The organism is Dickeya undicola (genome assembly GCF_000784735.1).
GTDB classification, from domain to species: domain Bacteria; phylum Pseudomonadota; class Gammaproteobacteria; order Enterobacterales; family Enterobacteriaceae; genus Dickeya; species Dickeya undicola.
In genome coordinates this window covers 461,372-508,288 of record NZ_JSYG01000004.1, presented here as the reverse complement: position 1 = coordinate 508,288, position 46,917 = coordinate 461,372, and the positions used below count along the sequence as shown (strand labels likewise).

Sequence of the window (46,917 nt, the reverse complement as noted above, 5' to 3'; positions counted from 1 at the left end):
GCGCTGGAGCCGCCGCGACGCCCGCCGCTTCGGCTCTGCCCTTGCCCCTGATGGTCGGTTTGCTGTGTGGTGGCTCCGTTGGCAGGTTCTGATTGTGATGGATGGAGATAACGCCAGGCGAAAAAAATGGCGGCAATAACAACAGCCAGTATCAGAAAACGAAATAAGCGTGTGGCGTTCATAGCTATGGAAGGAACCTCCAATCAGCACAGGCCAAGATAAGCCCATGAAACACTGAATATTATGATACTAGTTTAAACAGCGAACGGAGGACAAAAATGGAGGAAATATGGAAGATATGTCAGGGTTTGTAGAAAAGACTCCCCGGCGTGGTGAGCGCCGGGGAGATAACAGCAATATGTCAGCGTAATGTCATTAGCAAGACGCGTGGATTACAGCACCAGACCAGCAATAGCGGCAGACAGCAGGCTGACCAGCGTAGAACCATACACCAGTTTCAGACCGAAGCGGGAAACCGTGTTGCCCTGAGCTTCGTTCAGCCCTTTGATCGCCCCAGCAACGATGCCAATCGATGAGAAGTTGGCAAAAGAAACCAGGAAGACTGACAGAATGCCCACGCTGCGCGGCGACAGTTGACCCGCCACTTTTTGCAGTTCCATCATGGCAACGAATTCGTTGGATACCAATTTGGTCGCCATAATACTGCCGACCTGCAACGCTTCAGCTTTCGGAATGCCCATCACCCAGGCGAGCGGATAGAACACGTAACCCAGGATTTCCTGGAAGCTCAGGCCGAATACTGCGCTGAACAGGGCATTAATAGCGGCTATCAGGGCAATAAAGCCGATCAGCATGGCCGCAACGATCACCGCAACCTTGAAGCCAGCCAGAATGTACTCACCCAGCATTTCAAAGAAGCTCTGACCTTCGTGCAGGTTGTTCAGATGCAGTTCTTTCTCTTCGTTGGTGTCGTAGGGGTTGATGAGCGACAGCACGATAAAGGTACTGAACATGTTAAGCACCAGCGCCGCTACAACGTATTTGGCGTCCAGCATTGACATATAGGCACCGACGATCGACATGGACACGGTAGACATGGCGGTAGCAGCCATGGTGTACATCCGCTTCTCGGACATCTGGCCCAGAATGTCTTTATAAGCGATAAAGTTTTCAGACTGGCCCAGAATCAGCGAGCTGACGGCGTTGAAAGACTCCAGTTTGCCCATGCCGTTGACTTTGGACAGGATGGTCCCGATCAGACGGATGATGAACGGCAGGACCTTGATGTGCTGCAAAATACCGATCAGTGCGGAAATAAACACGATCGGGCACAGGACTTTCAGGAAGAATACGAAGCTGTTGTTGCCGATATTACCGAAGACGAAGGTGGTGCCTTCGCCAGCGAAACCGAGCAGCTTGTCAAACAGACTTGCAAAGCCTTTAACGAAACCCAAACCTGCGCTGGAATAAAGGAAGAAATAGGCGAGCAGAATTTCAATGACTAAAAGTTGAACAATATACCTAACGCGAATGCTCTTGCGATCGCGGCACACCAGTAGTGACAGGCCGGCGACAACAAGCAGCGCCAGAATAAATTGCAGAATGTTGGACATGTTTGCTCCAAATTATGATAGGGGCCGATTTTTGGTCGTCATTTTATGTAACGTTTGCGCTTAAAATGAGACGTAAGGCGCAAAAGCGAGATTATATCGCGGAAAATAACCTAAACTAAAGCGTGGGTCTCATAGCATTCACTTCTGTCTGGGTGATGTCAGGGTAATTTCATCATGTCTGACCAGAAAATGCTGTGATGAAGATTCCCCGTCGGCAACCTCGCCGGGCTGGGAAACAACACAAGGAGATGACAATGCCTGCGTCTGACGCATTACGAGAACTGGGACATTCAGGAATTCGGGTGCCGTTGCTGACTTTTGGCGGCAACGTGTTTGGCTGGACTATTGACGAGTCAGCCTCGTTTCGGGTGCTGGATGCCTTGCTTGAGCAAGGACTGTACTTCATTGATACCGCAGATGTGTATTCGACCTGGGCTCCAGGCAATCAGGGCGGTGAATCGGAAACGATAATTGGCAATTGGCTGAAACAGCGTGGAAACCGTGATCGGGTCATTATCGCCACCAAAGTGGGCAAGGATATGGGGGGTGATCGGCATGGGTTATCGGCTGCCTACATCCGCCGGGCAGTGGAGGATTCATTGCGTCGTTTGCAGACCGACTACATCGACCTGTATCAATCCCATGATGATGATAAAAGCACTCCGCTGGAAGAAACACTGTCGGCGTTCGATGCGCTGATCCGTGAAGGCAAGGTCCGCGCCATCGGTGCATCCAATTATGAAGGCGAACGTCTGGCGCAGGCGTTGCAGGTCAGCAAGGATAACCACCTGGCACGTTATGAAACCCTGCAACCGGAATACAATTTGTACGATCGCCAGCACTATGAAACCACGTTAGAGCCGGTGGTGAAGGCCAACGGGCTGGGCGTGATTGGGTATTATTCGCTAGCGAGCGGCTTTTTGTCTGGCAAGTACCGCTCAGCTGCCGATGCTGCAAAAAGCGCGCGTGGTCAGGGCGTGGTGGAACGTTATCTCAATCCGCGCGGTCTGGCGATTCTTGAGGCTCTTGATCAGGTGGCCGAGGCGCACCGTACCACGCCGGGCCAGGTGGCGCTGGCGTGGCTGATTGCCCGGCCTGGTGTGACATCGCCGATAGTCAGTGCCACCTCGGTCGAACAGGTGGCGGAACTGGCCAGCGCCACCCGGCTGACGTTAACGCCTCAGGACATTGCTCTGCTGAATACGGCAAGTGCTTGATCGGTCGTCATCGGTCGCGATAGTGGTTAACTATCAAACCGCTATCGCTGATAGCCCGCTGGATAACGATATATCCTGTCCGCCATGCCAGCGGGGTGAGTGATAGCCCAGTTTCCAGATGCGTGGCTGCTCACCCCAGTCACTTCTCTCGCCGGTTCCTGGTGATTTGCTGCGTCGTCATATTAGGTGGGGCAGTCCACAGGGCTCGTTGAGCGAAATCTACGCTACGGATAGAAAAGGTTCTTGATCGGACGTTTTACTGGAAGAAATAAAAAAACAGCCTCTGCGAAACAGAAGCTGTTTTTAATGGAAGTAGCCGTAATCTTATGAGATTACTTCACCTCTTATAAACGTCGTCTCAGCGGCGATTAAGCCTGAGGCTGAGTTACTACGTCTTTGATGCCTTTCACTTCGATCTCTACGCGACGATCCGGTGCCAGGCAATCGATCAGTGCAGCACGAGCTTTCACGCTGGTGCAGGTAGAACCGCTAACCGGGTTAGCTTTGCCCATACCACGAGCAGAGATCTTGTTAGCCGGGATACCTTTGTGAACCAGGTAATCAACAACAGTCTGTGCACGTTTGGTGGACAGAGTCTGGTTGTACTGGTCGGAACCCAGACGGTCGGTGAAGCCCAGAACCACTACGGAGCCATCTTTCGGATCCAGAGTGCTCAGCTGAGAGTACAGCTGGTCCAGAGAACGCTGACCTTCCGGTTTCAGGGTTGCTTTGTTGAAGTTGAACAGTACGTCAGACTTCAGAGTGAAACGTTTGGTCTGAACAACCGGAGCCGGAGCCGGAGTCGGGGCCGGAGCAGCAACCGGAGCCGGAGCCGGAGCAGCAGTTTCCTGACCGAAACGGTAAGAAACACCTACGCTCAGCAGGCCATTGTCCGGACGACCACCAACGGTGGAGGCATCACCAATGTTGCTAACCCACTGGTAGTCCAGACGAGTTGCCCAGTTTTTGGTGATAGCGTACTCAACACCTACAGCAGCCAGCGGAGAAACGCCGGTGTCGTGGTCGTTCAGGCCAGAATTGTCATGGCTATCTGCGCGCCATACAAAACCACCCAGACGGGTATAAACGTCCAGATCGTCAACGATCGGATAGCTCAGTTTTGCTGCCAGCTGAATGCCTTGAGCTTTGAAGCTGCCCTGGTTGCCGCCGTTATACTTCATACGGCCCAGCCAGTCGTAGCCCATTTCAAAACCCAGGTACGGGTTAGCTTGATAACCACCGAATGCACCAGCACCCAGTTGGCTCTGCGCTGCGTTGGTCACATCGTAACCATTGCCAGTCAGGGCGGTATCGTGGTACTGGGACCAACCCAGTTTACCACCTGCATACCAGGTGTTATCGTTCGGTGCGGCTTGTGCTACGGTAGCAAAGCCAGCCAGTGCCACTGCAATCGCGATAGCTGTTTTTTTCATTTTACGCCTCATTATCATCCAAATCGGCCATTAACTCTGAACGTTAATTTGCCTTTGGTTAAAATCCTTTCTCGGAGATATTGCCCTTGGTCTAATTACGTGCTGCCAGTGAACTGACGTTATGAAAGGGCAACTCCAGCGAGCTAAAGTCTACAACGTGGTGAGAAAGTTACAAGTATGATGTGACAGGCGTCATAAGAAAAACAGCTGTTCGTACATAATTACTAACAAATAATGGACGATTTTGTCAGATTAACCTGATCTCTCTTGATATTAACACTTTGCAATAACACCTCAGACACCCGTATTCCGGGGATTATAGGTAGCCTGCGACATCCCTGTAAGAAAACTCCTAATATTCATTCAGTGATACAATCTGGAATGAATTTTTAGTGTAGAAAATGGTCCTGTGATTGTTTTTTCCTCTGGACGCATAATAAATCCATAGGTATTTCCATGCTGTGCCGCTATTTGTAACCGCATTTTTTGTTCATTATTCAACTCATTTGGCAGCCAGCACAATACGGCACTGTAATTACCCGTCAGCAATGCTTTCTCCATTGCATCAACGGTTGATACCGGGTTGATGCGATGCAATTCAATCATTTTTTCCAGCGGCAGTCCTGCCTGTTGTAGCCATAAACGGCTGAGTTTCTGCTGTGGAGACAGCCAAAGTAACCAGCGCGACTGCGCCCCCAACTGCTGTAATAGAGGAAGCAACAGCGGCGTCAACATGGGGTGATCACCACCATAAACAATTTCGCTGATGAACCCGCTGGAGGCGGTTTTCTGCATCGCGTTATGGCTCAGGTGCGACGAGTGGCAGACAGGGCGAGAACGGATGGTTTGAGTGCGCATGATTTCTTTACCTCACAGCATTACTGTATGGGTGTACAGTATCTTTTGTGTGAACAAAGATCAACCGGAATTTCTGAAAGCGCTTCGCATAATCATTATGTCGTTGGCTGCATAACATTTTTTGTATTTGAAGACGCCGTTTTGCTGTGTTTAATTAATTGTTCCAGTTATGGATGTCTCTGGTGAACAGGAAAAAACGTTCAATACAAGGAAGAAGTAATGAAAGGACTATGTGATAAAAGGATTTTGCAGGCAAAAGCGGTGTTTGCTCCACTGGGAAATATCTTATCCCGATCTCAGTTCGGCGGTTACAGCATTGCAGCGGACGGCGTAATTTTTGCGCTTGTTTCCAGCGGAGAACTCTATTTGCGTGCGGCGCAGGATAACGAGGACTTTTTCCTTGATCGACTGACGCCCAAACTGATTTATACCAAACGTGGGCTGCCGGTATCACTTAATTATTATTTGGTGGGCGAGGTGCTCTGGCGGGATGAACCGAGATTGCTGGAGCTGGCATCGCAATCGCTTCAGGGAGCCCGACAGGATAAAGCCACCAAAAAACGGTGCATCAGATTGAAAGACCTGCCAAATATCAATCATGATCTAGAGCGGCTGCTCTGGAAAGTGGGGATTAGAAATATCGATGAGTTGCACCGGCTCGGGGCAAAAATCAGCTACCTTAAACTGCGGTCGGTCAGCCAGAATTTGAGCGTGAATGTTTTGCTGGCGCTGGCCGGTGCCATTTGCGGTGTTCATCAGGCTGCGCTACCTCAAGGTATGCGCAGCGAGTTGATTGAATGGTTCGAGAGTACGCGCCCGCGTGATTTCAGGCCTCCCCGGCTTAATTAGTGCACGGGCTCTTGCGGCCGATTCTCTTCGGCGATCATCTGGTTTTTTAGCAGTGTCAGTTCCGGCAGTAGGCCAATGATGAGGTTAACCTGTTGCAATACCAACTGTTCTTTACTGTCCTGCTCTGGTGACTGGGCATGGATGCGGCTTTTCAGCATTTCCAGTTCCTTGTCCAGTGCGGCCTGGTCGCCGTTGCCCTGATGCAGGGCGTCATCAACATAGCAAACGGCATCATTTAATAACTGTAGGGTGTCGGTTGACTGGATGTGCTCGCGGTGCGCACCCAGCGTGGAGATATACCCCAAGAGGGTGTGATTGAGGCACATCAATCTGAAAGCATTCTCCAGCGTGTTCGGCCGGGCATGTGGTTCGGCGGACATATTGGACACCACCGAAGCCAATTCAGCATCGCTGTTATGGGCGTCGCGGCGGGCAATCCGGTAAGGAAGCCCGTTGTCTTTGCCCTGATGATACTGAACCATGATAGCGTCAAGGTAACGGCAATTATTGTTCATGGCCTTGTTGATCACCGCAGGCAGACCGCGAAATTTCCAGTCCGGCCAGATAAAGCTAACCGCTGCCCAGGCAATGCCACAGCCCAGCAACGTATCGACCACTCGGGGAATGGCAACTTCCAGTCCTTCGCCCAGCAGATTAAAACACATCAATACCAGCAAGGTGATAAACAGCGTGGCCTGCGCATACTGCACGGTGCGGAACGCGAAGAACAGTACGCCGCTGATGACAATCAGCGCCAGTTGCCCTTCCAACGACGGAACAATATACAACAGTGGCACACCGATCAGCACGCCGCCGAGTGTCCCGACAATACGCAGCGCCAGACGCCGTCGCGTGGCGTTGTAGTTCGGCTGGCAGACAAACAGGCTGGTCAGCAGGATCCAGTAGCCGTGGTGCAAACCGGTCAATTGAATAATGGCGTACCCGATGCACAGAACCAGTGACATGCGTACTGCGTGACGGAACAGCGCCGACTGTGGCGTAAGATGACGGTTGAGACGTAACCGGATATCGCTCCAGCCAGCGATTTTATCGTCAGATAGCCGATTTTCTGCCGGAAGATGGTGATTATGGCGTTCGAGCGTCTGTTCGGACTGAATATTGATTAGTTGGGCGTCAATTGCTCGTAAGTTATTGAGAAGATGACGTAATGCCTTGATGGATAAGGTTTCCACGCCCTGAGAAGCCAGCCTGTCGATAGCGGCGTCCAGATGTGAGAAGGCGCGTTCGATACGGTAATCATGCCGGTATTTTTGCTGTAGCAAAATGGACTGTGACACTTGCAGGCAGGCGCGAGACAACATGAACAGCAAGCGCTGGAATCGAAACGGCACATCGCTGTAGCGCAGCGTGTGGCGCAGTTGCTCATACTGGATATGCGCCGAGCTGGCTCGCTCGTGGATATCTTGCGCGACAAAATAATAGTGCAGTGTGCGTCGGGTGCCGCGCTGACCACGATCACCGCGCAGCCGTGTCAGCAAGGAGGCTTTGGTCTGATTGAGCGTATCAACTAACTGACCGTTGGCCATCGCTACGTCGATCAACGGCTGATCGGTGTCGTCGATATCGGGGTCGAATAGGTTGGACTTGGTTTCCAGATAGTGAGCCAGTTGCTGGTAGCAGCGGGCCAGGTTGTCCTGTAGCGGTCGAATAGGGAACAGCAGGTGGCCGAGCAATGTCAGCAGGTTATACCACAACGCGCCCAGCAGCAGCAGAAACGGTTGCTGATACCAGTCGCTGTAAAGCGAAATGCCCAGCATGGTATAGATGGCGATCAGCAACGCGCCGAAAGCGATGGTGGCGTAGCGTTGCCCCAGCGAGCCCAGCAGAATAAAGCTCCAGGTCGAGATCGCCAGGCCGACGATAAATAACCAGGGGTACGGGTAGAGCAGTTCGATCGACACCGAGGCGACCAGAAAGCAGGCCAGCGTAATCAGCAGATTAAACAGACGGCCGGACAACCGATCATCGAGATCGGTCAGGGCGGCGGCTACTACACCCAGCGTCAGGGGGATGGTGCTGGTGGGCACACCCAGCCACCAGGGTAAGATCGCCACACCGCTGAGAGCGATCAGGATCCGCAGGTTATACAGCCAACTGCTGTTGTAGATGACTCGACGCAGGCTGGTCGAAACGCTCAGTTGCACGATGATGGTCCGTTTCGGTTACTGATAACGCCGACGGGCGTTGGCTTCTCTGGCGGCTTGCGCTTCTTCTACCGACACTACGCGACGCCCCACTGGACAGAGGGCGATGACGGCAATCTTGAAATTGGCGATCCCAACTGGAATGCCGATGATAGTCAGGCACTGGGCGATGCCGCTGACAATATGCGACAGGCACAGCCACCAGCCGAAAACGATCAACCAGAATATATTCAGCAGAGTGCCGCCAGCGTTGAGCAGCGAACTTTTTTGCTCCGGCCGTAGCTCGTCGACATGGATGGCTTCATTGCCGTATGGCAGCAAAGAGAGCTTGGTTATTTCCCAGCATGAGCGTGTGAGCGGCAGGGTAAATACCAGCACAATACTGACGACGGTAGCCAGCAGCCAGGCGAGTGTTGTGAAAAAACCGCCCAGCACGAAATTCAAGATATTCAGTACAGCTCGCATGATATGACTACCCTCGGTCAAACCCTATGATGGGAAAAGAATTATCACATTATTAGCCGGGTTATTCTAACGTGTTTTTCTGGCTAGAGCGCGACGTCAGATAGCGGTTACACTACAACTTTGAACATTTCTTCTGAAAATGGCGCAGGGCTCATGGAACTGAAATCGACCGCGTTGGGTAAACATCTGGCGCAGCATCCCTACAACCGTGTGCAATTGCTGAATGCTGGTGTCAATGTCAGCGGTGAGCGGCATGAATATCTCATTCCATTTAATCAGTTGCTGGCGATTCGCTGCAAGAAAGGGTTGATCTGGGGCGAACTGGAATTCGAGTTGCCGGAAAACAAGGTGGTGCGCCTGCACGGTACTGAGTGGCAGGAGACACAGCTGTTTTTTCGGCATCTGTTCAAGTCCTGGCAGAGCTGGAGCCAGGAGATGAGCGACGTCTGCAAAGACGTATTACAGCAGCTGGTGGATGCGATTGCAGCACAAGAAACGGCGGATAGCTGGTTCAGTCGTCAGACGCTGACGCGCGTGCAGCAGGATATCCGGACGAGGTTCGCTGCACTGCCGTTGCCGCTGGTGCGGCTGGACGAGTTTGAACATTGCCGGGACAACTACCAGCGTTGTCTGCGCTGGCTAGAGCAGGGGGACGCTTTGCGCCAGTACGCTAACCAGCGCTGGACGGAGACGACCCTGACCGAGCAGAAAACGTTCTTCGATACCGTGGAAAGTTCGCCGTTGAACCTCAGCCAGTGCCAGGCGGTGGTGAATGGTGAAAACGCTGTGTTGGTGCTGGCCGGTGCTGGTAGCGGTAAAACGTCGGTACTGGTGGCGCGTGCTGCCTGGTTGCTGCATCGGGCTGAGGCGTCAGCACAGCAGATCCTGCTGCTGGCGTTTGGTCGGCAGGCGGCGGATGAAATGAACGGTCGTATCCGTGAGCGGTTGCATAATGACGAGGTGCAGGCCAAAACCTTTCATGCGTTAGCACTCCATATCATTCAGCAGTGTAGTCGTAAAGTTCCAGCGATCAGCCAGTTGGAAACCGACGGTGCGCATCGACGCGCCTTTCTGATCCAGCACTGGCAGCAGCAATGTGACGAAAAGAAAACCCAGGCGAAAGGATGGCGACAGTGGCTGACCGAAGAGCTGGAGTGGACGCTGCCAGAGGGGAATTTTTGGCAGGATGTGGCGATTGCGTCACGGTTGGCTGGTCGGCTGGAGCGGTGGCTGGGGCTGATGCGGATGCACGGTGGCACCCAGAACGACATGCTGGCGCTGGCTGACGACGAAACGCGCCCGTTGTTTCAGCAGCGGTTGCGGTTAATGGCACCACTGCTGAAGGCCTGGAAAAAAGCGCTGAAAGACGAAGGTGCCGTGGATTTCTCTGGCCTGATTCATCAGGCTATCGTCTGTCTGGATAAAGGCCGTTTTGTCAGTCCGTGGCGGCATATTCTGGTTGACGAGTTTCAGGATATCTCCCCCCAGCGCGCCCGCTTGTTGGAGGCACTACGACGGCAGGTGCCCGATAGCAGTCTGTTTGCGGTGGGGGATGACTGGCAGGCGATCTATCGCTTCAGTGGCGCTGAGTTGACGCTCACCACGGCATTTGAACAGCACTTTGGCGAAGGCGCACAGTGCGTGCTGGATACCACTTACCGTTTTAATCACCGCATTGGGGATATTGCCAGTCGCTTCATTCAACAAAATCCGGCTCAACTGAAAAAAGCACTCAACAGCTTGCGAGACGGCAATAAAAAATCGGTGGTGTTGTTGCCGCAGGAACAGCTCGACGCCTTGCTGGACAAGATGAGCGGGTATGTGACAGCAGAAGCGCGCATTCTGGTGCTGGCGCGTTACCACCATTTGCGGCCTGATGTGCTGGAAAAGGCGCGGACTCGCTGGCCGCACTTGCATCTTGATTTCATGACCATTCATGCCAGCAAGGGGCAGCAGGCAGATTATGTCATTGTGCTGGGGCTGCATGAAGGGCGTGACGGTTTCCCCGCACCACCGCGTGAATCTGTGCTGGAAGCGGTGTTGTTGCCGCGGCCGGAACCTTTTCCTGATGCGGAAGAGCGCCGATTGTTATACGTGGCGTTGACCCGAGCGAAGCATCAGGTGTGGCTGCTATACGATCGTGATGAACCCTCGGTGTTTGTGGATGACTTGCATCAGTTGGGTGTACCGATACAACGCAAACCGGGCTGACGGTTTCTCTTCGGGTGGGAAAGACTGGCCGGGTGACCGGCCAGGTCTGACGTAAAAACGGTGGTTACTTCAGGCGACCCTGAAGATAGCGCTGATAATCTGGAATCGTGACGGAAACCGGCTGGCGGAACAGGGTAGAGTTGATCAGGAAGTCAGCGGTGGAGCGGTTGGTGGCGACAGGAATATTCCACACGGTTGCCAGGCGCAACAACGCTTTGACATCGGGGTCATGCGGCACAGCGTTCAGCGGATCCCAGAAAAAAATCAACATGTCGATTTTCTCCTCGGAGATCAGGGCACCCACCTGCTGATCACCCCCCATCGGCCCACTTAACATACTTCTGACCGGCAGGCCGGTGTGCAGTTGAATCAGGTTGCCGGTGGTGCCGGTAGCATATAAATGGTGCTCTGCCAGTTGGGTTTTGTTCGCGCTAACCCATGCCAGCAATGATTCTTTACAGTGATCGTGCGCAACCAGTGCGATGTGCTTATGCACCTCGATTGTGCGGGTGGTGTACTCCATGGCGACATCCTTCGAACAGTATAGTTTTTACAGATTACGGAAACACGGTTTCAGTGAAAAGCGGCAGACTGAAAAAATGCGAGCATCTTTCCAAAAACAGCGCTTTTTGTCTGTAAAATCAGCATACTTATTGGGCTTCTCTTTCTTTCGCCCACTCCAGAAATCGCTGGCGCGTTCCTTTGTCGGCTTGCTGAAACCAATACTGCATGATGCCGAGCGGATCCAGCGGATTGGCTGGCGCGTTGGTCATGGCAGGAGCCTTGGCAGGGGATTGTTGTACAAAGGTGATAACTGCGGCTGATTGACCTGAACGGTTGTAGTCAGCCATGCGTTTTTCGATTTCACTGGACAATTCCACCTCACCAACGCGCAACACATCGGTACGGATCGGGATAGGCTGATTTTTACTGTTCACCAGTTGGTAATCGGGTGACTGGCTGAAATCCCGCTGCGCATTCGGATTTTCCAGGTCTGGAAGGCGGATGGACACTTCGTTGAGGCTTTGTGTGTCGAAGACGGCAATCAGACCGGGCGAGCGATAAGTCTGTTTTGATCCAACTGATGGCCCAACCGTTCGCAGCGCCTGGAATACGATTTGATGTGAACCCTTTTCCAGTTCCAGACTGTCTGCGCCGTTAAGCAGCGAACCGGAGACTTTTTTCCCATCGATCATCATCAACTCAATATCAGGCCTGAGTTTCAACGTCGTCGCCATCGCCAGAGAACTGAGCGTAAGCAACCACAGTGTGGCGGCGATAGCGGGAAGTGTTTTCATACATGCCTCATTACGGTTCGGATCGCCATATTGTTCAGTAATGCACAGAATGTGTCAAAATTTTAAAAATGAAATATTTGGTTATTAATGCGTGGCGATGAGTCTGATACGTGTAGTGAACCCGCTTATGGATTTTGCTGGTGCGGCGTATCGGCACGGGTATTCTGCGTTACACTGATAACAGACAGCACTCTGGCTTTCGGCATCATGTCTGAGAACGGGGGTTGTCGGTTTAACGGTCACGGAGGCAACCATGCAAGACAGCGATATTAAAGCGGTATTGAATCAGGTGAAAACCATTGCACTGGTCGGGGCCAGCGAAAACCCTTCGCGCCCCAGTTATGGGGTGATGGCTTATCTCCTCGGACAAGGATATCGGGTGATTCCGGTTAGCCCACGTTTGGCAGGGCAAACCCTACTGGGGCAAACCGCTTATGCATCACTGAACGATATTCAGGAACCGGTTGATATGGTTGATGTCTTTCGCCAGCCAGATGCTGCATTTGAAGTCGCGCAAGCCGCAATTGCTATCGGTGCGCGGGTATTGTGGCTGCAAATTGGTGTTATCAATGAAGCCGCAGCAGTGCTGGCGCATGACGCGGGACTGACGGTAGTGATGGATCGTTGTCCGAAAATTGAAATTCCTCGCCTGGGGTTGGAAAAATAAGCGGTACTCCTCGCTTCCCGGTGGGGAATAACACTGGCGGCAATAAACATGTGCCGCAATCATGACATATCAGTGCAACAGGCGCGGGGCGCGGCGTCGGATCGTGGCAGCCAATTCATCCAGCGATGGATGCTCGGAAGGGTTGGGATCTTCATTGACCAGTTGCTCTTCTGCCAGATAGGTATGAATTGGTCGACCCTCTTCATCTTCCATCACCACGTGATACCAGGGGGCTGTTCGTAAGGTGTCATTGACCGCAAGCTCTTCCCACTTTGGTTGCTCAAGGGAGTATTCAGGATCAATATCAATGACGACACCGGGGTATCCCAATAGCTTATGACGAATCTGCTGTCCGATGGTGAATTTACAGTTAATCATATGACCTCCCGAGAAACGTGTTACGTACCCTAAATGGGGGGGCTGTGTGTGGTTTTCAAGTCGTCAGGTGGGTGACGATCTTCATCAGGAAGGCTTAGCCAGTCAGTTTCTTTACTGTATTAATAATAGGCTGAATGGTGGTAAAAATGCGTTAACTCTGATGTGTTTTTACACTGTATTCGCTGGCGACTGAGGGGGGCGATGATGTCGACGGTATCCGTGATTGTCTGGGTTTACGGCATGGTGCAAGGGGTGGGATTTCGTTATCACACCCAACTGCAGGCTCGTCAGTTGGGTGTACGTGGCTACGTCAGAAATTGCGATGACGGCAGCGTGGAAGTCGTCGCCAGCGGCGAGGCGTATGCCGTAGAGCAACTGGTGGCTTGGTTGAAGCAAGGAGGGCCGCGTCATGCACGGGTGGATAAGGTGCTGATGGAGCCGCACTCCGCCACCGATGAACGCGATTTTACCATTCGCTATTGACCCACACCTGAATATTCAGATGCATTTCACCGGTTTCGGCAGCCCGGCAATTTTGGTCGCCTGTTTGGCCGGACCTTTGGGAAACAGACGGTAGAGATAGCGACTGTTGCCTTTCTCCTCACCGTATTTCTGAGCCATGGCTTTAACCAGCATACGGATGGCGGGTGAAGTATTGAATTCGATGTAAAACGCTCTGACAAAACGCACGACTTCCCAGTGTGCATCGGTGAGCGTGATGCCTTCCTGTTCCGCCAGCACAGGGGCCATACTTTCCTGCCAGTCGCTGCTGTCTTTCAGATATCCCTGGGCATCGGTATCGATAACCCGGTCTTCAAACACTAACATATTGCCTCGGTATCACGTGAAAACGGGCGTAGTCTAGCAAACTTTGCCGTGCACACAGAAGAGAGCGCAAGACGCTGGTTTGAAACGTAGTGCTGTTTGAATGCGCGGCAACAAATGACAAGGCACCCGAAGGTGCCTTGTCTGACTGGTGTTGGATTGGCGTTGATACCCGATTAGTCGCGAGACATCCCCAACAGGCTCAGCAGGCTGACAAACAGGTTGTAGATGGAAACATACAGGCTGACGGTCGCACGAATGTAGTTGGTTTCGCCACCGTGAACGATGTTGCTGGTTTCCCACAGAATCGCTCCGGCACAGAACAGGATGAACATCGCGCTAATGGCAAGATGCAATCCTGGCAGATTCAGGAACAGGTTGGCAATCGTCGCTACCAGCAGCACCACAAAGCCAGCCATCAGCATACCGGACAGGAAAGACATGTCCTTGCGGGTGGTCAGTACATAGGCGGAGCAGCAGAAGAACACCAATGCCGTGCCGCCCAGCGCTAGCATGATAATGTCACTGGCACCGGCCGCGATCAGCGTGCTCAGCAATGGACCGAGGGTATAACCCATAAAGCCGGTCAATGCGAACGCAGCCAGAATACCCGCTGGACGATCTGCCAGACGGTATGTCAGGAACATCAGGCCGTAAAAGCCGACCAGCGTCAGGATCAGACCTGGGGACGGCAGGCCCAACACTGTGCTGAGGGTGGCGGTGACAGCAGAGAAACCCAGCGTCAGCGACAGCAGGAAATAGGTATTACGAAGTACCTTGTGGGTACTGAGCAGCGATTGCTCGCGAGTGGTAGAGGTAATAATGCGGTCCATAATAACGACTCTCTCTGTTAAGGGGGCCATTGTTGTCTTCAATGAGACTAAGTAGTTGCATTGTGTTATTAAAGCCGTTTTACCCTTCTTTACGCTGTTGACAATAAAAGCACGCCATTGACGATCAAAATTTGAGCCTGATGGCGATTTTGTACGCTTTCGATCGATTGCTGCCTGTTTTTCAGGCGATTGAGCGATGTGCTGCTTTACAATATCCGACACACTGTTTATAGTTCGCGTCGTTGCGGAGGAGTGGCCGAGTGGTTGAAGGCACCGGTCTTGAAAACCGGCGACGCGAAAGCGTTCTAGAGTTCGAATCTCTACTCCTCCGCCAAAATTCTTAACGGGTCAGCATTATGCTGGCCCGTTTTCGTTTATGCCGATATCTCAGTCTTCGACTCTGCTTCCCATTTTCACTCATGTCGTTATGCCAGCCTGCCCGGTGACGCAGTATGATAGTGCTTTGCGCTATGGGTTCTGGAGAAAAACGTGCGGGTGTTAATCGTTGTTGATATGCAGAACGGGGTGTTTGCTACGCCGCGTTATCAGCAGGACGTCGTGGTTGAGCGCATCAATCGGTTGATTGATGTGGCAGATCAGACCATTTTTATTCAGCACGCGGACGCTGACATGCCGCCCGGCAGCGAAGCCTGGCAATTATTGCCCTCGCTGCACCGCCCTGCGAACGCGATATCGGTTACCAAAACCGCCTGTGACGCATTTTATCGCACCGAACTGGCAGACACGTTGAACCGTCTTGATGTTCGGCATTTCACCGTATGTGGCTGTGCTACCGATTATTGTGTCGACGCTACCATCAAAAATGCCGCCAGCCGTGGCTATGCCCAGACGGTAGTCGGCGATGCTCATACCACGGCGGACCGTCGGGTGGTTAGCGCAGTGCAATTGATTGCCCAGCATAATGACGTCTGGCGCGATTTCATCATTCCCGGCAATTCACTGCGGGTGGAGGACACCGACGCTATCCTGCGCGAGTGGCTATCTGCGGCCTGATACTTATGCTTAATTAAGCTGAACGAAGCAGATCGTTTTCAAGCCAGCGCAGAATTACCTCGACGACATAGCGCTGTTCGTCATCACTCAGCGGGCGGTGCTGTTCAATGCGATGCCATTTCTCCAGGCAGCCTCGGCAGCAGGTTGCGGTGGCGTGCTGGGCGATAAACACCGGATGGCCGCGCATTGGGGTTTGTTTGCCGTCATTAACGGGTTCCGCCGGTGCCAGCCGTTGGGCAATAAAGTCGGTGGCGTGAGACGCAATCAGCGCTTTGCCCTTGGTGAAGCAATAGTCGCGCTCTTTGGTGCCCAGATGAAAACGCTGGCGGAAACGGGAGCGTGACAGCCGGGAAAACAGCGCATCAAGTGTTGTCATGCCCGAAATCTGTAGAGAATGGTTTGAGTGGGCCAAGACTACTCCTGACGCCAAGTGAGGGCAAGGCTCATAGGATAACCGGTTGTATTGTAATGGTAATGTTAAGACGTAAATCCGGCGTCGTTTCACAAATACCTCAAAAACGACATCGTGTGGCCGCAAACGGGACTACGCTTTCAGTAGAAGGCGGCTAACTCAAGGGGGCATGATGTGATGTACAAAACCATTTTAGTACCCGTGGATATTGACGAAGAAGCGTTGACCCAAAAGGCATTGTCACATGCCGTGGCGCTGGCCAGGCTTTCCGGCGCTACCGTCCACCTGTTTCATGCGCTGCCTGACGCTTCGGCGTTTATGTCGGCGTACTCGTTTGGTATCAAGGAGTTTGAGAATGAGGCGGTGATCAAAGCGGATGAGAAGCTGCATACCTTAATGAAAACCATTGATTTACCGGCGGATAAGCTCTCTCACAGTATCAGTTTTGGCATTCCGCGCGATGAAGTGCTGGAGCTGGCTCAGGAAATTGAGGCTGATTTGATCGTGATTGGTTCGCGCCGTCCCAATGTGAAGACCTACTTGCTGGGGTCGAACGCTGCGGCGATTGTCCGCCATGCTCAGACATCGGTGCTGGTGGTGAGGTAAACCGACTGGCGAGGCCCGGCGTCATGCTGATATTGGCGGCCTCGTCTTTCAACGTAACTGGCTGTCTTTGCTGCCGCGTCGGTTATAACCGCTGTTGACGGCCTGCTTCTTATCCCGCTTTTCCTGACACTGCACGCAAAAGCAAACCCCCGGTAATGCCAGACGGCGCGCCTGCGGAATAACTTCGCCGCATTCCTCGCAATACTCTGCACTGTCGCCCTGATGCAGCAGGCTACGGGCGCGGGCAATGGCATCATCCACCGTCGCGTCGATTTGCTCCTGCACTGCACCGTCACCAGACCAACCACTGGCCATGACGCACCTCTTATTGTGAATATAAAATCAATTGTGAATATAAAACCGACTGTCAGTATAAAACCGAAAAACCCATGCAGCATGAAACCGCATTTTCATTTTGAGTATGGCATGAAATGGCGAGAGGAACGTGCGGGGGGTAAAAAGCACAACATCATCCCGCTACGGCACCGGGTGCAATAGCTTGCATCATTCGTCACGACATCAACGGCATCTATTAGATGCTATTCGCGTTGGGGGGTTGTCACACTCACAGAGGCGACAGGTTGTTCGACACGTTGTGGCTGTGTGTTCTGGTGATGGAGAAAAGCGCCGATGGCGGAATAGGCAAAACGACCAAACAGAATAATAAAACTAATCATCAGTACAGTACGGGCTATGCGCGTACCGGATCGTCGTCGCTGACGAAGGGCTATGCGCCGTTTATGGATAATGGTGGACATGACGTTGGGTTCTCCTGTTATCGCGGATATTCGCTGTATTTTATTTAGGCACAAGCCGGATGGATGGTCAATGTGAGTGGGGGGAAAAGCGTGGAGTGGGGTAGCCAGACGTGCGGTTGATGGTGATTATGTGAATTACGTCACGGAAAAAAGCAAGTGCACCGTAATAACAGGTCGGACAGCAAACCCGGAGGCGCTGCCGACCTGGAAACCATCAGACGGGCTCTTCTTCGATGTCCAATTTCCAGCCGCTAACGTCTTCCCAATATTGCTGTTCTCGTTCCAGATCAAGCTGAACCAGCATGTTCTGGTTGAAGAACCCGTTCGGAAAGATCAGCGTCCACGCCGTTTCGCTGGCGATAAGGCGCAACGTTTTCGGCGTGGTGGTCGCCTGACGCTGGTTATTCAGCAGCGTGGCGAGGCGCAACAGTTGCACCATCGGCAGATACTGCTTCTTTTTGAACAGGTTGAAGCGCGGCAACTCTTCCAGCTTGACGGCCTTGCGGTGCAGCCGCACCGTCAGAGCCAGCAACTGCTGCTGCTCTTGATTGAAGCCCGGCAAGTTGGTGTTTTGCAGAATATAGGCCGAATGGCGATGCATACCGCTATGATTGATGCTCAACCCTACCTCATGCAGCATGGCCGACCATTTCAGCAGCGCTTCCAGTTGTGGGTGCACCAGTGAGGGATTCTGCTGCGCCCATTGGGCGTAAAGCTGTTCCGCGGTTTCTCGCACACGCTTAGCCTGCTCCCGGTCGATATTGTAGTGGCTGGCCAGACTTTGCGCGGTACGGATACGGATATCCTGATGGCGGAAGCGGCCCTCCATTTCGTACAACACCCCTTCGCGCAGCGCACCATCCGACAGGCGGAGTTCCTTGATCGCAAGCGCGTCAAACACGCCGCACAGGATGGCGAAGCCTGGCACTAGCACGCTCTGACGATCTTCAGTCAGGCCAGGCAGGCTGACCGCCCGGAAGTTTTTGAATTGCAGGATGCGTTCGCGCAGCATTTCCAGCCGTTCCGGGGTGATCAACCCATCTTTTTCCCCCATCGCCACCAAAATCTCACACGTGGCCTTGATGGTGCCGGAAGCGCCTAATGCGTAGTCCCAACCGTAAATACGGTATTCCCACGCCAGGGTTTCCAGTTTCTGAGCGGCCGCCAGCCGGGCGCGCCGGAAATTGACTTCGCTGATTTCGCCGTTGGGGAAAAACTGCTGGGCGAAGCTGACGCAACCCATGCGGCGGCTTTCCACCAGCATAGGTTCGAAGTCCTCGCCGATCACCAGTTCGGTGGAGCCGCCGCCGATGTCGATCACCAGCTTACGGCCTTTTTCCGGTTGGGTGTGTTCCACCCCCATGAAGATCAGACGGGCTTCTTCATGGCCGGAGATGATCTCGATCGGGTAGGGGATAATCCTGGCCGCGCGGCGCAGAAAATCCTGCGCGTTGACCGCTTGCCGCAAGGCATGAGTACCCACAATCGACACGTTAGTAGCAGGAAAGCCCTGCAGTCGCTCGGCAAACAGCGCCAGACAGCTCAGCCCGCGCTGGATGGATTCCTCACTCAGCCGGTTCTGGCTGTCCAGCCCATCGGCCAAATGCACGCGTTGTTTCAAACGGCTCAGTACCTGCAGTGCGCCATTGACGACGCGGGCAACGACCATGTGGAAACTGTTTGACCCCAGGTCGATAGCGGCGAATTCCTGGGGTTGCTCGGTATTGTGATTCGTTAAAGGCATTGGGTCAGGCCTGTTCTCCGGGTTGCTCAAGCGCCTTGATATAGTCATAGATGGCATTCTGGGCGCGTATCTTGCGCCGGTTGCCGCGGGTGACGTAGCGATTGCTCAGTTCCTTGTCTACCACACGGGTTTTTACCGTATCGCTGAACAAAATATCCAGAATGTCCAGCACCCGGCCCTTTAGCCTGTGATCCAGTACTTCCACTGCGACTTCGATACGGTAATCAATATTACGTGTCATCCAGTCAGCGGATGACAGGAAGACCTTGTGGTCACCGCCATTGTGGAACACATAGACGCGATCGTGCTCCAAATAGCGGTCCAGAATACTGATGACGTGAATATTATCGCTGATCCCAGGGAGTTCTGGAATCAGTGAACACATGCCGCGAACCAGCAGGTTGATTTTTACCCCGGCGCTGGAAGCCGCGTACAGACGGTCTACCAGTCCTTTGTCCACCAGGTTGTTGACTTTCAGGGTGATTTTAGCTTCCAGCCCCGATTGTGCGTTAGCGATTTCCTGATCGATCATTTGATAGAGACGTTCGCGGGAGTTCTGCGGCGACACCAGCAGATGGTCGAAGCTGACCGGACGGTATGGGTTCTCAATAAAGTTGAACACCCGGCGGACTTCGTTGGTGATGCGTTCGTCAGCAGTGAGCAGCGAGTAATCGGTGTACAGGCGTGCGGTTTTCTCGTTGAAGTTGCCGGTGCCGATGTGGGCATAACGCACGATGTTGTCGCCTTCTTTACGCGAAATCAGGAACAGTTTGGCGTGAATCTTCAACCCCGGCACCGAGAAGATAACGTGAACGCCCGCTTCCGTTAGCCGTTTGGCCCAGTGAATGTTGGCTTCTTCGTCAAAGCGAGCTTGTAGTTCCACCACCACGGTCACTTTTTTGCCGTTATGCGCGGCGTGAATCATCGAGTTGATGATGCGGGAATCTTTCGCTACGCGGTAAATATTGATCTTGATCGACAGCACGCTTGGGTCGAAAGAAGCCTGACGCAGCAGCTCCAGTACATGCTCGAAAGTATGGTACGGATAGTAAAGCAACACATCGCGGTGGCGGATGGCATCAAACCCGTTGCGGAACTGGCTGAACCAGTTGTGACGCAGGCGCGGCAGCGGTTTATTGACCAGATTGGCGCGGCCGATGTTCGGGAAACCGATGAAGTCTTTGAAATTGTGGTAGCGGCCACCGGGAATAACCGAATCGTAGGAGGAGATCCCCAGTTTACTCAGCAGGCACTCTACCATCGCGTCTGGCATGTCGCGCTGATAGACGAAGCGCACCGGCTTGGCGGTCAGGCGTTGTTTCAGGCTGGAGGACATCAGTTCCAGCAGGCTCGATTCCATTTCGGTGACCAGATCGTATTCGGCGTCGCGGGTCATTTTCATCGAGTAGGCATTAAGCGCGTCGAAATCGAAAAAGCCACGGAAAATATCGTCCAGACAATAGCGTAGGATATTGTCGATGAGAATCATGGTCTTGCGGCGGTGTGGTGCTTCCGGCGGCAAGTCGACGAAACGCGGCACCTTGTCAGACGGAATTTCCAGCAACGCGTAATCGGTCTTCTCGCCCCGGATGATTTCTACCGCCAGATAGGTGTAATCATCTTTCAGAAACTCCACCAGGTTGGTTTCTGTCAGAATCAGAATCGGCGTGATATGTGGGCGCAGATTTTGCCGGAAGTATTCGCGCAACCAGATTTGCTGGTTGGGGGAAACCTGGCGCTCGTTCACCAGAAAAATTTGGTTGCGGGCCATTTCCAGCAGCAATTCGTTGTACAGATTGTCGAACAGTTGGTCGGTTTTCAGGACCCTGGTCTGAATTTTACCGAGCAGATGGCGCAGTTCGCCAGCGGAGCCTTGTTCTTCGTTGATCAGGATACGGCGCTTCAGGTCGGCAAAGCGAACTTTGTAGAATTCGTCCAGATTGTTGGAGTAGATGCCGAGAAACCGCATCCGTTCAATTAACGGATTGGTTTTGTCCGCCGCTTCCTGCAACACACGCTCATTAAAGGATAACCAACTCAACTCTTTTTCTATGTAGAGTTTGTCCTGACTCATTGTCGCTCCGTTACACTATTTTGACTTAAGTGTAGCTAATATCCACGTTCATTATGGCGCGCAAATGACGATAAAAGCGAATGCGCGTATCGACTTACCATTGTCATATTACAGGCGTAAAGGCAACATATGTTACCCCGTCAGTGACGGGGAATTTAACTTCCTCTTCATTTTTGTAAGAGGGCGGACAAATTCACGACACGGCAGGAATAACGGCGACGCATGGCAGACACAGGCAATTTACCTTACCGGGACAGACAGCGGGCGTTTATCGACCGTTTGACACGCCGGATTGTGGTGGGGAGCGGGTGGCTGGTGTTGCTGGCGCTGCTACTGATCTTTTTTTATCTGCTGTATGTGGTGATCCCGCTGTTTTCCTCTGCGTCGATTCGGCCGCTGACGCCGGTGGCGGTAGATACCCGTGAACCGACGCTGGCGCTTGGCATCAATGATAACGGTCGCTGGGCTTTCCGGGTTGCGGCGTCCGGTTACGGCGAATTCATCGCGCTTGAGCAGGGTCAGTCTGTCGCGCGAGAGCGATTAGCGCCATCGGTTACGCTGGCAGCGATGAGTGTAGGTGAGCGCCCGCTATTGGTGTTGGGGCAGGCTGACGGTGCGTTGAGCGTGGTGCGCCCGGAAATGCCACTGTCTGGCGTGGGTGCACCGCAATGGCAATATCCACTGGGTGAGCAGCCACTTCAGCCTGTCGGGGCGGTGTCGCCGTTGCAGCATCTGGCGGTGGCCGAGTCAGACGATAAGCAATGGGTGGCGATGGTTGATGGTGATAACCGGTTGCAACTCGATTCGCTAACGGCTGTTGGTGCACAGCCTATCGGGCAGGCTGTACTGAGCGAACCAACAGAGCAATTGCTGCTGACGCCGAACGGGCAGCAGATCTACACCCTGAACGGCAATCGTCTGACGATATGGCAACGCAGTGAGCAAGCGCTTACCGCGCGTGAAACAGTCACGTTGCCGGGAACGGCACCCTTGTCGTTATCACTGCTGGCGGGCGGCCATTCGTTGCTGGTGAAATCCTCCGATGGGCTGGTCAGCCAGTGGTTCGATACCCCGACGGCACAAGGGCCGCGGCTGAGTGAGATTCGTACTTTCCCCACGGCAGGGCGGCAGTTACAACTGGTGGTTGAGCCGCGTCGCCGTGTTTTCGCCACCCTCGATCCGCAGGGGCATTTCTCACTGTTCGCCAGTAAACAGTTCGGTGAACTGATGAGCGCCTTACTGGTGCCACAAGCCAGGCTAGCCGCGTTTTCTCCCCGTGGGCGGGCATTACTGCTGGAAACGGAGACAGGCTGGCAACCCTATCAGTTGGACAACGCTTACCCAGATATTGGCTGGCGCGGTTTGTGGCAAAAACTTTGGTATGAAAACTATCCCGAGCCTGATTATGTCTGGCAGCCGACTGCGGCTGATGACAGTTATCAGGCCAAATTTAGTCTGGTCCCGTTATTGACCGGCACCTTCAAAGCCGCACTTTACGCCATGTCGTTCGCCGCCCCGCTGGCGTTGGCTGCTGCGATTTACACTGCCTGCTTCATGGCACCCGCGCTGCGGCGCTGGGTTAAACCGGCGATGGAAATCATGGGCGCGTTGCCGACGGTGGTGATTGGGCTGATTGCCGCACTCTGGCTGGCACCGCACATGGCTACCTATCTGGCGGCTATTTTATTGTTGCCACCGCTGTGGGCGCTGGCCGTGCTGGGGTGTGGTTGGTTGCTGGAGCAACTGCCGGAACGCTGGCGGCGCGGCGTGTCAGCAGGCTGGGACGCCGTACTGTTGATACCGGCGATGTTGCTGATACTGGCCTTTTCCTGCTGGTTGGGGCCGTGGCTGGAAATGCGCCTGCTGGGGCAGCCGCTCTGGCAGTGGATGGGCGATCATTTCAGCCAGCGTAATACGCTGGTGGCAGGGGTAGCGCTGGGGTTTGCGTTGATCCCGCTGATTTTCTCGCTGGCGGAGGATGCGCTATTCAGTGTACCGGCGCGGCTGAGTCAGGGGTCGCTGGCGTTGGGGGCGACGGCGTGGCAAACGCTGTGGCGGGTGGTGCTGCCATCGGCCAGTTCCGGTATTTTCGCTGCCCTGATGCTTAGCTTTGGTCGTGCCGTGGGCGAAACCATGATTGTGTTGATGGCGACCGGCAACACACCGGTGATGGATAACAGCCTGTTTCAGGGGTTGCGATCGCTGGCGGCCAATATCGCCATTGAAATGCCGGAAGCGGCGATGTCCAGCGCGCATTATCGGGTACTGTTTTTGGCTGCCCTGGTGCTGTTTGTGTTTACCTTTGTGGTCAATTCGCTGGCGGAGGTCATTCGCCAGCGTCTGCGTCGCCGCTATCGTGATGAAGGAGAATTGTCATGAAGCGTTGGTTCGGCACCGGAACGCCCTGGGTATGGCTGACGGCGTCCGCCATTACCTTCAGCCTGATTGCCATGATCGCGGTATTTGTGCTGTTGATCGGGCAGAGTGCGCGTTATTTGTGGCCGCAGCCGGTGTGGTTGTTCAGTTTGCAGGATTCTCAGGGCCGTGAGCGGCAGCTGATCGGCGAACGCTATGATGTGCAGCATCTGACCCGGCAACAGCTGATGGATACTGGCGTTGTGAATACGCCCGCAGAAGGCGCTACCCGTTATCTGCTTAAAACCGGGTGGCGGGAATTTTATGGTCAAAGCTTTCAGACGCTGTTGTCCACGTCGGTGACGGATGCCCGTTTGCCTGCTGATGTGCTGGCGGTACGTCGTACCACTAACGGTATGGCCTATGGCTATCTTGATGGTATGACCGAGGATGGGCAGCCGCTGGTGTCTGATAATCTGTCATCGACGCTGCAACAGCGTATTTTTCAGGTGCAGCAGTTGATGGCGCGCGCGCAGACCTTGCGCCTGGGAGCGATGAACCGGGTCAACCAGCAGTTCGATGCGTTGCGGTTGCAAGAAGAGAAACTGCGCCGGGAAAACCGGTTGGATGACCGGGCGCAGGCACGCCTCAAAGCTGAACGCACCGAGCTGGAGCGTCATTTCAGCGAGCTTAACCAGCAACTGATAGCGCTCAATACCGACATCAACCGGAGTGCCGTGTTACTGCGGGATGCGCAAGGGCAGCAGCATACCATTCCGGTCAGGATGATTGATCGGGCCTGGTATCCGAATGCGATGACCACCCCTGAGAAAGTGCAGCAAACGTTGCAGGTGCTAAGCACTATGCTGACCCGGTTCGAGCCGGACGACAGCAGCCCAGGTCAGCTGTTTCCAGCAATTTTTGGCACCGTGCTGCTGGTTATTTTGATGTCGATTATCGTGATGCCGCTGGGGGTGGTGGCGGCGGTGTATCTGCATGAGTACGCCGACAACAACAGCCTGACACGTTGGGTGCGGATTGCCGTGGCGAATCTGGCCGGGGTGCCGTCTATTGTCTACGGTGTGTTCGGACTGGGGTTTTTTGTTTATCTGGTCGGCGGCACGCTAGACAGCCTGTTTTACGCTGAGTCGTTGCCTAACCCGACATTCGGCACGCCGGGGTTGTTGTGGGCGTCGCTCACGCTGGCATTGCTGACGTTGCCGGTGGTGATTGTGTCCACCGAAGAGGGATTATCGCGTATTCCGGTATCGATGCGTCATGGCTCGCTGGCGCTGGGAGCGACCCGTGCAGAAACGCTGTGGCACGTGGTGTTGCCGATGGCGGTGCCAGCGATGATGACTGGGCTGATTCTGGCGGTGGCGCGGGCGGCGGGGGAAACCGCGCCGTTGATGCTGGTCGGTGTCGTGAAGTCGGTGCCAGCGCTGCCAGTGGATGATATCTTTCCCTACCTGCATCTGGAGCGAAAGTTCATGCATCTGGGGTTCCAGATTTATGATCTGGCGTTTCAGAGCCCGGATGTGGAAGCTGCCCGCCCATTGGTTTATGCCACGGCGTTGCTGCTGGTGTTGATTGTGGTGGCGTTGAATCTGGCAGCGATTGGCATTCGCCATGTGCTGCGTGAAAAATACCGAGCGATGTCACTCTGAGTGGCGGGAGAATAGTGATGGGAATGCCGAAACAACTGGAACGACTCCCCGTGATGGATGTCCACCGGTTGACGGATGATCAAACGGCCTTGTCGGTCGACGGGCTGAATCTGTATTACGGCGATAAGCAGGCGCTGAGCGATATCTCCCTGCGCATTCCAAAGCACCGTGTGACCGCGTTGATTGGGCCGTCTGGGTGCGGGAAATCCACCTTGTTGCGCTGTTTTAACCGCATGAACGACCTGATGGAGACGTGCCGCATTGAGGGTGATATTCGGCTGCAAGGGATGCCTGTCAACGATCCGACAATGGATGTATCGACGCTGCGCCGCCGGGTCGGCATGGTATTTCAGCGTCCCAATCCATTCCCCAAATCTATCTATGAAAACGTGATCTATGGTCTTCGTCTGCAAGGTGTGAAAGACCGGCGGATGCTGGATGAAGCGGTGGAAAATGCGCTGCGGGCCGCGGCGTTGTGGCATGAAGTAAAAGACAGGCTTGGTGACAATGCGCTGACGCTCTCCAGCGGCCAGCAGCAGCGGCTGGTGATAGCCCGTGCCATCGCCATTGAACCAGAAGTGTTGCTGCTGGATGAACCGACCTCGGCGCTGGACCCCATCTCGACGCTGGTGATTGAGGAGTTGATCGGTGCGCTGAAACGCCGTTTTACGCTGGTGCTGGTGACCCACAACATGCAGCAGGCGGCGCGAGTGTCTGATTATACGGCGTTTATCCATCATGGACGGTTGATCGAATATAACGAGACTGACGCACTGTTTACCGCGCCTGCTGAACGTCGTACCGAAGATTATATTACAGGGCGTTTTGGTTAAGCTGAACCTCACGACAAGGGCGACTGTCGTGGGGCGATAGAATAAAGCTTATATCAACCAAAAGAACACAACTCTCATCGTAAAATAACGATGGGTGAATATTTTTTTTGATGGTAATTGTGCCGGTTTTACTTATTTCCTGTATTTGATCTGTGTCAGCATTATTTTACTTATTAGAACGTATAACACGAATACACCTGGTTTTAACTAGATGTGATTGATTCGGTGAATTACTCTTTCCTGCGCAGCAATTGGCTGTTTATTTAAATGGAATTACTAGGGATGAAAACGTCTATAAAAATGGGGTTGGCACTGGGATTGTTGTTGGCTACCGCATCTTCTGCGTTCAGTGCGCCAGCTCCAGCACTGAGTGGATTGCGCGTTAAGGTCTTATCCGGCACATTCGGTGGCAGCTGGTATTACCCACCGGTTAACACTGTAGCAATTGGCCCAGGTTATGCGGGTGGCACATTGCAGATTGCTGTTGTTGAAACCGGGTATGGTGGTAATCGTATTGGTTGGATCAATGGCACACAAAAGAAACCTGACTCCGTGAAACTGGCGTGTCTGGTGAGAGGGGAGATGACGGACAATTGCCCCAGAGGTGCCACAGGTGCGGGATGGATTGCGTATTTTAATGCGAATTACCTGACATCGGTGAATTTCCGCTATCAATCAACATCGGCGAATTTCCCCTATAAAACATTGAGCACGTCACTGAATATTAAATAATTTTTCAATAATACCGTATCAGTAAGACTACACCTGACAGGCAGCCCATACGCTGCCTGTTGTCCTTTTCGGGGGATCTTTTTCGCGACTGGCATTGCGAAAATGAGCCTTGCCCTGAAGGGCCAACGCTTCGCGTTGTTCAAAACGCAATACGTTTTGTCCTGCAGCTCGAATTATTTAGGGTATATTTCATATTTCCAATGATTCAATTTGCTGAATGCCAAAAAAGATAAATTGCTGATAATATCCCCGTATTAATATAATTTGATTTGTATTTTCCGGTTGGTTTCTATTTTTTCTTTATCTATATTTTCTCTAATTTTTATTTGTTTCTTGAATGGTGTTGTTTATTTCTATTTTTTACTGGAGGCAATCTTTTGTGCTGATTAGTATGCCATGGCAGCAATGGGCTGCATATTTAATGGAACCACTCAGGATGAGAATGTCTATAAAAATAGGTTTTACGCTGGGTATGGTCGTGGCGGCACTTTCGCCAGTTTATGCTCAAACCTCTGATGAACCGGTGCAAACCGTGATTACGGCGCTCGATTCTCCGTTTGTTGATAATCCACTGTCAGCCAGTTCGGAACAGGATGTGTCCTCTTCCGAACACAAAGCGCTGCGTGCGCCCGCTCCCGCATTGAGCTCGGTGCGTGTGTACGCGGTGTATTCTTCGCTGAAAGGCGGCTGGCAGGCGGTGCCGACCAATACCTTTACACTGTCTGGTTATGCGGGTGGCACCACGTTGCGCATTGCCGTGCTGGAAGTGGGGTATGGTGGTAACCGCATTGGCTGGTTGAATGGTGGGCAAACCAGCCCGTACCAGGTTAATGCTGTCTGTATTGTCAGTGGCCGCTATACCGAAAGCTGCCCGGCTGGCTCAATTGTTTCGGGGTGGATGGCATATTTCAATGCAGACAATATGTCGTCGGTGGTGTTCCGTTATCAATCCACATCAACTAATTTCCCGAATCGCACATTGAGCACCTCGCTTAATATTCAATAAGTGTCATACAACAGGCAGCACGTGCGCTGCCTGTTTTTTTAAGCGGTGACAGTTTCAAACCATGACGTTTTGAAGACGAACTTGTTTCTAAAGTTTTAATTAATTGCAAAGAAATAGCGTACCTGAACAAGTTGAGAAGACGCGTTAAGCGATATTTTATGTGTTGGATCAAAATAATTGATACGCGTCATTAATTATCCGTGTGATCGAACCCGGTGGTGATAAAATAACAACGGGTTTTATTCACGCGTATGAACGGTAGGCATTATGAGATTCAGCACCATGAGCGAAGGTGACATCATCACCGAGCTTTGTCGGCGCATAAAAGACGCCCGTATTCAGCAGCGGTTGTCGCAGGTGGATCTGGCCGAGCGGGCCGGGCTTGGCATCGCCACCATCAAGCGGGCGGAAATGGGCGAGTCGATCACCTTGAGCAGCCTGCTGGCGATTTTGCGCGGGTTGAACCGCTTACATCAGCTGGAAGGCGTGCTGTTTGATACTGAAGTCGAGAATTTCAATGCGCGCCTGAATGGCGGGCAAACGCGTGCGCCGTTGCGCATTCGCAAGAAAAACACCGATGCCGCTGCACCTGTTGCTGCGCCGGAGTCGATGCCTAAACCGGTCGCCAGCGCGCTTGACTGGTATGTTTCCGCCGCTGAAAACAACCTGATCTGGTCCTGGCCGGATAGCGAAAAAAAACCTTCCTGAAAAAACGCCGGGCATGAGCCCGGCGCGTGAGTCTGTTTTAACTGCCTGTGATGAACGCTTATTCGCACTGCACCACTTTGATTGCCAGACCACCACGCGAGGTTTCGCGGTATTTGGCGTTCATGTCTTTACCGGTTTCGTACATGGTTTCAATCACTTTATCCAGTGAGACACGAGGTTCACTGGCACGGCGGATAGCCATGCGTGCGGCGTTGATGGCCTTGACGGACGCAATGGCGTTGCGTTCGATGCATGGCACCTGAACCTGACCGGCCACCGGGTCGCAGGTCAGCCCCAGATTGTGTTCCATACCGATCTCCGCAGCGATGCATACCTGTTCCGGGTTAGCACCCAGCAGTTCCGCCAGGCCAGCCGCTGCCATTGAGCAGGCTACGCCCACTTCGCCCTGACAGCCCACTTCCGCTCCGGAAATTGAGGCGTTCATTTTGAACAGAATGCCGATGGCACCCGCCGCCAGAAAATAGCGCAGACAGGTATCCGGCGTTACCGGCTGGATGAAACGGTCATAGTACGCCAGTACGGCGGGGATAATACCGCACGCGCCGTTGGTGGGAGCCGTCACCACCCGGCCACCAGCGGCGTTTTCTTCCGATACCGCCATGGCGAACATGTTTACCCAATCCATCGCATCCATCGGGTCGTTGGAGAAACGACCGTTGGTGAACAACAGGCGGTGCAGTGCCGAGGCGCGACGCGGCACTCGCAGCGGGCCGGGCAAGACACCTTCGGTGTTCATGCCGCGATGAATGGCGTTCTGCATCGTTTGCCAGACGCTGGCGAAGTAGGCTTCCAGTGCGTCACGGCCGTGCATGGCGATCTCGTTTTTCATCACCACCGCCGACAGTGACAGGCAGTTGTCGTGGCAGTGTTGCAGCAATTGCCGGGCGGAATAGAACGGCCAGGGCGCGCGCTCTTCCTGTGTCATCGGCTGACCGAAATGTTCCTGATCGACCACGAAACCGCCGCCGATGGAGTAGTAGGTTTTGCTGTACAGCACCTTCTGGCTGGCGTCGAGCGCGCGGATCGTCATGCCGTTTTCATGCAGCGGCAGGTTCTCCGGCTGAAAGCGCAATGCGCTGTCCAGCGGGAAGCTGACGTCATAGCGCCCGTTGATCAATGGCAGACGGCCGGTATGCTGCACCTGCTGAATAAACGCTGGGATGGCGTCGATATCTACGCTGTCCGGCAGGTTGCCCGCCAGTCCCATAATGATGGCGATGTCGGTATGGTGGCCCTTGCCGGTGAGGGCCAGTGAGCCGTAAACATCGACGACAATGGCATCAACCGATGAAATCAGGGACAGGCTGACCAGTGAGTCGGTGAACATGTTGCCAGCTTTCATCGGGCCAACGGTATGCGAACTGGAAGGGCCGATACCAATTTTGAAAATATCAAATACGCTGACCATAGGGGGTTCCTTTCAGCTGACGCAGGCAGCCGGGCCGCCTGCGTCGGGAGGGGACAGAGGTATTACTCGAACAGGGTGTAGACGATGGCGGTGATGGCGATCAGACCCAGCAGGGTGACAAACACATTACTCAACGCACCGCTGTACTGACGCATAGCTGGCACTTTACGGATAGCGTACATCGGCATCAGGAACAGCAGGCAGGCGATAACCGGGCCACCCATCGTTTCAATCATACCCAGAATGCTCGGGTTCAGGGTGGCGACCAGCCAGGTGGTGACCAGCATGAACAAGGCGGTGATGCGGTTCAACTTGGCGGTTGAGACGGTTTTACCGCGGCTGCGCAGCATTTTCACCATCATGCCGTTAAGGCCTTCGCCAGCACCCAGATAGTGACCCAGGAACGACTTGGAGATAGCGATAGTGGCGATAACCGGTGCCAGGTAACCCATAACCGGGTTGTTAAAGTGGTTAGCCAGGTAGGACAGAATCGAAATGTTCTGCGCCTTGGCTTCCATCAGGTCTGATGGGGAGAGCGCCAGTACGCAACTGAACACGAAGAACATTACGGTCAGCACCATCATGATGTGGCTACAGGCCAGAATGCGGGAGCATTTTTTCTCGGCGTTGTCGCCATATTCACGGCGTTTGGCGACCGCGAAAGACGAAATAATCGGCGAATGGTTGAAGGAGAACACCATGACCGGAATCGCCAGCCATAACGTTGCCAGCAAGCCATTACCGGTGGTGCTGTTGGTCAGAGAAATATTGTGGAAGACGTTGGTATTCCAGTGAGGAACTAAATACAGCGCCAGCATCATTAATACGGCTACGAACGGATAAACCAACACACTCATGGCTTTCACGATCATGGCTTCGCCAAAGCGGACAATAAACATCAGCCCCAGAATCAATATCAGAGACAGAATGGCTCGCGGTGGTGACGGTAAATGCAACTGATGAGTAATGAAACTGTCAACAGTATTGGTAATGGCAACACTATAAACCAGAAGGATCGGGTAAATAGCGAAAAAATAAAGCAGGGTGATTAATTTTCCCGCACCTGTACCGAAGTGTTCTTCTACTACTTCAGTAATATCTTCACCACCTTTTTTACCGGATAAGACAAAACGGCATAATGCGCGGTGAGAATAATACGTCATTGGAAAAGCAATAATTGCCATGATAATCAACGGAATCAATCCGCCAATACCGGCATTGATGGGCAAAAACAGCACGCCCGCCCCGATTGCCGTGCCATACAGGCCCAACATCCAGACGGTATCACTTTTGCGCCAGCCTGAAGCTTGCTCCAGTACCTGACTGCTGTCTTGAATTGTGCTCATGCGTGTTTCTCCTTGGTGAACACAGAGTATAAAAAATACCGTACCGGCGGCAGGCCAATACAGAGATAATTCGCAGGTGTCACACGAGACATCATGTGAATCGGGGTAATCTTTTTTGTGGCTGCATTCTATATCCTGACTGTTGGGGAATAATAGTGAGGCGATCACATAAATGAATTGAGGTCAATTATTTTAACCCCAATTAATTAAAAATAAAATATCAGGATTGATGCGTTAAAATGTTTATTTTTAGCGGTATCTTTTTTGATGCGTTAATGTGGCTAATTAAGAGGCTAACGGAGCGGAAATATGTTTCACGAGAAATATCGATGGATGAAATAAATAACCAGAAAAAGATATTTATTGTGGAAACTGAGGAAATAATAAACCCAATCATCATAATGTCACGTAAAAATATAGCGTTAGGTACTGACGAACCGCTGTCGGCTCGCCAGTATCATTAAATGACTCAGCAGTCCAGTTGCTGCTGGGCCCAGACCAGCCCGGACTGATAGGCACCCGGCAACAACGGTGCCAGTGCGCTCAGCGTCTGGCCCAGTTGTGCTGCATCCGGGTGATTGAGATTCAGGTGACCCACCTTGCGGCCTGGGCGTACCTCTTTCTCATACCAGTGCAGGTGCACCAATGGCAACGTCAGCCAATCGATATTCACGTCGGTGCCGATCAGGTTGACCATCACGGAGGGGCTGGCAACAACCGGGCTCGGCAACGGCAGGCCAAGAATCGCCCGCAAGTGCAGTTCGAACTGACTGATGGTGGCACCGTTTTGCGTCCAGTGGCCGCTGTTGTGCACCCGTGGCGCCAGTTCGTTGATCAGCAGGTGATCGTCCACCACGAAACATTCCATCGCCATGACGCCCACGTAGCCGAGACGGTGCATAATGGCCGACAGCATCTGCTCCGCCTGCTGTTGCAGGTGCGGCTGTGGTTGCGGCAGTGCCACGCTGGCGCGCAGGATACCGTCTTCATGCAGGTTGCGGGTCAGCGGGTAGAATACGCAATCACCTGTGGCGCTGCGCGCGCCGACCAGCGAAACTTCGCCGGAAAACGCGATACCCTGTTCGACGATGCATTCGCCGTAGCAGTCGGCAGGTAGGCTATGCGCTTCGCCGGGACGAATACGCCATTGACCTCGGCCGTCATAGCCACCAACACGGCGTTTAACGATCGCCAGTTCGCCCAGCGTTGCGAATACCGACGGCCACTCTTGTACCGAGGCCAGCAACTGCCAGGGGGCGGTGGCCAGATTCAGTTCGTCCAGCAGCTGTTTTTGGGTGTAGCGATCGGCCAGACGCGGAAAAATATCACGGTTGACGAACGCCGGGTGCTGCGCTAACTGGCGGGTCAGCGCCGTTTCCGGCCAACGTTCAATTTCAGCGGTGATGACGCTGTGTTGTACCGGCACCGATTCCGGCTCGGCATCCAACCCGACCGGATAAACGGCGATACCCAGCGGCTCGCCAGCCTGACGCAGCATACGGCCCAGTTGACCGTTACCCAGTACGCAAACCGGTTTCATGCATCCTCCCGCGGGTCTGGGTGGTTCAACACCTCGTCAGTTTGTGCCTGACGCCAGGCGGCCAGACGAGACGCCAGCGCGCTGTCGTGACGCGCCAGAATCTGTGCGGCCAGCAAGGCGGCGTTCGCGGCACCGGCTTTGCCGATGGCCAGTGTACCGACAGGAATACCGCGCGGCATCTGCACAATCGAATAGAGGCTGTCGACACCGCTTAACGCGGCGCTCTGCACCGGAACACCCAGCACTGGCACCAGCGTTTTGGCCGCCAGCATACCCGGCAGGTGAGCGGCGCCGCCTGCACCAGCAATAATAACGTCAAAGCCATTTTGGTCTGCCTGTTCGGCGAAGCTGAACAGTTTGTCTGGCGTGCGGTGTGCGGAGACAACTTCAACGTGATAGGGCAAGTTCAGCGTGGTGAGGATCTCTGCAGCAAACTGCATGGTGGCCCAGTCACTCTTTGAACCCATGACAATAGCGATTTTCGCCGGGGCAGCGTTGGATGACATGCCTGTAATGCTCCTGTGGTTTGCATGACGGTGGTGATTCATGTCGATGATCGAGTATGACAGTAATCGTGCATGATGCGGTCATTGCGTGGCGCAACGGCGACCTGAAGTGGGGGCTACAGGTCGCGAGGGCGTAGAGCATACCATGAGCCAGAAGGGAGGAAAACGGTTGCGTGGCGATGAAATGGGCCGTTAACGGAGAAAATCAGTGTAAACGTCGCGTTACAATGGAAAGGCAATCAGACGGACGTCGTCTGCGGTCACCCGCAGCATTGACCCTTCCTGATGCCAGGCACCCAGTACCGCGCGTTCAGCGTGAACATCAGCGTGTTCGATAGCATGTATTGCCGGGCGATGGGTATGACCGTGGATCATCAGTGTGGCTTGATAGTGCCGCAAGCGGGCCATCACTTCATCAGCGTTGACGTCCATAATGGTCATGGATTTGTGCTGGTTGGCCTGCTGGCTGGCGGCACGCATACGGGCGGCGATACGCAGTCGCAGGAACAACGGCAGCCACAGGAAAAGCCGCTGGATGAGCGGATTATGCACCTTGCGGCGGAAGTTCTGGTAGGCGTGATCGTCGGTGCACAGAGTATCGCCGTGTAGCAGCAACGTGCGACGGCCATAGAGGTCAAGCACCGTTTCCGTGGCGAGCAACTGCAGACCGCTCTGGCGAGCGAAGCGCGCACCGAGCAGAAAGTCGCGGTTGCCGTGGGCGAAATAGCAGGGTACGCCGGTATCGGCCAGCGTCTTTAACGCCTTCGCCACCGTAGTGTGCAGTGGGGCCGGGTCGTCGTCACCAATCCAGGCATCGAACAAATCGCCGAGGATGTAGAGCGCGTCGGCACCGGGTGCCTCTTCATGCAGAAAACGCAGAAAACCGGCGGTGATCGCCGGTTCCTGTTCGCTCAGATGCAGATCGCTAATAAACAGCGTGGTCATGCAGCAGGCGTTACTCGCTGACGGTTACGCTGGTGACGATCACGTCTTCTTTCGGTACATCCTGATGCATACCGCTGCGGCCAGTGGAGACGGCTTTGATTTTGTCAACCACGTCCATGCCTTCCGCTACTTCAGCGAATACACAGTAACCCCAGCCGTTTACGCTTTCAGACTTGAAGTTCAGGAAGTCGTTGTCCACCACGTTGATGAAGAACTGGGCGGTCGCTGAATGCGGGTCATTGGTGCGAGCCATGGCTAGCGTGCCACGGTTGTTGCCCAGACCGTTGTTCGCTTCGTTCTTGATCGGCGCGTTGGTGTTTTTCTGGTTCATGCCGGGTTCGAAGCCACCGCCCTGGATCATGAAGCCGTTGATCACACGGTGAAAGATGGTGTTATCGTAAAAACCGCTGCGGCAGTAGTTCAGGAAGTTTTCCACGGTAACCGGTGCCTTTTCCGGGAAAGTATTGATGACGATATCGCCGTGGTTGGTATGAAACGTAATCATAGATGAACCTTACTTAGCCATAGTACACAGAATGATGAGAGATATTCACCGAGGCGCCAAGCCGCCAAGAGCGCTCTTATAACATAAGTGAATGGCTGAGTCAGCACAGCGGCGAGGCTGGCGGAGAAATGTAAAAACGAGCATGGAATTTCATTCAAATAAAATCACTAAATATTGATATTTAATTGAGTTTATTTGAAATATATTTTTGTTGCGCTAAATCAAAAACTGGTTTCATTTTGATATGTTTTTTTACTTTCTAAACTTATCCTTGTTGCAGTTGATAGTCACTCTCGTTAACACGTTGCTCACTCAATAATCATACAGGTAGGTAAATTATGTTGGACCGGATTAATCAGCTGTTAGACAAACCGGATTGCGGCAAGCTGGTTTTGCGACTGTCATTCAGTATTCTGATGCTATTCCACGGTGTTCATAAGCTCATTGCGGGTGTTGGTGCTATTCAGGGAATGCTGGCGGCGCACGGCCTGCCTGGTTTTATCGCTTATGGTGTGTTTGTCGGTGAGGTGATTACACCTGTGCTGATGATCCTGGGCATTCTGACTCGTCCTGCCGCGCTGGCCTTTTCCTTCACTATGATCGTGGCGTTTTCGCTGGCGCATCCAGAAGCGATTTTCACCCTTGATAAAACCGGTGCATGGGGAGTTGAGGGTGTAGCCGTCTACTTCTTTGCCGGTATTGTGATTGCGTTGTTGGGCAGCGGTAAATATTCCGTGATGAGCAACCCGCGCTGGCGCTAAGCTTAATCAACGGTAACGGATTTATCCGGCTGCGACGGCGGCCATGCAAACCCGGCGATATCGCCGGGTTTGTGCGTTTACAGGGCGCACGGAACGTGAAACCGCAGGGGATACTGAATATTAGGCGCACCCGCTTGCAATAGGGCAGGGTTCAGGTTTCAATACGCAGCTAAAAGCCTATCCCAATTAGGCTATTTTACTTGCCACTTTGGCCCTGGGCAGTGCTCGAAATCCTCACGTACTACGTGTACGCTCCGGTTTCTCCGCGCTGTCCGAGTCCAAACTGGCTGCGCCAGTGACGCCTATTGAGATAGGCTCTACGTCCGAAAACCGGATAAAAACCGACTTTATTACGCGTACTGCAGGCAACGATGCACATCTCCTGCGAACACCATGGAATGCCCTGATGCTAAAGATCTTTAATACCCTGAGTCGTCAAAAAGAGGAATTCAAACCCATTCACGCTGGCAAGGTTGGCATGTATGTGTGCGGGATAACCGTTTACGACCTGTGTCATATCGGTCATGGGCGTACTTTTGTGGCGTTTGACGTGGTAGCGCGCTATCTGCGTTACCTGGGGTATGACGTAAAATATGTGCGCAATATTACCGATATTGACGACAAAATCATCAAACGTGCGACGGAAAACGGCGAAACCATCACGCAGCTCACCGATCGTATGATCAGTGAAATGCACACCGATTTTGATGCACTGCACATTCAGTCCCCGGATGAAGAACCGCGTGCCACACATTACATCACCGAAATCATTGAGCTGGTGGAAAAATTGATCGCCGGTCGCCACGCTTACGTGGCGGATAATGGCGACGTGATGTTCTCGGTAGATACGGCACCGGGTTACGGTGTGTTATCCCGTCAGGATCTGGATCAACTGAAAGCCGGGGCACGGGTAGAAATCACCGAAGTGAAACGTAATCCGATGGATTTCGTGCTGTGGAAAATGTCCAAAGCGGGCGAGCCGAGCTGGCCGTCACCGTGGGGCAATGGTCGCCCTGGTTGGCATATCGAATGCTCAGCGATGAACTGCAAGCAATTAGGCGAGCATTTTGACATTCACGGTGGCGGTTCCGACCTGATGTTTCCGCACCATGAGAACGAAATTGCGCAGTCCACCTGTGCGCATGGCGGCGACTATGTGAATTACTGGATGCACTCCGGCATGGTGATGGTAGACCGGGAGAAAATGTCCAAGTCGCTGAATAACTTCTTCACCGTGCGCGATGTACTGACTCACTACGATGCCGAAACCATCCGTTATTTCCTGATCTCCGGCCACTATCGCAGCCAGTTGAATTACACCGAGGAAAACCTCAAGCAGGCACGTGCCTCACTGGAGCGTCTGTACACTGCGTTGCGCGGTACGGATACCTCGGCGCAGGCTGCCGGGGGCGATGCCTTCGAAAGCCGTTTCCGCGAAGCGATGGACGATGACTTTAATACGCCGGAAGCCTACTCGGTGCTGTTCGACATGGCCCGCGAGGTTAACCGCCTGAAAACGGAAGACGCGGTGGCGGCCAATGGCCTGGCGGCGGCGCTGCGTAAACTGGCGGGGGTTCTGGGATTGCTGACACAGGATCCGGAGTTGTTCCTGCAAAGCAGTGCACAGGCCGATGATGGTGAAGTGCAGGAAATCGAAGCCTTGATCAAGCAGCGCAACGATGCCCGTCAATCCAAAGACTGGGCGCTGGCTGATGCGGCGCGTAACCGGCTGACGGAAATGGGCATCGTGCTGGAAGACGGCCCGCAGGGTACTATTTGGCGTCGCAAATAATTCTGGCGTCGCAAATAATCCTGGCGTCGCAAATAATCGCGTCTCGCCAGACAACGTTGCTCCCATAGAAAAGGCCCGGTTTTTCCGGGCCTTGTTTCATCGTTGGACTGCTACGACATGGGGTTGCGACGATATGAAGTCGTTACAAAAATCAGCGTATCACGCCTGAACGGTAACTGACTCACCGTTGAAACTCACCACCTGACCCGCGACGATTTTGCAGCGCTTGCGGGTTTCAGTCTGGCCGTCGACGGTGACATCACCGGCGGCAATGGCTTGCTTGGCGGCGGCACCGCTTTCGCTCCAGCCTTGCAGTTTCAGCAGGTCGCACAGTTCCACGTGCGGGTGTTTATCCAGATGGAATACGTTCATAAAATTATGCCTGTGCCGGGTTATCGTGGTATTCCTCGCAAGCCTGCAAGGTGTTCTGAATCAGTGTTGCGACCGTCATCGGCCCTACACCGCCTGGTACTGGCGTGATATAGGCGGCGCGCTCTGCCGCTTCGTCAAACTTCACATCGCCTACCACTTTGCCGCTTTCCAGCCGGTTGATACCGACATCAATCACGATAGCGCCCGGTTTGATCCACTCGCCTGGAATAAAACCCGGTTTACCTACGGCGACGACCAGCAGGTCAGCATGTTCGACGTGGTGACGCAGGTCTTTAGTGAAGCGGTGGGTGACCGTGGTGGTACAGCCTGCCAGCAGCAGCTCCATACTCATCGGGCGACCAACGATATTGGATGCACCCACCACCACGGCGTTAAGGCCAAACATGTTAACGCCATAACGCTCCAGCAGTGTAACGATGCCGCGTGGGGTACAAGAGCGCAACAGCGGCGCGCGTTGGCACAGTCGGCCAACGTTATACGGGTGGAAACCGTCGACATCTTTGTCTGGCGCGATACGCTCGATGACTTTGGTATTGTCTATCCCCGCAGGCAGCGGTAACTGCACCAGAATGCCGTCAATGGTGGTGTCCGCGTTCAGTTTATCGATAAGCGCCAGCAACTCTGGTTCAGTCGTGGCAGCGGGCAGGTCGTAGGAACGGGAAATAAAACCGACTTCCTCGCAGACTTTGCGTTTACTGGCGACATAAATTTGTGACGCAGGGTTATCACCCACCAGCACCACCGCCAGCCCAGGTGCGCGTTTGCCTTCGGCCAGTCGTTGTTTCACGCGCACGGCGACTTCGTCTTTTACCTGCTGCGCAATCGTTTTACCATCAATAATTTTTGCAACCATGTACAGAAAATCCATCATTTTTAATGCGGGGGAATGCGCCTATTTTGGCAGAAGCGGCGCGGGCTGTCAGGCGTTGTATGCTGGTTAATTACGATAACGCAGTTTTCTGTGGCTGAAGCGGTATTTTATCGATACACCGAACAGTGCTAATCGGGTGATGTGAGGCCTTGATTACGTTCAGAACAGCCCCATCGCTGCTTGTTGTATTTCTGAGTGATGAACTACTCTTTAATAGAAATTAAGTTTCTATACCTATACCAATGCAACGGAATCAGCCGATTGGTTGTTTCTATTCTCTTTTGAGGGTCTGACAGGGGGCATAAATGCTTCGATTATCCTCGTTTTCGATTCGTTATAAATTCATGCTGGCGTTGATGCCGTTACTGATTGCTTTGCTGTGGTTTTCTGCCCGAGGCGTGCTGGATCATCGTCAGGCGGAGCAGGACATGGTGCAGTTCTCTCAGTTACTGACATTGGCACAGCGGGCGGGCAATGCCGCCCATGCCCTGCAACGCGAACGCGGTATGAGTTCTGGCTTCATCGGTAGCAAAGGGCAAAAATTCGCTGACCCGTTGCGTACCCAGCGCGTTGAAACCGATAAAGCATTAGCTGCGTTATGGGAAAGCCGTTCCACGCTGTCCTTATCTGGCACGGGAGACGAGATCGCGCAGCGGTTGAGCCACTTACAGGAGCGCCTGCAAGCGCTGTCCTCATTGCGCACACAGGTTGATGGGCTCTCGTTACCTACCTCGCAAGTTGTGGGATGGTATACCGCCAATGTCAGCGATCTTATCGCACTGGTGGGGGATATGAGCCATCTGGTCACTGATGGTGGGTTGGTGACCCGTGTGACAGCTTATTACAATCTGCTGGATATCAAAGAACAAGCAGGCATTGTGCGGGCATTGTTATCCGAAGTGTTCGCGGTGGATCATTTTGCGCCGGGTCAGTACGAGCGTTTCAGCCAACTGGTCGGTATGGAAAACGCCTATACCAACGTTTTCAATCAATTTGCTCAACCGGCACTCAGACAGCGTATGCAGGACTTCCTGAGCAGTGCGGCGGCACAACCGGCGTTGAAAATGCGTGATACCGCGTTTGCCAAAGCCGCGACCGGCGGATTTGGGATTGACGCCAACGCGTGGTTCACACAGCAGACACAGCGTATCGACCAGTTGAAAGCCATCGAGGATGCGGCATCGGCAGATTTACTCAACTGGGCAGGCAGTCTGGAGGAACAGGCTCGCTTCAGCGGATATAGCTATCTTGGCGGTGCCGTGGCGGCGCTGCTGCTCGCGCTGCTGCTGGCGTTTCTGGTAGCGCGGAATGTCTATCAGCAATTGACGTCTACATTGAAGACCATTGATGCAATGGGCAACGATCTGACCTGTCGGCTGGATGTGCCGGGTAGCGACGAGTTATCACTGTTGAATCAGGCGTATAACCGGTCGCTGGAAAATATTGAACATGTCGTATGTACCATTAAGCAAAGTGCCGGGTTGGTGGAGCGAGCCAGTAATGACATCGCACAGGGCAATCAGGACTTGGCTCAACGTACGGATGCTCAAGCGGCATCGCTGGTGCAAACCGCCAGCAGCATGGAACAGATTACCGTGGCGGTCAAACAGACCGCTGATTACGCTGCACAGGCGTCGGAACTGATGAAAACCATGGAGGAGCAGATTGGCGTGGCCGATCAGGTCGCATTGCAGGCCAGCGAGGCGATGTCGAAAATCCGCCAGTCCAGCGAGCAGATGTCACAAATTACCGCCGCCATTGACGCCATTGCGTTTCAGACCAACCTGCTGGCGTTGAATGCGTCGGTGGAGGCGGCCCGAGCCGGTGAGCAGGGGCGCGGGTTTGCCGTGGTGGCGACCGAGGTGCGCAATCTGGCACAGCGCAGTGCCGGTGAGTCGCAGCGTATCAGAGAGTTGATTTCCGGCAGCATTGATCAGGTGCATACCGGCGTGGAACTGGTGGCGCGCAGCAGCGAAACCATGAAGGAGATCATGACCAGCACCTCGCAGGTGCGGGATTTTGTCAGCGATATCGCCACCGCAGCACGGGAACAGTCGCTGGGGGTGGATCAGGTGCATCTGGCGCTGAATCAACTGGAACAGGTGACACAGCAGAATGCGGTGCTGGTGTCGCAGGCGGCTGATGCCAGCCAGTTGCTCGACAGGCAGGCTGGCGACATGAAAGGAACGGTTGACCGCTTTGTGGTGGCCGATGCAGGTAATAACACCCGAATCGGCCTGCCCGTTTGAGAATAGGGCGGTCAGGCGTGATAAAGCCCGGCCGCCGTGTCCATAACGATCCGCACGATGCGCTCCAGCATTGGTTGCAGTTCCCGCGCTTTATCTGCCTGCCAGGCGAACGGTGCCTGTTCACTCATGTAATTGCACTGCGCCAGTTCTAACTGTATCGCGTGCTGATGCTGCTCCGGCTGCCCATAGGCACGAGTGATATAGCCGCCACGGAACCGGCCGTTTATTACCCAGCTCCAGCGATGCTGTGACTGGCAGGCTTCCAGCAGTGCGGCTTCGATGTCGGGTGCACAGCTAAGGCCGCCATGGGTGCCGAGGTTTAAGTCCGGCAACTGACCGTCAAACAAGCGTGGAATGCGTGAAGCGATGGAGTGGGCATCGAACAGCAGCGCATAGCCGTGACGCTGTTTGATGCGTGCCAGTTGCTGCTGGATGTGTTGATGGTAAGGCTGCCAGATATCACGCAGATAACCAGCGCGTGCCGCTTCCGACGGCGCACGGTCAGGGAGAAACGCCGGTGTGCCGTCGAACAGCACGTCCGGAAACAAGCCGGTGGTGGCGGTGGTATACAGCGGCTGATCGTCGGCCGGGCGGTTCAGGTCGATGACGAAGCGCGAATAGTTGGCTGCCAGCACGCTGGCACCCAGCCCGCGGGCAAAATCGTACAGTTGCGGGATATGCCAGTCGGTGTCCGACAACGGGCGTGCAGCCGGGCTGAGCCCGTCGGCGACCTCTGGCGTCAGGTCGGTGCCTGCGTGGGGAATGCTGAGCAGCAGCGGGCTGTCGCCCTCGATAAAGGTAAATGGGGTCATGGTCGTTGTTCTCCGCGGAAAATCGTGGTGCAAGGCAGTTGACCGCCGAGCCAGTAAACCAGCTCCGCCGGGCGCGTCAGCGGCCAGTGCACGAAATCCGCCACCTTGCCGGTTTCCAGCGAGCCGTGGCTCTGCTCCAGCCCCAGTGCGCGGGCAGCGTGCAATGTTACCCCGGCCAGCGCTTCTTCCGGCGTCAGGCGAAACAGCGTGCAGGCCATGTTCAGCATCAGCCGTAGCGACAGCGCGGGCGAGGTGCCGGGGTTACAGTCGCTGGCGATCGCCATTGGCACGCCGTAGCGGCGAAATAGCTCGACCGGCGGGCACTGTGTTTCCCGCAGCAGATAATAGGCACCGGGTAGCAACACCGCGACGGTGCCCGCCGCTGCCATCGCCGCCACATCCTGTTCGGTGGCGTATTCCAGATGATCGGCGGACAGCGCCTGAAAGCGTGCGGCAAGTGCGCTGCCATGCAACGACGATAACTGTTCGGCATGGAGTTTGACCGGTAACGAATGGGTTTGTGCCGCCTGAAACAGCCGCTCTACCTGCGCCGGGCTGAAGGCCAGATGCTCGCAGAAGGCATCGACAGCATCGGCCAGCCCCTCAGCGGTGACCCTCGGTAGCAGTTCACGGCAGACGAGATCGATCCACGCCTCCGGCTGCTGCCGGAACTCCGGCGGAATAGCGTGGGCGGCCAGACAGGTCGAGACGATTTGCACCGGTTGTTGCCTGCCCAGCGCGCGGATCACCCGCAGCATTTTCAGTTCGCTGTCCACATCCAGCCCGTAGCCGGATTTGATCTCCAGCGTGGTGACGCCTTCGGCCAGTAACGGCTGTAAGCGAGCGAGCGCCGAGGCAAGCAGGCTGTCGTGGCTGGCCTGCCGGGTGGCGTTGACGGTGGCGAGAATACCGCCGCCCGCCGCCGCGATATCGGCATAGCTGACGCCGTTAAGGCGCTGCTCGAATTCGCCGCTGCGATCGCCGCCAAACACCAGATGGGTATGGCAGTCGATAAAACCGGGCGTAATGATGCCGCCGCCAAAATCGGTAACGCGCGACGGCACGATAGCGGGCAAAGCGTGCCGTGCACCCAGCCAGACGATGCGGCCGTCGGTAACGGCCAGCGCGCCATCCTCAATCACCTGATAGCGGCCACCGCGCAAGGTAACCAGGTCGGCACCCAGCCACAGACTGTCACAGGCTATCGTCATCCTGCTCCCTCTTGCTGTTATAGTCTTGTATAGACAAGTTATACGCCCTGCTATGGGAGTTCAGCAAGCTGTGACGGAATAGGAATTTCTTATTTACTTTCTCCGTCACAGTATCAGTAGTTAGCCGGTTTCTGCGGCGCAATAAAAAAGCCTTATGTCATATGTTGCTGACTTTGGTGTATAGATATGTCTATACATTTATGATCACTGAACCATGTTATCAACGATCATCACCGACAGGATCTCGCTATGGCCGTTTATTTTGCCGCGCGTGCGCTGCTACCACAGGGAATGGCACGCAATGTGCGTCTGGATGTGGATGAACTGGGGTATCTGCAATCTGTGACGCCGGATACGACAGCGGAAGGCGCACAACACCTGTCAGGCATTGTGCTGCCGACGATGGTTAACCTGCATTCGCACGCTTTCCAACGCGCGATGGCCGGGCTGGCGGAGGTCGCCGGGAACGTGCAGGACAGCTTCTGGACCTGGCGCGACCTGATGTACCGCATGGTCGCGAACCTGACACCAGAACAGGTGGGGGTGATCGCCACCCGGTTGTATATCGATATGCTCAAGGGCGGTTACAGCCAGGTGGCGGAATTTCACTATCTGCACCACGACCCACAGGGCAAGCCGTACCGCCAGCACGACATGCTGCGTCATCTGCTGGCGGCAGCGCAGCGGGTCGGCATCGGCCAGACTTTGCTGCCGGTGCTTTACAGTTACAGCGGATTCGGCGCGCAGCCGCCGCATCCGGGGCAGGCGCGTTTTATTCAGGATGTGGATCACTACCTGAGCCAGCAGGAAGCGCTGGCGGCGCTGGTTCAGCCTTATCCGCTGCTCAATCACGGGTTGTGTTTCCATTCGTTGCGCGCGGTTAGCCACAACCAGATGGAGGATGTGCTGGAAGCCAGCGACAGCAGCCTGCCGGTGCATATCCATATCGCTGAACAGCAAAAAGAGGTGGACGATTGCCTGAGCTGGAGCGGTGAGCGCCCGGTGCAGTGGTTGTTCAATCGCTTCGCGGTGGATGCCCGCTGGTGTCTGGTGCACGCCACCCATCTGGATGAGCAAGAGCTAAACCGACTGGCTGGCAGCCTGGCGGTGGCGGGATTGTGCCCGACCACCGAAGCTAATCTCGGCGACGGTATTTTCCCGCTCGACCGTTACGTGGCACAGGGAGGCCGCTGGGGCATTGGTTCCGACAGCCATGTGTCGCTGAATGTGCTGGAGGAACTGCGCTGGCTGGAATACGGTCAGCGCCTGCGCGATCGCCGTCGTAACCGGGTGGTGACGCCGCAGCAACCGGCGGTGGGCAGCCTGTTGTACGCGCAGGCGTTGCAGGGCGGTGCTCAGGCTTGCCGGGTGCCAGTTGGCGAATTGAGTGTCGGCTGGCGCGCCGACTGGCTGGTGCTGCGCGAAGATGCGCTGTTGAGCGCGGTGGCTGACGACAGCCTGCTCAACCGCTGGTTGTTCGCCGGTGATCGCCAGCAGATTCGTGATGTGTGGGTGGCGGGAAAACCGGTGATTGAAGACGGACGGCACGCGCTGGACGACGAGTACGACGCCCGGTTTGTCGAGGTGATGCAGTCGTTGCAGGCGGTGCTGTGATGCAAACATTCAGTCTTCATACCCTGCCGGTCAGCCGCTGGAAAAATGGCGGTGGCGAAACACGGGAAATTTGCCGGATACCGTCGGACGTACCCGGCGACGATTTTGCCTGGCGCGCCAGTATCGCCACCATCGAGCGTGACGGCGATTTTTCCCGTTTTCCCGGCGTTGACCGGGTGATTACCCTGTTGTCTGGCGAGGGCGTGGATCTGTGCGGTGACGACTGGCGACACCGGTTGACGCTGCATCAGCCGTTCGCCTTCGCGGGTGAGCAGGCGATCACGGCGCGGCTGTGCGGCGGTGTCAGTCTGGACTTCAATATCATGGTCGATCGCCGCCGCTACCGGACGGAGAGCGCACTCGTTAATGGAACGGCGGTGCCAGCGCCGGATGCGGACGGTGTGGCTTACGTACTGGCAGGGCACTGGCGAGCTGGCGCTCATCGGCTGGCTGCCGGAGAGGGCATCTGGTGGCGCGCTTCAGGTATGGATTGGACGCCGGATGACGACAACGCTGTATTGCTGCTGAGCACGATCCACGCACGATAATCTGCCCAGTGCATCACTCTGATGCACAACAATTGGGCACCGCCGCTGTGCAGTGCCGTCCTGAATCGGTCTTCCCGATGCCGAATGTGTGTTCCCCCGGTGCCGTTATTCCCTGATTGCCGCAGCCAGGCGGGCTTGGCTGGACTTATTGCTGAGATTGTCCGGTTAATCGTAATCATGGCCCGAATCTTGCTGCTTAACTGATGTTGTATATACATGTAATTACTTTGACGGTTAAACCCAGGGGGAAGACATGAAAAAGAGCAGATTGGTTCTACCTGTGATTGCCTTATGTGTAATGAGCGCGTCGGCTGCCTTCAGCGCGGGCGTGCAGGCTAAAGAGTGGAAGTCGGTAACTATCGCGACGGAAGGCAGCTACGAACCCTGGAACCTGACCTTGCCGGGCGGCAAGCTGGGTGGGTTTGAGCCGGAACTGATGACGGTGCTGTGCCAGCGGATGAACATCAAATGCAAGCTGGTGGTGCAAAACTGGGACGGCATGATCGCCGGTCTGCAAGCCGGTAAATTCGATGTGATGATGGATGCCATCGTGATTACCCCAGAGCGTAAACAGGTGGTGGATTTCTCGCTGCCATATGCGTCCACACCGGCTAGCTTTATTACCGTCAAAGGCAAGCTGGCGCTGCCGGTCGAAGCGGATAAAGCGATGATTAAACTGGCGAATGAGCCTGATCAGATTAAGCCTGCGGTCGCCAGCCTGCGCAGCGCGTTGCAGGGCAAAACCATCGGTATTGCCTCCGGCACCGTTTACACGCCGTTCATCGACGCCTACTTCCGGGATGTCGCCACCGTGCGCGAGTACACCGCCTCCGCCGACGCCATTCTCGACTTGCAGGCCGGGCGCATCGACGCAGTGTTTGACGATGTCACCTTTGCCAACTCCATCCTCAGCAAGCCGGAAAACAGCAACCTGACGCTGGGCGGCCCGCAATTGACCGGGCCTATCTGGGGAGAAGGGGAAGCACTGGGCTTTCGTAAAAGCGATCCGGAGTTGAAGGCTAAATTCGATGCGGCCATCAAAACCGCGCTGGCGGACGGAACGGTGAAAACGCTCAGCGAGAAGTGGTTCAAAACGGATGTCACCCCCTGAGACTGAGGAAACGCTATGTTGGCCCTGTTAGATTTCAGCGATCAGGGGTGGGGCGGCCTGTTGGCGATGGCCGCGCTGACCACCTTGTGCCTGACGATCGTGGCGTTGCTGATCGGTGCTTTGGTCGGCACCGCAGTCGCTGCGGCCAAACTGTCCACGCGCCGACTCTGGCGCGTGGCGGGAGAAACCTATTCCACCGTGTTTCGCGGCATTCCGGAACTGCTGATCATCTATCTGTTCTATTTTGGCGGTTCCGGCGTACTGACGCAGGTTGGACGCTGGTTCGGGGCCGAGGGATTTATCGAACTGCCGCCTTTTTTGATCGGCGCGTTGGCGATCGGCCTGATTTCCGCGTCGTATCAGGGCGAGGTTTACCGTGCGGCGCGTCTGGCGGTGAATAGCGGCGAGCTTGAGGCCGCCAGCGCGATGGGGATGCCGCGCTGGCGCATCGGGTGGCGGATTCTGCTGCCGCAGGTGCTTCGCTTTGCGCTGCCGGGGTTGTCCAATGTCTGGCAGATGAGCCTGAAGGATTCGGCGCTGGTGTCGGTAACCGGCATTGTCGAACTGATGCGCGCCAGCCAAATGGCCGCAGGTTCGACCCG

Annotated in this window: 44 protein-coding genes, 1 tRNA gene and 1 pseudogene (1 of these 46 running past the window's edge); 21 read left to right on the top strand and 25 right to left on the bottom strand. The window is 54.5% G+C overall.

Translation table 11 applies throughout. The features are described from left to right. Both OB87_RS19620 and OB87_RS03100 read right to left on the bottom strand, forming a co-directional pair. Nucleotides 1-182: pseudogene (locus OB87_RS19620) on the bottom strand (multidrug transporter subunit MdtA); the annotation flags it as partial. Between the two features lie 210 nt (nucleotides 183-392). Continuing rightward, entirely contained in the window at nucleotides 393-1,574 is a 1,182-nt protein-coding gene (locus OB87_RS03100; RefSeq protein WP_033567942.1) for a NupC/NupG family nucleoside CNT transporter, read from the bottom strand. Nucleotides 1,575-1,828: 254 nt separating this feature from the next. Here OB87_RS03100 and OB87_RS03095 point away from each other — a divergent pair, with 254 nt between their 5' ends. After that, nucleotides 1,829-2,791 (top strand): aldo/keto reductase, encoded by a 963-nt coding sequence (locus OB87_RS03095; RefSeq protein ID WP_033567941.1) that lies wholly within the window; start codon nucleotides 1,829-1,831, stop codon nucleotides 2,789-2,791. 368 nt (nucleotides 2,792-3,159) lie between these two features. On the opposite strand, the gene ompA is transcribed toward OB87_RS03095, so the two are convergent. Continuing rightward, the gene (ompA, locus tag OB87_RS03090; protein WP_033567940.1) at nucleotides 3,160-4,224 is read right to left on the bottom strand and encodes a porin OmpA; all 1,065 of its coding nucleotides are present in this window, start codon (nucleotides 4,222-4,224) and stop codon (nucleotides 3,160-3,162) included. Between the two features lie 363 nt (nucleotides 4,225-4,587). Further along, nucleotides 4,588-5,082: an SOS-induced cell division inhibitor SulA gene (gene sulA, locus OB87_RS03085; protein WP_033567939.1), complete on the bottom strand. Its 495-nt coding sequence runs from the start codon at nucleotides 5,080-5,082 to the stop codon at nucleotides 4,588-4,590. A 219-nt stretch (nucleotides 5,083-5,301) separates the two neighbouring features. On the opposite strand from sulA, the gene OB87_RS03080 reads away from it, so the two are divergent. Beyond that, a complete protein-coding gene (locus OB87_RS03080) occupies nucleotides 5,302-5,931 on the top strand; it encodes a TfoX/Sxy family DNA transformation protein (protein WP_033567938.1) in 630 nt (209 codons plus the stop codon). Here OB87_RS03080 and yccS read toward each other — a convergent pair. Together yccS and OB87_RS03070 are read right to left on the bottom strand one after the other, a co-directional pair. Next, nucleotides 5,928-8,096 carry a YccS family putative transporter gene (yccS, locus tag OB87_RS03075; RefSeq protein WP_033567937.1) on the bottom strand — a complete coding sequence of 723 codons (2,169 nt, stop codon included), beginning with the start codon at nucleotides 8,094-8,096 and terminating at the stop codon, nucleotides 5,928-5,930. The genes OB87_RS03080 and yccS overlap by 4 nt on opposite strands. Before the next feature lie 18 nt (nucleotides 8,097-8,114). After that, entirely contained in the window at nucleotides 8,115-8,561 is a 447-nt protein-coding gene (locus OB87_RS03070) for a YccF domain-containing protein (RefSeq protein WP_033567936.1), read from the bottom strand. Between the two features lie 153 nt (nucleotides 8,562-8,714). Here OB87_RS03070 and helD point away from each other — a divergent pair, with 153 nt between their 5' ends. Next, nucleotides 8,715-10,772 (top strand): DNA helicase IV, encoded by a 2,058-nt coding sequence (helD, locus tag OB87_RS03065; protein ID WP_033567935.1) that lies wholly within the window; start codon nucleotides 8,715-8,717, stop codon nucleotides 10,770-10,772. A gap of 64 nt (nucleotides 10,773-10,836) precedes the next feature. Here the strand turns inward: helD and OB87_RS03060 are convergent, their stop codons facing one another. Then, nucleotides 10,837-11,295, bottom strand: a complete 459-nt coding sequence (locus OB87_RS03060; RefSeq protein WP_033567934.1) for a methylglyoxal synthase — start codon at nucleotides 11,293-11,295, stop codon at nucleotides 10,837-10,839. Nucleotides 11,296-11,422: 127 nt separating this feature from the next. Next, nucleotides 11,423-12,070 carry a DUF2057 family protein gene (locus OB87_RS03055; protein WP_033567933.1) on the bottom strand — a complete coding sequence of 216 codons (648 nt, stop codon included), beginning with the start codon at nucleotides 12,068-12,070 and terminating at the stop codon, nucleotides 11,423-11,425. Between the two features lie 253 nt (nucleotides 12,071-12,323). Between OB87_RS03055 and OB87_RS03050 the strand changes: the two genes are divergently transcribed. Next, entirely contained in the window at nucleotides 12,324-12,737 is a 414-nt protein-coding gene (locus OB87_RS03050; RefSeq protein WP_033567932.1) for a CoA-binding protein, read from the top strand. Nucleotides 12,738-12,806: 69 nt separating this feature from the next. Here OB87_RS03050 and hspQ read toward each other — a convergent pair whose 3' ends face one another. Next, a complete protein-coding gene (hspQ, locus tag OB87_RS03045; RefSeq protein ID WP_033567931.1) occupies nucleotides 12,807-13,115 on the bottom strand; it encodes a heat shock protein HspQ in 309 nt (102 codons plus the stop codon). A 204-nt stretch (nucleotides 13,116-13,319) separates the two neighbouring features. Between hspQ and yccX the strand changes: the two genes are divergently transcribed. Continuing rightward, nucleotides 13,320-13,598: an acylphosphatase gene (gene yccX / locus OB87_RS03040; protein WP_200884263.1), complete on the top strand. Its 279-nt coding sequence runs from the start codon at nucleotides 13,320-13,322 to the stop codon at nucleotides 13,596-13,598. A 15-nt stretch (nucleotides 13,599-13,613) separates the two neighbouring features. On the opposite strand, the gene tusE is transcribed toward yccX, so the two are convergent. Continuing rightward, nucleotides 13,614-13,943, bottom strand: coding sequence for a sulfurtransferase TusE (gene tusE, locus OB87_RS03035; protein ID WP_033567929.1), 330 nt, complete (start codon nucleotides 13,941-13,943; stop codon nucleotides 13,614-13,616). Between the two features lie 173 nt (nucleotides 13,944-14,116). Beyond that, nucleotides 14,117-14,773, bottom strand: a complete 657-nt coding sequence (gene yccA, locus OB87_RS03030; RefSeq protein WP_033567928.1) for an FtsH protease modulator YccA — start codon at nucleotides 14,771-14,773, stop codon at nucleotides 14,117-14,119. Nucleotides 14,774-15,019: 246 nt separating this feature from the next. On the opposite strand from yccA, the gene OB87_RS03025 reads away from it, so the two are divergent. Continuing rightward, nucleotides 15,020-15,107, top strand: a tRNA-Ser gene (locus OB87_RS03025). 155 nt (nucleotides 15,108-15,262) lie between these two features. Then, nucleotides 15,263-15,787 (top strand): isochorismatase family protein, encoded by a 525-nt coding sequence (locus OB87_RS03020; RefSeq protein ID WP_033567927.1) that lies wholly within the window; start codon nucleotides 15,263-15,265, stop codon nucleotides 15,785-15,787. Nucleotides 15,788-15,800: 13 nt separating this feature from the next. Here OB87_RS03020 and OB87_RS03015 read toward each other — a convergent pair whose 3' ends face one another. Continuing rightward, complete coding sequence (locus OB87_RS03015) at nucleotides 15,801-16,163, bottom strand: DUF4186 domain-containing protein (protein WP_033567926.1); 363 nt, start codon at nucleotides 16,161-16,163, stop codon at nucleotides 15,801-15,803. Between the two features lie 213 nt (nucleotides 16,164-16,376). On the opposite strand from OB87_RS03015, the gene OB87_RS03010 reads away from it, so the two are divergent. Then, nucleotides 16,377-16,805 (top strand): universal stress protein, encoded by a 429-nt coding sequence (locus OB87_RS03010; protein ID WP_033567925.1) that lies wholly within the window; start codon nucleotides 16,377-16,379, stop codon nucleotides 16,803-16,805. A gap of 48 nt (nucleotides 16,806-16,853) precedes the next feature. Here the strand turns inward: OB87_RS03010 and OB87_RS03005 are convergent, their stop codons facing one another. The 3 genes from OB87_RS03005 to ppk1 form a co-directional block, all read right to left on the bottom strand. After that, nucleotides 16,854-17,120: a DksA/TraR family C4-type zinc finger protein gene (locus tag OB87_RS03005; protein WP_033567924.1), complete on the bottom strand. Its 267-nt coding sequence runs from the start codon at nucleotides 17,118-17,120 to the stop codon at nucleotides 16,854-16,856. A gap of 657 nt (nucleotides 17,121-17,777) precedes the next feature. Continuing rightward, entirely contained in the window at nucleotides 17,778-19,307 is a 1,530-nt protein-coding gene (gene ppx / locus OB87_RS02995; RefSeq protein ID WP_033567922.1) for an exopolyphosphatase, read from the bottom strand. A 4-nt stretch (nucleotides 19,308-19,311) separates the two neighbouring features. Next, the gene (ppk1, locus tag OB87_RS02990) at nucleotides 19,312-21,381 is read right to left on the bottom strand and encodes a polyphosphate kinase 1 (RefSeq protein WP_033567921.1); all 2,070 of its coding nucleotides are present in this window, start codon (nucleotides 21,379-21,381) and stop codon (nucleotides 19,312-19,314) included. A gap of 222 nt (nucleotides 21,382-21,603) precedes the next feature. On the opposite strand from ppk1, the gene OB87_RS02985 reads away from it, so the two are divergent. The 6 genes from OB87_RS02985 to OB87_RS02960 all read left to right on the top strand — a co-directional run bounded on the left by OB87_RS02985 (nucleotide 21,604) and on the right by OB87_RS02960 (nucleotide 28,682). Further along, nucleotides 21,604-23,760, top strand: coding sequence for an ABC transporter permease subunit (locus OB87_RS02985; RefSeq protein ID WP_033567920.1), 2,157 nt, complete (start codon nucleotides 21,604-21,606; stop codon nucleotides 23,758-23,760). After that, nucleotides 23,757-25,403 carry a phosphate ABC transporter permease PstA gene (gene pstA, locus OB87_RS02980; RefSeq protein WP_033567919.1) on the top strand — a complete coding sequence of 549 codons (1,647 nt, stop codon included), beginning with the start codon at nucleotides 23,757-23,759 and terminating at the stop codon, nucleotides 25,401-25,403. Before OB87_RS02985 ends, pstA begins: the two co-directional genes overlap by 4 nt. 17 nt (nucleotides 25,404-25,420) lie before the next feature. Then, nucleotides 25,421-26,236, top strand: a complete 816-nt coding sequence (gene pstB / locus OB87_RS02975) for a phosphate ABC transporter ATP-binding protein PstB (RefSeq protein WP_033567918.1) — start codon at nucleotides 25,421-25,423, stop codon at nucleotides 26,234-26,236. A gap of 282 nt (nucleotides 26,237-26,518) precedes the next feature. Then, nucleotides 26,519-26,968 carry a DUF4879 domain-containing protein gene (locus tag OB87_RS02970; RefSeq protein ID WP_050515608.1) on the top strand — a complete coding sequence of 150 codons (450 nt, stop codon included), beginning with the start codon at nucleotides 26,519-26,521 and terminating at the stop codon, nucleotides 26,966-26,968. Between the two features lie 442 nt (nucleotides 26,969-27,410). Further along, a complete protein-coding gene (locus tag OB87_RS02965; RefSeq protein ID WP_200884262.1) occupies nucleotides 27,411-27,974 on the top strand; it encodes a YolA family protein in 564 nt (187 codons plus the stop codon). A 267-nt stretch (nucleotides 27,975-28,241) separates the two neighbouring features. Next, on the top strand, nucleotides 28,242-28,682 hold the full coding sequence (locus OB87_RS02960) for a helix-turn-helix domain-containing protein (RefSeq protein WP_033567916.1): 441 nt from the start codon (nucleotides 28,242-28,244) through the stop codon (nucleotides 28,680-28,682). A gap of 58 nt (nucleotides 28,683-28,740) precedes the next feature. Here the strand turns inward: OB87_RS02960 and OB87_RS02955 are convergent, their stop codons facing one another. The 6 genes from OB87_RS02955 to ppiB all read right to left on the bottom strand — a co-directional run bounded on the left by OB87_RS02955 (nucleotide 28,741) and on the right by ppiB (nucleotide 34,953). Beyond that, nucleotides 28,741-30,111, bottom strand: a complete 1,371-nt coding sequence (locus OB87_RS02955) for an L-serine ammonia-lyase (RefSeq protein WP_033567915.1) — start codon at nucleotides 30,109-30,111, stop codon at nucleotides 28,741-28,743. Between the two features lie 62 nt (nucleotides 30,112-30,173). Then, nucleotides 30,174-31,457: an HAAAP family serine/threonine permease gene (locus OB87_RS02950; RefSeq protein WP_033567914.1), complete on the bottom strand. Its 1,284-nt coding sequence runs from the start codon at nucleotides 31,455-31,457 to the stop codon at nucleotides 30,174-30,176. Nucleotides 31,458-31,926: 469 nt separating this feature from the next. Continuing rightward, entirely contained in the window at nucleotides 31,927-32,997 is a 1,071-nt protein-coding gene (gene purK, locus OB87_RS02940; protein ID WP_033567912.1) for a 5-(carboxyamino)imidazole ribonucleotide synthase, read from the bottom strand. Then, nucleotides 32,994-33,503: a 5-(carboxyamino)imidazole ribonucleotide mutase gene (purE, locus tag OB87_RS02935; RefSeq protein ID WP_033567911.1), complete on the bottom strand. Its 510-nt coding sequence runs from the start codon at nucleotides 33,501-33,503 to the stop codon at nucleotides 32,994-32,996. Before purE ends, purK begins: the two co-directional genes overlap by 4 nt. A 222-nt stretch (nucleotides 33,504-33,725) precedes the next feature. Continuing rightward, nucleotides 33,726-34,448, bottom strand: coding sequence for a UDP-2,3-diacylglucosamine diphosphatase (gene lpxH, locus OB87_RS02930; protein WP_033567910.1), 723 nt, complete (start codon nucleotides 34,446-34,448; stop codon nucleotides 33,726-33,728). Between the two features lie 10 nt (nucleotides 34,449-34,458). Beyond that, complete coding sequence (gene ppiB / locus OB87_RS02925) at nucleotides 34,459-34,953, bottom strand: peptidylprolyl isomerase B (protein ID WP_033567909.1); 495 nt, start codon at nucleotides 34,951-34,953, stop codon at nucleotides 34,459-34,461. 338 nt (nucleotides 34,954-35,291) lie between these two features. On the opposite strand from ppiB, the gene OB87_RS02920 reads away from it, so the two are divergent. Together OB87_RS02920 and cysS are read left to right on the top strand one after the other, a co-directional pair. Continuing rightward, nucleotides 35,292-35,714, top strand: a complete 423-nt coding sequence (locus tag OB87_RS02920; RefSeq protein WP_033567908.1) for a DoxX family protein — start codon at nucleotides 35,292-35,294, stop codon at nucleotides 35,712-35,714. Nucleotides 35,715-36,120: 406 nt separating this feature from the next. Further along, on the top strand, nucleotides 36,121-37,506 hold the full coding sequence (cysS, locus tag OB87_RS02915; protein WP_033567907.1) for a cysteine--tRNA ligase: 1,386 nt from the start codon (nucleotides 36,121-36,123) through the stop codon (nucleotides 37,504-37,506). 159 nt (nucleotides 37,507-37,665) lie between these two features. On the opposite strand, the gene ybcJ is transcribed toward cysS, so the two are convergent. Further along, complete coding sequence (ybcJ, locus tag OB87_RS02910) at nucleotides 37,666-37,878, bottom strand: ribosome-associated protein YbcJ (RefSeq protein WP_033567906.1); 213 nt, start codon at nucleotides 37,876-37,878, stop codon at nucleotides 37,666-37,668. Nucleotides 37,879-37,882: 4 nt separating this feature from the next. Then, the gene (gene folD, locus OB87_RS02905) at nucleotides 37,883-38,752 is read right to left on the bottom strand and encodes a bifunctional methylenetetrahydrofolate dehydrogenase/methenyltetrahydrofolate cyclohydrolase FolD (RefSeq protein ID WP_033567905.1); all 870 of its coding nucleotides are present in this window, start codon (nucleotides 38,750-38,752) and stop codon (nucleotides 37,883-37,885) included. Between the two features lie 323 nt (nucleotides 38,753-39,075). Here folD and OB87_RS02900 point away from each other — a divergent pair, with 323 nt between their 5' ends. Beyond that, nucleotides 39,076-41,019 carry a methyl-accepting chemotaxis protein gene (locus OB87_RS02900; RefSeq protein ID WP_033567904.1) on the top strand — a complete coding sequence of 648 codons (1,944 nt, stop codon included), beginning with the start codon at nucleotides 39,076-39,078 and terminating at the stop codon, nucleotides 41,017-41,019. An 11-nt stretch (nucleotides 41,020-41,030) separates the two neighbouring features. Here OB87_RS02900 and hutG read toward each other — a convergent pair whose 3' ends face one another. Then, nucleotides 41,031-41,831 carry an N-formylglutamate deformylase gene (hutG, locus tag OB87_RS02895; protein ID WP_033567903.1) on the bottom strand — a complete coding sequence of 267 codons (801 nt, stop codon included), beginning with the start codon at nucleotides 41,829-41,831 and terminating at the stop codon, nucleotides 41,031-41,033. Beyond that, nucleotides 41,828-43,042 carry an imidazolonepropionase gene (gene hutI, locus OB87_RS02890; RefSeq protein ID WP_050515607.1) on the bottom strand — a complete coding sequence of 405 codons (1,215 nt, stop codon included), beginning with the start codon at nucleotides 43,040-43,042 and terminating at the stop codon, nucleotides 41,828-41,830. The genes hutG and hutI overlap by 4 nt, the downstream gene beginning before the upstream one ends. 249 nt (nucleotides 43,043-43,291) lie before the next feature. Here hutI and OB87_RS02885 point away from each other — a divergent pair, with 249 nt between their 5' ends. The 4 genes from OB87_RS02885 to OB87_RS02870 form a co-directional block, all read left to right on the top strand. After that, nucleotides 43,292-44,656 carry a formimidoylglutamate deiminase gene (locus OB87_RS02885; protein ID WP_033567901.1) on the top strand — a complete coding sequence of 455 codons (1,365 nt, stop codon included), beginning with the start codon at nucleotides 43,292-43,294 and terminating at the stop codon, nucleotides 44,654-44,656. Beyond that, on the top strand, nucleotides 44,656-45,204 hold the full coding sequence (locus tag OB87_RS02880) for a HutD/Ves family protein (protein ID WP_033567900.1): 549 nt from the start codon (nucleotides 44,656-44,658) through the stop codon (nucleotides 45,202-45,204). The genes OB87_RS02885 and OB87_RS02880 overlap by 1 nt, the downstream gene beginning before the upstream one ends. A 298-nt stretch (nucleotides 45,205-45,502) precedes the next feature. After that, nucleotides 45,503-46,315, top strand: a complete 813-nt coding sequence (locus OB87_RS02875) for a transporter substrate-binding domain-containing protein (protein WP_050515614.1) — start codon at nucleotides 45,503-45,505, stop codon at nucleotides 46,313-46,315. 15 nt (nucleotides 46,316-46,330) lie between these two features. Continuing rightward, nucleotides 46,331-46,917, top strand: the 5' portion of a protein-coding gene (locus tag OB87_RS02870; RefSeq protein WP_033567898.1) for an ABC transporter permease. Its footprint extends 136 nt past the window's final position; 587 of the gene's 723 nt are visible here — the first part of the coding sequence; it begins with the start codon at nucleotides 46,331-46,333; its stop codon lies beyond the right edge, outside the window.

Bases quoted from the DNA above. Each gene is read 5' to 3' on its own strand.
- ppk1 (WP_033567921.1), bottom strand. From the start codon at position 21,381: ATGAGTCAGGACAAACTCTACATAGAAAAAGAGTTGAGTTGGTTATCC.
- OB87_RS03070 (WP_033567936.1), bottom strand. From the start codon at position 8,561: ATGCGAGCTGTACTGAATATCTTGAATTTCGTGCTGGGCGGTTTTTTC.
- purK (WP_033567912.1), bottom strand. From the start codon at position 32,997: ATGAAACCGGTTTGCGTACTGGGTAACGGTCAACTGGGCCGTATGCTG.
- OB87_RS02880 (WP_033567900.1), top strand. From the start codon at position 44,656: ATGCAAACATTCAGTCTTCATACCCTGCCGGTCAGCCGCTGGAAAAAT.
- OB87_RS02900 (WP_033567904.1), top strand. From the start codon at position 39,076: ATGCTTCGATTATCCTCGTTTTCGATTCGTTATAAATTCATGCTGGCG.
- lpxH (WP_033567910.1), bottom strand. From the start codon at position 34,448: ATGACCACGCTGTTTATTAGCGATCTGCATCTGAGCGAACAGGAACCG.
- hutG (WP_033567903.1), bottom strand. From the start codon at position 41,831: ATGACCCCATTTACCTTTATCGAGGGCGACAGCCCGCTGCTGCTCAGC.
- folD (WP_033567905.1), bottom strand. From the start codon at position 38,752: ATGGTTGCAAAAATTATTGATGGTAAAACGATTGCGCAGCAGGTAAAA.
- helD (WP_033567935.1), top strand. From the start codon at position 8,715: ATGGAACTGAAATCGACCGCGTTGGGTAAACATCTGGCGCAGCATCCC.
- OB87_RS03055 (WP_033567933.1), bottom strand. From the start codon at position 12,070: ATGAAAACACTTCCCGCTATCGCCGCCACACTGTGGTTGCTTACGCTC.
- OB87_RS02885 (WP_033567901.1), top strand. From the start codon at position 43,292: ATGGCCGTTTATTTTGCCGCGCGTGCGCTGCTACCACAGGGAATGGCA.
- OB87_RS03010 (WP_033567925.1), top strand. From the start codon at position 16,377: ATGTACAAAACCATTTTAGTACCCGTGGATATTGACGAAGAAGCGTTG.
- OB87_RS03100 (WP_033567942.1), bottom strand. From the start codon at position 1,574: ATGTCCAACATTCTGCAATTTATTCTGGCGCTGCTTGTTGTCGCCGGC.
- pstB (WP_033567918.1), top strand. From the start codon at position 25,421: ATGGGAATGCCGAAACAACTGGAACGACTCCCCGTGATGGATGTCCAC.
- OB87_RS02920 (WP_033567908.1), top strand. From the start codon at position 35,292: ATGTTGGACCGGATTAATCAGCTGTTAGACAAACCGGATTGCGGCAAG.
- purE (WP_033567911.1), bottom strand. From the start codon at position 33,503: ATGTCATCCAACGCTGCCCCGGCGAAAATCGCTATTGTCATGGGTTCA.
- yccX (WP_200884263.1), top strand. From the start codon at position 13,320: ATGTCGACGGTATCCGTGATTGTCTGGGTTTACGGCATGGTGCAAGGG.
- OB87_RS02955 (WP_033567915.1), bottom strand. From the start codon at position 30,111: ATGGTCAGCGTATTTGATATTTTCAAAATTGGTATCGGCCCTTCCAGT.
- OB87_RS03015 (WP_033567926.1), bottom strand. From the start codon at position 16,163: ATGACAACACTTGATGCGCTGTTTTCCCGGCTGTCACGCTCCCGTTTC.
- OB87_RS03080 (WP_033567938.1), top strand. From the start codon at position 5,302: ATGAAAGGACTATGTGATAAAAGGATTTTGCAGGCAAAAGCGGTGTTT.
- sulA (WP_033567939.1), bottom strand. From the start codon at position 5,082: ATGCGCACTCAAACCATCCGTTCTCGCCCTGTCTGCCACTCGTCGCAC.
- hutI (WP_050515607.1), bottom strand. From the start codon at position 43,042: ATGACGATAGCCTGTGACAGTCTGTGGCTGGGTGCCGACCTGGTTACC.
- OB87_RS02985 (WP_033567920.1), top strand. From the start codon at position 21,604: ATGGCAGACACAGGCAATTTACCTTACCGGGACAGACAGCGGGCGTTT.
- OB87_RS02960 (WP_033567916.1), top strand. From the start codon at position 28,242: ATGAGATTCAGCACCATGAGCGAAGGTGACATCATCACCGAGCTTTGT.
- OB87_RS03050 (WP_033567932.1), top strand. From the start codon at position 12,324: ATGCAAGACAGCGATATTAAAGCGGTATTGAATCAGGTGAAAACCATT.
- ybcJ (WP_033567906.1), bottom strand. From the start codon at position 37,878: ATGAACGTATTCCATCTGGATAAACACCCGCACGTGGAACTGTGCGAC.
- ompA (WP_033567940.1), bottom strand. From the start codon at position 4,224: ATGAAAAAAACAGCTATCGCGATTGCAGTGGCACTGGCTGGCTTTGCT.
- OB87_RS03095 (WP_033567941.1), top strand. From the start codon at position 1,829: ATGCCTGCGTCTGACGCATTACGAGAACTGGGACATTCAGGAATTCGG.
- yccA (WP_033567928.1), bottom strand. From the start codon at position 14,773: ATGGACCGCATTATTACCTCTACCACTCGCGAGCAATCGCTGCTCAGT.
- hspQ (WP_033567931.1), bottom strand. From the start codon at position 13,115: ATGATTAACTGTAAATTCACCATCGGACAGCAGATTCGTCATAAGCTA.
- cysS (WP_033567907.1), top strand. From the start codon at position 36,121: ATGCTAAAGATCTTTAATACCCTGAGTCGTCAAAAAGAGGAATTCAAA.
- ppx (WP_033567922.1), bottom strand. From the start codon at position 19,307: ATGCCTTTAACGAATCACAATACCGAGCAACCCCAGGAATTCGCCGCT.
- ppiB (WP_033567909.1), bottom strand. From the start codon at position 34,953: ATGATTACGTTTCATACCAACCACGGCGATATCGTCATCAATACTTTC.
- OB87_RS02875 (WP_050515614.1), top strand. From the start codon at position 45,503: ATGAGCGCGTCGGCTGCCTTCAGCGCGGGCGTGCAGGCTAAAGAGTGG.
- pstA (WP_033567919.1), top strand. From the start codon at position 23,757: ATGAAGCGTTGGTTCGGCACCGGAACGCCCTGGGTATGGCTGACGGCG.
- OB87_RS03005 (WP_033567924.1), bottom strand. From the start codon at position 17,120: ATGGCCAGTGGTTGGTCTGGTGACGGTGCAGTGCAGGAGCAAATCGAC.
- OB87_RS03060 (WP_033567934.1), bottom strand. From the start codon at position 11,295: ATGGAGTACACCACCCGCACAATCGAGGTGCATAAGCACATCGCACTG.
- tusE (WP_033567929.1), bottom strand. From the start codon at position 13,943: ATGTTAGTGTTTGAAGACCGGGTTATCGATACCGATGCCCAGGGATAT.
- OB87_RS02950 (WP_033567914.1), bottom strand. From the start codon at position 31,457: ATGAGCACAATTCAAGACAGCAGTCAGGTACTGGAGCAAGCTTCAGGC.
- OB87_RS02965 (WP_200884262.1), top strand. From the start codon at position 27,411: ATGTCTATAAAAATAGGTTTTACGCTGGGTATGGTCGTGGCGGCACTT.
- OB87_RS02970 (WP_050515608.1), top strand. From the start codon at position 26,519: ATGAAAACGTCTATAAAAATGGGGTTGGCACTGGGATTGTTGTTGGCT.